This is a genomic window from Paraburkholderia sp. DHOC27, from assembly GCF_003429005.1.
GTDB lineage: Bacteria > Pseudomonadota > Gammaproteobacteria > Burkholderiales > Burkholderiaceae > Paraburkholderia.
Window position 1 is genome coordinate 1 of sequence record NZ_QVQV01000010.1, and the last position, 57,671, is coordinate 57,671.

The following is a 57,671-nucleotide window of genomic DNA, read 5'->3' on the forward strand; positions in this document are numbered from 1 at the left end:
CCTGGCTCGTGCCTGGCTCGTGCCTGAGCAGTGCCTGGCTCGTGCCTGAGCAGTGCCTGGCTCGTGCCTGAGCAGTGCCTGGCTCGTGCCTGAGCAATGCCTGGCTCGTGCCTGAGCAATGCCTGGCTCGTGCCTGAGCAGTGCCTCGCTCGTGCCTGAGTAGTGCCTGAGTAGTGCCTGAGTAGTGCCTGAGTAGTGCCTGAGTAGTGCCTGAATAGTGCCTGAATAGTGCCTGAATAGTGCCTCGGGTTGTAACATCGCTCGGCCTGGCTTGTTGCGACGCCCGCCTAACGCCTGAGAAATACCCAGCTTTAGCTTCTTCAACGCCAGGTTTGCACCCGAACAACGCCTGCCTTGTGCCTGAACAGTGCGTTGCTCACGAACACACCCTCTGTGCCGCGCCGGCGGTCCACCCATATGACCATTCGAGACCCTCCGCGATCGCCCGGATGAGCACCCACTTCCCTTCCGTGAAGGCGTGCGACGTGTCGAGTGCATTTACGCGGGCGCTACCGCGCACTTTCACGCCGGCAAACAGATTCGCCAGCAGATACCGCTGCTCGATCAGCCAGCGAAACAGCGCGCCCAGCACGACAGCGCGTACGCGGCCGAGCGGGCCGACAGGCCACCCGAGAACGGGCGCCAGTCGGGGGCATTGCGTGACCGGACCGATCCCACCCAGCACTCCCGTGGCGTCGGTCACCGCCGCAACCACGCGTTGTCATCCATCAGCTCTCCGCCCCGATCTCGCCTTCGGGTGGGGATTGGTACGCGCTGTCCTGCGCACCCGGAACCTGATAGTCCCGCATTCCACATCGTGAAACTTGGCCACATTGTCTTAAAAAAGTGCGTGTTCCGAGTTGCGATGCTGCCCAGCTCACAACTCAGCCCCGGCCTTACGGTTCGGAGTTACCTGGCAATGAAGCCTGGCGCCGGCCCTTCAACGGAGAGGCCACACCGTCGCGCTTCCATCTTCACGAAGAAGACGGTCAAGAGATAGCGCGCATATCTCAAAGGAATTAACTCTCCCGCCCACGTAGGGGGGGCGAAGCCCACCACGAACCTCAACGCTGGCGCGAAGGGTCGATGGCTCGTCCGCAGCGGACGACTAGGCTTCCATTTTGGGGGGTGGCGGGTCGGGTTTCGGCTGCACGTCTTTCGACGTTCTGCACCCGAATGTCGCTAGCTCGGCCGCACTGGTCAAGGGTTTCGCCTTGCCTCTGTCCCGAACTTTCGCCTAAACGCCTTAGTTTAAAAAAGCGCCGCAGGGGCGTTTGAGTGCAAAAAACTTCATGTGGGCGAAACAATCGCCTCAACATCCTGGGGTGTCCATGCGAGCGCGGGACGGAAAACTGCCGCATCGGCGGCGCGTTGAAATCTCAATGCAAAACCGGAAGGCATCGTTGCGCGCTAAGCGGGCAACGAGCATTGGCATGAGCAAAGCATAGTTATCCTGTCTTCGCAAGAGACTGTGCGCGCATATCGAACTACAGCTCTGTGCGTAACCATTGCAGCGCGCGCAGATTCCTTGCATCACTCAATGTGCGCGCGATCGCCGCCGGCAAATGGCAGGCAACTTAACAGCGATCTGTGAGTGTTCGCCAAAGATGACGTGCTGCTGAGCGTACGCGGTCGCTTCATCGATACGCTTCGGGTCGTCTACGGGCGAGTTAGGGGTTCTTCAAGGGTAAGTTGCGGGTGACTCACGGGCGAGTCAGGGGTTCTTCAAGGGTAAGTTGCGGGTGACTCATGGGCGAGTCAGGGGTTCTTCAAGGGTAAGTTGCGGGTGACTCATGGGCTAATGGCGGGCAAGTTGACGGCGGTCTGTGGGTGTTGACTTGCTGCTGGGCGTACGCGCTCGCTTCATCGATACGCTAGGGGTGACTCACGGGCGAGTCAGGGGTTCTTCACGGGTAAGTGGCGGGTGACTCATGGGCGAGTCAGGGGTTCTTCAAGGGTAAGTGGCGGGTGACTCATGGGCGAGTCAGGGGTTCTTCAAGGGTAAGTCGCGGGTGACTCACGGGCAAGTCAGAGGTTTTTCAAGGGTAAGTTGCAGGTGACTCACGGGCTAATGGCGGGTAACTTGAGGGCGTGTGGTGGGTTGTTCACGGACTGGAATGTGGCGCTGCGCGGCTTTGTTTTCGGCCTATCCGGACAACCTCAGTGGGAAAAACTTTTGCAACAACGCATTTTCGAACCACGACTAGTATGTAACCGTCTTATCACGATCGTTCTCGACAACAGGTTGATATCGGACAATTGAACGCAGCTCGCTGAGTTCAGGCGGCGTTGTGGTGAAGCTGATCGGCGACGACCGATGGCAACAGCTCATCGACGCGATTGACTGGATGCTCGGCAATGCGAGCGATGACGTGGCGCAGGTAGGCCTCGGATCAAGGCAAGCGAAAGTTCGCGCTGCGTTTGCGCGCGGCTCGCTGCCTATCTCTTGACACTAGTGGGCCAGCCGCGTGATCAGATCGACGAGATGGCTCGTCTGCTGTCCTTTCTGACAATAGCCATCAAACTCGTGATCGGCGAAATGCCTTCGCACCTCCGCCTCGTCCAGCGCCGTAAACGCGATGATGGCAATACCGCTGTTCGCTTCATTCTTTCGCAAGGCCATTGCAGCCTGAAACTCATTGCACTGAGGCATGGAAATATCCATGACGATGAGATGGGGACGCCACTCGCGTCCAACCCTGATAGCTTCCATCCCACCAAAGGCGATGCGGCAGTCAAATTCTTCCATCTCCAGATACGCGGCTAACGCCCGCGCGGAGCTAATATTGTCGTCCGCGATCAACACGCGCGGCATCAAGGTATCGACCTTGACCGAGCGTTGTGTCCAGGGGCGGCAGGTGGCTTGCGGCACTGTTGGGTTCATATCGGCGTTGTCCGTCTGAAGGTCGCTATCCACGCACGGGTCCGTTAGCTCTTCGGCGTTGTCGAGTGGCGGACCATCCGGTAAAGGTTCCTGAGTATCTGGACCGCTTTCGAGCCCGGGAAAAACGGTCAGGGAAATATCCCGCAGTTGCGCGGCGCAACGACGCGCATCATGCGGTGAATTCTCATCCAGTACTTCCAGGAGGCCGACGATCGCTGCTAGAAAAGCATCTGAAAGCGGTGAAGCGTGCGAATGCTCGCGCAGATGAACGCCGCGCGCAAAAACCTGCCGTCCAAACTCAATCTGATGTGCGGCAAACGTGTCGTCGTCAATAGCATCCGGCACCACGACGAGCGCTCTCCCTGAAAGCGGGGGCGGAAGGCGGAAAAAAGCGTGGAGTCTCTCATTACGCGGCACCCTCCGATTCGCAAGCCTCGGCATGACAAAAGTGCGGGCCGTCTCTCGTCGCCTTCAGGCAGGCGAGTAAAATCAATTCAAATTGGCGCTAATGACTGGATGCTACGGATAGCTTCGCACGCCCGTCGGTCAGCGTCAAATACATTTGACGCCTTGCGACTATCCACCAATGAATCCCCATTGGTTTCAACTATTCGATGAGCTTAAGCGTCGGGGTATGTTCGAAAGCGACGCGCAACTTGCTGAGAGCCTCGCTGTCAGCAGGGCTCAGATCTCCGCTTGGCGGAATGGAAAGTCCGACCTTGGCACTTTGACCAAAATCAAGATTCTTGATGCACTTGGCCACACGACATTACGATCGACATTGGTAAGCCTGCTGCCTGAGCGGAATCGTGAAGACTCTAAAAATATTCATGAAGCTCTGGTCGCACGAGTCCAACGGCACGACCGGGCTCGACTAACGCTTGCGGAAAATCATGCAAGGAAAAGGGGCGGCCATGCCGTGCCGAATCGCCTGCTGGCAGCGTTGCCCGCACCTGAACGCACCCGTATTGAGAACCACCTTACAGTGATGGAGTCACCACAAGGCATGGTGGTATTTACGTCCAATAGCGCTCCCGAACAGGTCTATCTGCCAACGACCGCCGTCGTCACGATGCTCAGCGTCCAGGAGGACGGTGCATCTGCCGAGGTTGCCCTGGTGGGTCGAAATGGACTCTTGGGCGTCGGGTTATTTACCGGAGCAGAACCGACTTCCCTCCAGGCCATCGTGCAATGTGCCGGCGAAGCCTTCCGGCTCGATCCACGGTTCGTATTTGAGGAAATTGAACGCAGGGGTTCGCTCCACCGCGCATTCAGCCATGCATTAGTCCCACAAAACTTGCTACGCCACCAGGCAGGATATTTGCTGAGCTGCTGCCTACAGGACCTTCTGGGCCGCATTGCGAGACCGGCGAGATGCGAAAGCGTGGACCTTTCCGAGTTGCAGGTGGGCGCCGGTTCCCCTGCCGTGTGCGGGGCTGGCCCGCATGTCTCGCGGCGCTCGGCCCCCGCTTCGCACGCGCCGCGGATCCGGCGCCGCTCGATTATTTCCTCCATGCCGCGGGTCCCGCAGCGGCGCCCACCATGCATCTCGGCTGGGTAATGACGGCAATCGCGTCAGGCGTGACGATGCTGATCGCGGTGTTACTGGCCGCCGCGATACTCCGCAAACGCTCAACCGTCCGGCCCCACGAACTGCATGGGGACCACGGCGGCCTGATGTGGATCTACATCGGCACGGGCGTTTCATCCGTCGCTTTGTTTGCCATTCTGGTCTACGTGCTGGGAACGCTGGAAAGCGTCGCCGCGCCGTCCAGAACGCCAGCTTTGACCGTCACGGTCACTGCCTACGATTGGTGGTGGAAGATCGAATACGACGACGACGACCACACCCACCACTTTGTTACCGCCAATGAGATTCACATTCCCGTTGGCGCACCCGTGAAAGTCCTGCTACAAAGCGCCGACGTGATCCACGCATTCTGGGTACCGCAACTGGCCGGCAAAACGCAAACCATCCCTGGCCAGGTCAATGAGCAATGGATCGAGGCCGATCACGAAGGCGTCTACCGCGGGCAATGCTCACAGTTTTGCGGCGCACAACACGCGCATATGGCCTTTGAGGTGGTCGCGCAAAACGCAAACGACTTCGCAGCGTGGCGCGCACAACAAGCGCAAGCGCAGCCTCCTGCGAACGGGAACGTTGCGGCGGGGCAGCACCTCTTCCACGACCGCTGCGCCGGTTGCCACACGATTCGTGGCACGGACGCGGTGGGCATGCAGGCTCCAGATCTGACCCATCTCAATTCGCGCAGGCTTCTCGCCGCCGGCGCAATGACTAACACGCCGGCGCATCAACTCGACTGGATCGCACGCGCGCAGCAGATCAAGCCCGATTCGTTGATGCCGAGCATCGCTCTTTCGGTGCCAGAGGCCGCTTCGCTGTCCGCGTATCTGTCTACCTTGCGCTAACGGGAACGACATGCCAAACCCCCACGCCTCCGTCTCGCCCCGTCCGCCACAATTGCCGCACCTGACGCGGCCGCTGCACGTGGGACGCATCGCTCAGGACAGCGACGAGGCGCGCCGCCTGCATGAGATTTGGGGGTCGCCTCCTGGCTGGCGCGGCTGGTTTTCGACGGTGGATCACAAAGCAATCGGCTTGCGGTACCTGGTGACGGCTTTCCTGTTCCTGCTGGCTGGCGGCGTCGAGGCACTCATCATGCGGGCACAACTCGCGCGGCCCAACGCTGCACTGCTGACACCGGATCAATATAACCAGCTCTTCACAATGCACGGCGTGACAATGATTTTTCTCTACGCCCTGCCCGTTCTGTCCGGCTTTTCAAACTACCTCTGGCCACTCATTCTCGGCGCCCGCGACATGGCGTTTCCGCGTTTGAACGCGCTGTCGTACTGGGTCTTTGTCTTTGCGGGGCTGTTCCTTTATTCGAGCTTCCCGCTTGGCGAAGCGCCCAACGCCGGCTGGTTCAACTACGCGCCGCTGTCCGCCCTCGAATACGACACTGGGCCCAACATTGACGTGTACGCCCTCGGGATGGTCCTGCTGGGCATTTCCACGACCGTCGGCTCGATCAACTTCGTCGTTACCCTGTTGCGTATGCGGGCGCCTGGCATGTCTCTCGACCGCATGCCGGTGCTGGTCTGGGGCACGCTTACGGCGTCTGCCGGCAACCTGCTGGCGGTTCCTTCGGTGAGCCTTGCGTTCTTTCTACTGTGGCTCGACCGACGGGTCGGCACACACTTCTTTGACGTGCTCAACGGTGGAAGGCCGCTCCTTTGGCAACATCTGTTCTGGATCTTTGCGCATCCCTGGGTCTATGCAGTCGTGTTGCCCGCCATGGGCATTGTCTCGGACGCATTACCCGTGTTTTGCCGTCGGCCGCTGGTGGGATATGGGCCGGTCGCACTATCGACGGTGGCGACGATGGCGATTGGCTTCGTGGTGTGGATTCACCACATGTTTGCAACGGGCATTCCCGCACTTGCGCTGTCTTTCTTTGGCGCGGCAAGCATGGTGATTGCGGTGCCCAGCGCGGTGGCTACGTTTGCATGGATCGCCACCATCTGGACCGGGCGCCCGGTGTTCCGCGTGCCCTTCCTGTTCTTCGCCGGCTTCGTATTGCTGTTCGTGGTGGGCGGCGTCTCCGGCGTCATGACTGCCGCCGTACCGTTCGACTGGCAACTGACCGACACCTACTTCGTCGTCGCTCATCTTCACTACGTTCTGCTCGGCATCAACGTCTTTCCCGTAATTGGTGGCATCTACTTCTGGTTCCCCAAATTCACCGGCCGGATGATGAGCGAACGCCTAGGGCGCCTGGGTTTCTGGGTGATGTTCGCCAGCTTCAACGTGACCTTCTTTCCGATGCACATCGCGGGCCTGCTGGGCATGCCGCGGCGCATTTACACCTACCCTGCCGATATGGGCTGGAATACCGTCAACCTGATCACGTCGGTCGGCTCCTTCGTCTTTGCGATCGGCGTCCTGATCTTTCTGGTCGATCTGCTGTACAGCCTGAAGCGCGGGCCACTGGCTGGCGATAATCCTTGGGATGCACCCACCCTCGAGTGGAGCGTCAGTTCACCGCCGCCGCCCTACAACTTCGCGGTTCTGCCCTATGTGGGCAGCCGTCACCCGCTATGGGAGGGCCGCCTCGATCAGGACTTCGGGCACACCGATGCTTCCGCACGTTCGAGTCTCCAGGAAGGTTTCCTGCTCGGCGAAGGCCGCGAAGCATTGGGGACGACCGCGCTCGAGGCACTGCCCGACGTGATTCTGAAAATGCCGGAGGACTCGTACGCGCCCTTCTGGCTCGGCCTGTTTGCCACGCTCGTATTTGTCGGGCTCCTGTTGCAAAGCGTGCTGTTCACGGCAGCCATGTTGCTGGGCTGTGCGGTTTCAATCGCAATCTGGCTGTGGCCCGAGCGAGCGCTGGTCCAGCGCGAGCCTGAGCCCGTCACGGATATTGGAGGTTGAGTTGAGCGAGATTGTGCAACAGGACGAAGCGATGCTCCCGGTAGGCAGTGCCGGCGAGCGCTCGGGTGGATGGTGGGGCTGCATGGCGCTGATCGTCACCGAAGGATCGCTGTTCGGCTACCTCATCTTCTCGTATCTGTATCTCGCAACCCAGGAAGGGCAAAACTGGCCGCCGGAAGGACTCCCTGCGCTGGGGCTTGGCATCTTCAATACGGGCGTCTTGCTGTCGAGCAGCGGCTTCGTCTGGTTCTGCGAACGCTGCGTGCGGCACCGGCGTCTGCGCATGGGCGTGGCATCAATGGGCATCGCCGTTGTGCTGGGAGTTCTGTTCGTCGGCATTCAGCTAAAGGAGTGGCAAAACCACCCCTACGGTCTTAGTGCGCAACTCTACAGTTCGCTGTACTTCACCATAACCGGCTTCCATATGGTTCACGTGCTGGTGGGAATCGTTGTACTCGCCATGCTGCTGATATGGACTGCACTCGGATACTTTGACGAGAAGCGCTGCCTCGCGTTGAGCATAGGTGGACTGTACTGGCATTTCGTCGACGCAGTGTGGTTGTTCATATTTTCCACGCTGTACCTGTCGCCATACCTTCTGCGAACCGGATCATGAAAGCAAAACATATTCATGATCACCGGGGTCCACATAACGAACCACAGGGGCGACCTGGCGGAGGAACCCGCAACATTCGTTCAGTGCGACTGCATGCGCTCGCTGGTATTGTGATTGCACCGCTCGCGTGGGTGACGCAGATGGGGCTAACGGAAGCACTTGCCGCGCAAAGCTGCTTTCCTCATGATCATCCGCTGCATGCGCCCGCGCTGCCACGCCTGGCTGCTGCGATACTTGCGATCAATGTAGTGTGTCTGATGCTGGGATGCCTGGGAGGATACCTTGGCTGGCGCAATCTTCTGCTGCTGCGCCGCGAGCGTAAGCGGCAAACCGGCCGGGAGGAAAGCGGCGAACTCAGTTGGACCGTTGCCTATGTGGGCGCATTGAGCAGCACGCTGTTTCTTTTCGCGCTTGTGACCACAGACATCGCGGTGCTGATCGTCTCTCCCTGCGGCAGGTGGTGACCATGAAGTTGAGCGTGGCCGTCACTGCGTCCCTCGTTACGGTTCTCTACTGGTGCGTCAGTGCGGTACTGGTGGGACACGGTGCCCCGGCAGGCGCGCACACGCTCCCATCCGATCCCCCAACCACCGGCGATAGCGCCCTGATTGCACGAGGGGCGTACCTGGCAAAGGCCGCCGACTGCGCCGGTTGCCACACTTCCGCGCCGACCGCATCACCGTCCGGCGGAGCGCCAAGACTGGGCGTGCCCTTTGCCGGCGGGCTCGGGATGAGTTCGCCGTTCGGCACGATCTACTCCTCCAACATCACGCCGGACCGCGTGCACGGTATCGGTCGGTACTTGTACGGTGACTTCGCCCGTGTCTTGCGCGAAGGGGTGGCTCCCGGCGGGAAGCGACTCTATCCGGCGATGCCGTTTCCGTCATTCGCGAAGATCGACGATGACGACATGCACGCGCTTTACGCTTATTTCATGCGGGGCGTTCAACCGGTTCCGCTGCCAACGCCTGAGACGCGTCTGCCGTTTCCGTTCAATCAGCGATGGGCACTGATGTTCTGGGACCTGGCGTTTGTCAGAGATGGAGAATACGCGTCGAACGCCAGACATGACGCACAGTGGAATCGCGGTGCATACCTCGTACAGTCACTCGGACACTGCGGCGCATGCCACACGCCTCGCGGACCAGCGTACGAAGAGCGCGGCTACGACGAACGCTCACCCCTCTATCTGACAGGCGGCACCAATGACCATTGGTTTGCGCCTAACCTTACCGGTGATCCCGGCTCGGGCCTCGGGCGGACGGCAGCATTCGACCTCGTCGCATTCCTCAGGCACGGGCATGGGGGCGGCCTGGTCACGTTTGGCAGCATGGTGCAGGTCGTCGAGGACAGCACCCAGTATCTGACCGACGAAGATCTTGCAGCCATTGCCACGTATTTGAAGAGTCTGCCCGCTCACGAACCTGCAGGTCATTTCGACAGTCAGTCGCGCGCCGCTCAGCAAACCGTCACCGCGTTGAACATCGGCAATGTTGAGTACCCGGGTGCGGGCATCTTTCAAAGCTTCTGTGCGCGCTGTCATCAAGCGAACGGAACCGGCGTTGCGCAGAAGTATCCGCGGCTGGCGGGCAATCCCGCTGTCCTTGCCGCAGAGCCGACGTCGCTTGTACGGCTGCTGGTTGAGGGCGGTGCAAGCCCGCATACCGATGGAGGTCCGGAACCACGCAAAATGCCGGCGTTCGCGGAAAAGCTGACCGACGCCGAAATGGCGGCCGTGCTTACCTTTGTTCGGAATGCGTGGGGCAATGCAGCAACACCGGTGACGACGCGTGATGTCGCCAGCGCCCGCAATGCAATCCATAAATAATCGGTCGCTGCTGTAGCTACGGCACGAGATTCGTGATCCCGCGCATCTTGGGCTGCTCGACACCCTCCGCTCTCGCCAAGTGACGTCTTTCATCCCAACACTCCCCATGTCGGCGCAAGCCGCGTACCCCCATGTCTGTCCGGCACATCAGGCATGCCTGCTGCTCGATTTCCTGCACGATCGTTGTCCCGACGAATCGCTTCATCCCGTTGTCACGTTCAGGAGAGCAGCATGAAAGCATTGGTATATGAAGGCCCACGCAAAGTCGTCGTGAAAGAAATGCCGGACGCAAAAATCGAACGCCCCACCGACGTACTCGTCAAGATCACCACCACCAACATCTGCGGCTCGGACCTTCACATGTATGAAGGCCGCACGAACATGGAGACGGGACGCATACTGGGTCACGAAAATCTTGGAGTGGTGGTCGAAGTGGGCGATGGCGTGGAACGCGTCAAGAAAGGCGATCGCGTGTGCCTGCCTTTCAATATCGGCTGCGGATTCTGCAAGAATTGCGAACGCGGCCTCACGGGATTCTGTTTGACCGCCAACCCCGGCGTGGCAGGCGCAGCTTATGGATTTGCGGGCATGGGCCCGTATAGTGGCGGTCAGGCGGAATATTTACGCGTACCGTTTGGCGATTTCAATTGCCTCGTGTTGCCGCCCGACGCCGGAGAAAAAGAAAACGACTACGTGATGCTGTCGGATATTTTTCCGACGGGCTATCACGCAACCGTTCTGGCCGGTGTAGAACCGGGAGATAGTGTGGTGATTTACGGCGCAGGTCCTGTCGGTTTGATGGCAGCGCTGTCCGCGTCGATCAAAGGCGCGAGCAAGGTGATGGTGGTGGACAGCCATCCGGACAGACTCAAGCTCGCGGAAAAACTGGGAGCGATTCCCGTGGACGACAGCGACGGCTCATCAGCCGACCAGATACTCGAAATGACCGGCGGCGAAGGCGCGGATCGTGGCTGCGAATGCGTGGGCTATCAATGCAGCTGCAAAGGTCACGAAGTACCGAACCTCACCATGAACAACCTTATCAAGGCGGTACGTCCGACGGGTGGCATCGGCGTGGTGGGTGTGTTCGTGGCGGAAGATCCGAAGAGCGAGGACGCACTCGCAAAGAACGGGCAGCTTGCGCTGGATTTTGGGCAACTCTGGATGAAAGGCCAGCACATCGCAACGGGTCAGGCGAACGTCAAGGCTTATAACCGCAAGCTTCGGGACCTGATCGCGGCGGGGAAGGCCAAACCTTCACAGATCATCTCGCACGAATTACCGCTGGAAAAAGCCGCGGAAGGGTACAAGCATTTCGACGAGAGGGAAGAAGGCTGGACCAAGGTCGTGCTGAAACCGGCAGCTTGATCGGCGTAGCGCCGTTGCGGGCGATTCCGCGACGGCCTGAGGCTTACTGCCTTGTTTTGCCGCGTTGCCCTATGGCAACGCGGGTTGATTTCGCGTATCACGCGGTTTGCATAGTCGTCGACCCCGACTTGCGCAACCGCACCGGAACCGATTTCGATGCGGGCACGAGACTGTCCTTCGCGTGATGCCATAGCGGAATCAGCCGGTTGCATTCAGGATAGTAGCCCATGATGCAGCCAGCGGGAATATCGAAGGCATGCACGTGCATGCCATCCACTTCGCGTATTACATCATCATTGGACGCCGTCGACACGCATACTTCGTCGCCCTCATCCAGTTCGCGCATCGCCATGTCGTCGCGATGCATCAGCAGAACGTTACGCGTGCCCTGCACACCGCGGAAGCGATCGTCGAGGGAATACACCGTCGTGTTGAACTGACTGTCCCCCCGCGTGGTCATCAGCCGCAGCACATCTGGCCCGAATGACGGCATGTCCGCGTCTTCATCGAGCGTATCGGGTACGATGAAATTCGCCTTGCCGTTTGGCGTTTTCCACATGCGTTCGGCCGCCGGGATCGGCCGGTGAAATCCGCCGGGGTCGCAGAAGCGCTTGTTGAAATCGGCGAACTGCTCCGGATACGTCAGTTCGATCGCGTCACGAACCCTGGCGTAGTCGCCCACCCATGCATCCCAGTCCACGCGGGGATTGTGCGGCAGCAGGGCCTTGGCGATACCTGCCACGATAGCCGGCTCCGACAATAACCACTCGCTCGCGGGCTTGGCATACCCGTGTGAACCGTGCACGCAGGCCGTGCTGTCCTCCACGCTCACCCACTGTTCGCCGCTCGCCTGCTGGTCAACTTCAATGCGGCCGAGGCACGGCAGCAGGTATGCGACTTCGCCGTGCAGCAGGTGGCTGCGGTTCAGTTTCGTGGCAATCTGCACCGTCAGCCGCAGGGAGCGCCATGCGCCATCCATGACGCGGTGATCGGGAATGGCCACCTGAAAATTGCCGCCCAGCCCGATGAACGCTTTGACTTTGCCATCGAGCACGCCCTGGCAGGCTTCCACCGTGCTCAAACCTTTGTTACGCGGAGGTTCGAATCCGTAAAGCTTCTTGAGTGTGTCGAGCGGCGCGAGTTCCGGCTTCTCGGTGATCCCTACCGTGCGCTGCCCCTGAACGTTCGAGTGGCCGCGAATCGGGCAGATGCCCGCGCCCGGCTTGCCGATATTCCCGCGCAAGAGCAGCAGATTGGACAGCATCTGCACATTCTGCACACCATTGCGATGCTGCGTGATGCCCATACCATACAGCACCATCACCGCTCTGGCTTTGGCATACTCGGTGGCCGCAGCAGTGAGCGCGTCCCGTGTGAGTTGCGAACGGGCCTCGATTTCGCGCCACGTCATCGCACGCATCGCGGCCGCGAACGCTTCGAAACCTTCGGTGTGTTCGGCGATGAAGGCGGCATCGAGCACGCGCGGGGTGCCATCCCGCTGCGCCGCGTCGTCCCATTCGATCAGCAGCTTGCAAAGACCCGCCACCGCTGCCTCGTCGCCACCAATCTTCACCTGATGGTATTGCGTGCTGATGCGGGTCTCGCTTGGCGTCAGCATTTCAAGCGGCGACTGCGGATTGGCAAAACTCACCAGTCCGCGCTCCTTGATCGGATTGAACGTAATGATCTGGGCGCCACGTTTGCGTGCGTCCTGCAACTGATGGAGCATCCGCGGCGCGTTGGTGCCCGTGTTGTGACCGAAGAAGAACATGCAGTCGGTGTGCTCGAAATCATCGAGCGTCACGGTGCCGACCGGCGAACCGATCGTCTTTGGCAAAGCCACCGACGTGCTTTCGTGACACATGTTCGAACTATCCGGCAGATTGTTCGTGCCGTACATGCGCGCGAGCAGTTGATACAGATAGGACGTCTCGAGCGACGCGCGACCGGATGCATAAAACACCGCCTGATCGGGATCGAGCGCACGCAGTTCGTTCGCAATGCCGGCAAACGCGTCTTCCCAGGTGGTTGGCACGTAGCGGTCGGAGACAGCGTCCCAGCGCATCGGCGCAGTCAGGCGTCCCGACGATTCGAGTTCAAGACCGCTCCATGATTCGAGTTCAGCAAGGGTATGTTCGGCAAAAAATTCCGGACCGATATGCTTGGTTGTAATTTCCCACGCCGTGGCCTTCGCACCGTTCTCGCAGAATTCGAACAGATGCGGATCGGCTGGTTTGGCCCATGAACAGCTGACGCAGGCGAAGCCGTCAGGCTTGTTCTGATGGGAGAGGATCGCGCTGCCATCCAACGCGACGTGCTCCCGGAACAAAATGCTGGCGACGGCCTTCAGCGAGCCCCAGCCGCCGGCCGGGTTGCGATACTCCTTGATTACGGTATCCGTGGTCATGCAGTCTGCTCCTCGCGTGGTTGACGCGCCTGAGACTCGTGGTCGAACCGCACGGCGTGCCAGGAACCCGCTCGCAACAAACGGGCCCATGACCGCGTTCCGCACTGATCCGGCGCAACCGCCGATGCGACGCAGCGCAGACGACAAACCAAGTTAGGTGAAAATTGCATCGCGGCGGGAATCGCGAGTCTGTCTGTTCGTAGACAGAAATCACATCATGCAGATGGACGGTCGGTTAACCGCAGAATTTACACGTGCTGCATCAATTGATGCATACCGAAGAACCGGATTATCGCTGACACGCTAAAGTCAATTCGCAGGAAGCAGATCGCGAGAAATCTCTATGCAAACGCGTATTAGCCGGAAGGTGCATTTGCGATCGGCGGTATGCCCTTAAACGCCGGCTTTGCGAAAAGATAGCCCTGCATCAATTTCACGCCCGCCCTGGCAAGAAAATCACGTTCGCCGGCTGTCTCGATTCCCTCAGCGATCACGCGGACACCGAGATCGTTGCATATTTTCAGAACGCCTCCGACGATTCGCTGGCGCACCTCATCTACATCAATGCCACGAATCAGCGCCATGTCTATCTTGACCAGATCTGGCTGAAAGTCCGCGAGTAATGCCAGGCCGGAGTACCCGGCGCCGAAGTCATCAATCGCCGCCTGGAACCCGAACGATCGGTACGCGCGGAATATTTCTACCAGGTGGGCACGTTCGACAATATTTTCGCTTTCGACGGTTTCAAAGATAATCCGATCGAGCGGAAAACCGTGCTTATCAGCCGCTTCCAGCGTGCTTCTGATACAGGCTGCCGGTTGGTAGACAGCGTTTGGCATGAAATTGATCGACAGGAAGCTGTTCATCCCCAAGTCGGCGGCTTGAGCGATCGTGGCTGTCCGGCAACGCTGATCGAAGCTGTAGCGGGCGCTGTCATCGACCTGGCCCAGCACAAACGCCGCCGGCTCGCCGTTTGGTCCGCGCACGAGGGCCTCATGTGCAAATGCACTGCCGGTAGCCAGATCAACGATGGGCTGAAACGCGAAGGCCATCTCAACGGTTGACACCCCTCCCGTGGTGCACCCCTCGCAGCGGCGAGGCTCGGCAGGCAGAGGATTTAAAGCCCGGATGAGGGTCATAACATAACGTATATACAAGGCTGCCCATCGCGGACAACGGCAGCTGTTTAACGGACAACGGGCGTCGTAACTTTAGCGCGTCCCGCGCGGATAGCAACGCAATTGCATTTTGAAATATGTTTCACAGGCGGCTGTTGAGGGCTTGCGCAGAGACTCGGCTTCGATCGGACTACGCAGGACAACCCGTTCCGAGTCTGGTCGCGTGCAAGCGTGTCTAGGTAACGCTGCCCGCAGGCACCGATCATGCGAGTGGCACCGCAACTGCGCAAGATCAAGTTGTTGGCTGGCGCGTCATATTTCGAGGATTCCAGCAATGTCCGGTGATGATACTGGCTCCAACTCTCCTCACCTGGACGACGGCGAGCAGGAGCAGGCAGCGCAACACTCATCGCCCCGAGCGCTTGTGATCCATGAGGTCGTCCGCGAAGAAGGCGAATCAGCAATGGACCGAACGGCCGGCGCACTGGTCATGTCGGGGCTTGCCGCTGGTTTGTCGATGGGGTTCTCTTTTCTCACGCAGGCTGTCATAGAGAGCGCGATACCCGACCGTTCATGGCGCTTCCTTGTCGCCTCCCTCGGCTATACGGTTGGGTTCGTCATCGTTATTCTTGGCAAGCAGCAACTTTTTACCGAGAGCACCTTGAGCGCCGTCCTGCCGGTTCTTACACGTCGCGACCTGAGAACGTTTGCCAGAACAGCCCGCCTATGGGCGCTCGTCCTTCTCGCCAACATCGCTGGAACCTTCGTATATGCAGCGCTTCTGCAGATCCCGGGCGTATTTCCCGACGATGTCGTCAAGGCGTTAGGCGCACTTGCGCGGCAGCCCTACTCCGGCGGCTTCACAGTTACGGTTGTCCGCGCTATGTTCGCCGGCTGGCTCATCGCCTTGATGGTATGGCTCCTGCCGAGCGCCCGCTCGGCCCGCCTTATCACCATCCTCTTGATCACCTACGTGGTTGGCATCAGCAAGCTTTCACACATCATCGCCGGTTCGGTCGAGGCGGCCTACGCTGTAATGAATGGCTCTGCTAGCGTAATGGACTACCTGCTTGCCTTCTTCGCCCCTACCTTGCTCGGCAATATGGTCGGCGGTATCTCGCTGGTAGCGATTATCAACCATGGGTCCATCGCGGCCGAGATTGCGGAGGACTGACCACATCCCAGCACACTTTGACCGCCGTTCACTGGGAAACAATAGAGCGCCCAGCTTACGCATCTGTGAGGTTAGCCTTCTCTATTCGATTAACGGCTGATTCACAAGCGTGCCGCGACTACAGGCGTCCATAAAAGCCGCCCTAAAGTCCGAAAAATGGCTTGTCTCGCGACGTGCCATCGCCAGAAGTGGTCGTAAGATGGTATCCCACGAGGCAGATCAGCTGACTTTTTTTCGGATTGCATCTTCGCTGTGAGCAAGTCCTCAGAAGCGGCATTAAGCCTTCAATCAGTCATTTACCTCACATTCTGCGCATCGCTCCACCACGCCCCATCGGTCGTTCGATTCAACATTTGGCTGAGCGCATGGAGCCTCTGTCGGCGCTCGACAATCACGACACGCTACCGGCTTACGCGAGCTGATTAGCGCTTTAATTATCGTTTTGATCCAGCGGACGCGTCCGATCAATTGGACAGTCAGATGCCGCTAATGCCGGTGAATGGGCATCGGATACGGCGGGCGTAGTTCGTGCTGAATCCTGTTGGGTACGCTAGCGCGAAAGTACCTTACGTCGAGGCTGAGAGGAGCAGTTAAAGCTCCGCATCCCACAGCTAAGGTCAACGGGCCCGGATAAGGCTGCGTTTCGCAGCAGATGATCGAGCGATATGTATCGAGAAGCATTCGAAGCGCAATTGGCCGCGATCCTCCAGGATGCGGGGGCGGGCAGTGTTGCCGAACTCTCGGATACGATCGTCGCCTTTTGGGACGGCGCGAAGGTCGTCTATGCGAAAACAGATTCGTCCGGGTCTTCCGAGGAAGTGTTCGATCTCACGCCAGGCGAGTGGGCACAGTGGCAGGATTGGTTTGCGGACTGGCTCACCGATCCAGTGGTGAGTAGGCGCAGTGGTCGTTAGGATCTCTCATCGAGTGGTTGTTCCCGCAAATGCGGGCTGCTTCACGCACCGTATTTCGTCACCGGTGTGTTGTTGGTTCCGGCGCCTTGAAGTTAGCTCTGGCTGTCGCTTCATGCTACTTTTGGAGGGTAGAATCATGTCAGGCGCAAAAACAGAACGCGGTAATTACGGCACTCCCGCAGCAGCTCCGGAAAGGGGCGAGCAGCCGTATTCCGGTAGTGGTATGACAGAGGATGAGGCGCAACGTGCGCTCGACGAGGGTGATAACCAGAAAATCGACAGGATGCTGGACGAGCTCGATATTTCTACAACTGCTACGGACGGGGATCAGACCGCAAAGCCGGATACGGAGTGGTCGAACTCCTCCAGTAAAAATCTCGATGAACAGGACGCCCCGCCTGCTCAGGAATAATGGGATCGACTGCCCGTACGCATGACGGCGCTTCCGCGATATAGAGCCGTCGTCAGCGAATGTTAACGCTGGTGAATGCCATGGAAGGTATGTCGCTCCCGTGGCGTGTCGGTTGACCGACGTCGGCGCCACGTCGGTCGGATCGGCTCTGGCGCTGACTACTCCGTAATCCCTTTTTTGCTGGCCAGTTGCTGGGCCATCTGGTAGTGCTCCTTGATCGTCGGCAGCGCCTTCTGCGCGGCCTTCTTCAAATCCGCATTCTGTCCATCGGAAATTTCTTTCTCGAACGCCGCAATCGCCTCCTTGTGGCCCTCCAGACCGACTTTTGAAATATATGCCTTGTCGAATTCAGCGCCCTTCAGCGGCTTCAGCGAATCCAGGAGTGTCATGTCTGAATTGTCTTTCGGTACAACTACGCCATGCGGAGCAGCCATCTTCAGCTGCACCGTCAACTTCGTGTGGTCGAGAATCATGTGATGCGCAAAGGACTTGACGTCTGTGTCGGTTGAATTCGAGGCGGCGAGTTTCGAAGCGTCGATCTCCGTGGAGGATGCCATGGAAGCCGCCTGCACAAAATCGTTGTCGACCTGGGGTAGTGCATTGGCAGCAGTGGTCGACGCGGCCTCGGTCTGAGCATCCGCGTCGATGCAAATCACGCAGGCGCCTGCCAGGAGGGCGGTAATCAAGGTAAATTTGTTCAGCGTGTATTTCATGATTTTCCTCGTAGGGACATGGTATGCGGCTATTACTTGGCGCTGCGCAACGCCCATGCCAGATTCTGTAGCCATTGCAAAAGCAAGGACGCGCTACGCGCAGCCACTCCGGGCACGGCCCATGCGCCAATGAGATCGCAGGGTTATCCGTTGCGTCACTGCGCGCACATCACGCCAGGGCATTCGCCCTGAGACCGGGTCGGCGTCATCCCGCACATGCGATCGTCATCGCCCACCAACCGGCCTTTCTGACAAACCGTCGTCCGTTGCGGACTCCTTCTCCACGAGAAGCGCGCTGCGGACCTGAAATCAATTTTTCTGGAGAAATGCGATGTTTGTGCATAACAAGCGATTGCAATATACCGTCCGCGTAGCGGCCCCCAATCCAGGTCTGGCTAATCTGCTAATTGAGCAGTTTGGAGGACCGCAGGGTGAACTGGCGGCAGCCTGCAGATATTTCACCCAGGCGGTAAGTGAAGATGACCCGGGACGGCGAGACATGCTGTTCGACATCGCGACTGAAGAACTCAGCCACCTTGAAATCATTGGTTCGATCGTCGCAATGCTCAACAAGGGCGCGAAGGGTCAACTGGCTGAGGGTGTCGAGTCTGAAGCGGAGCTGTACCGTTCGCTCACGGCAGGCGGCAACGATTCGCATATCACGTCACTCCTGTACGGAGGCGGTCCTGCCTTGACCAATTCGGCCGGGGTGCCCTGGACAGCCGCGTACATTGACACCATTGGTGAGCCAACGGCGGATCTCCGCTCGAATATCGCTGCTGAGGCTCGGGCGAAGATCGTCTACGAACGACTGATGAACGTAACCGACGATCCCGGCATTTCGGAAGCCCTCGGCTTTCTGATGACTCGCGAAATTGCCCATCAGAAATCGTTCGAAAAAGCGTTGCATTCGATCCAGCCAAACTTCCCTCAGGGAAAGCTGCCCGGGGTCCCCGAATACACCAACGTTTACTACAACATGTCAAACGGGCATGACGCTCCGCGTGGTCCGTGGAACGAAGGGCCAAACTGGGAATTCGTGGAAGATCCGCAACCGGCGGTCGATGGTGGTGACGGCCTAGCCACAGTTCAGGTTTCTGAACAGGATGTCGAAGTCCTAAGCGCGATGGCGTCGCGAACGGCATCCGCAACCACCTCGGATCCCGTCACCGGGGCCGACCTTGGCGCCGGGCAGGAAGCGGTGGTGCAAAAGTAAACGGCGTTGGCGGACCGTCGGCTGCAACGCCGGCTGCCTGCCCTCGCAGGACCCCGCGCAATGCGCATAGAGTGACACCAGAATATCTACCTCAATACCATGTCCCTAGACACCATTCATGAGAGCGACTCTGCCACAGGAGCCGCGTTCGCGTGCGCGGTTGAACTCATTGCCGCATTCGAGAAAACGACCGCGCTGAATCTGCAGGCCCTTGCAGCGTGGCTTCGCGGCCAGCACACCGTGATGGACGCGATGCTCTCCGCCTCTTCTTTGGCCGAGGTCATCGAACTTGAGTCCCTCCATCGTCAGGCGACAACCCGGAAAGTCTATGCGTACTGGCGTCGTGTAGAGGAGATTGCTGTGGAGACGTGTATCGGACTTCTCGTGCCAATACCCGAAGCGTTTGGAACCATCCCAGGAATCGTTGGCGGCGGGGATTGAGGTTCGATCGGGATGCGTAGTAAGAGCTAACCTTGGCCACCATGAGGCTTATGCTGACGCGGCAGCCGCCGGAGTTTTTCCGTTATCCGGCGGCCGCTGTGTCTTAATGCCAGAACAGCGCAATCAGGATGATGATGGGAATCGGTACCCCGAGCATGTAAAGAAGAATCGAACGCATAGTAACCTCCCTGATTAGTAGACTGGGATTCAGGTCAGATCTGGCGTACCCGACCGCCATGGGTGGCAAGCAGGCTCGCGGAGAACGCTCCCATCAGAAGAGAAACAAACAGCCACAACGACGCGCCTATTGTCACTTTGCGTGCCTTGTCGGCGGCAGCCTTCGCAGCGTCATCGAGCGCCGCGACCTTGTGTAAGAGATTCGAGTAGGTGGCCGTTACCCGAGCCTGTGCGGCAGCCGGCGAAAGGCCCGTGCGTTGCGCCACCACGCGACCCAGATAAGCGGCATCTTCTGGTGACAGCTGGGCGCCCGCTACCGCGCTGTTCAGGAAGATGCGTGCCGCTTCCTGACGTGGGGACTCGCCGTTTGCGGCCGTCGGGGTTGCTGGGGGCGATGAACCCGCAGGCGAGCGGAACAGGGAGTCGACAAGGTAGCCGAGTGGCCAGGTATTGAGCGCCGCGTTTGCATTGCCACGCAGCATCGTCGCGGCCGTTCCGTAACTGCTCTCACCAGCAGACGCCGCGGCAGCCTGGGTACCGGCACGCAGCGCGCCAGAAATGGCTGAAGTGAGAATAGCAGCCGTTAGCAGTGTCGCTACGGCCCAGCTCAAAAAGCCGTGGCGGTATCACGGAAGTGCATTTCATTGGCGCTAACCGCAAGCCAGCGTCGGCGCAGCCGTCCAGCAAGATAGCCGCCAAGTCCCGACGTGAGGACCGAGGTAACGCAGACCCACACCACTGCAGCAAAGCCGAACGCCTTCGCGTTTGCGGTACCCGAGGACCACGGTGAGAGTGCGGTCAGGCACAGGCCTGTTCCAAGTGTGAGCAAAATGAGGGCAAACGCGGCAGCACTCACGCCCCCTGCGAAGACGGCTCCCCATGAGACCGTGCCTTCGTGCTGATGAGTGAACAACGTGGGGTTATCCGTTTCGAGCGGATAACCGGCGGGATTCTTGTTGTGGTTTATCGTGAGTCTCCATTCCCTTTTCGATGCTACTGGCTCGATGTGCCGACCTGGCTGGATACGTGGCGGGGCGAATAAACCGCATCACACAGGCGCATTTTCCGTTCCTCCGCCTTAAAGCTGCCCGATTGCCCGTGCGGTTTTCGCCATCCAGCGAGGAGCTACTGCGGGCCCGCTTCATGCGTAGGCGCTGAGATAACTGCAAATTCAGCCGTTTATCTCTGGAAAGTTGTTATGCCCACCTGACTATTCCGATCAAGTGTAGAGACCAGGAGAAGCCATGCTCGCCGTCATCATTCCCGCCCATAACGAGGCCCACCTGATCGGCCTCTGCGTTCGCTCGGTGGTTGCAGCAAGTCAGCATCCCGCACTCGGGGCGGAGGAAGTCACGATTTTCGTGGTTGCGGACACCTGTACCGACGGAACCGGGCCGATCGCAGCCTCGCTCGGCGCGCAGGTGCTCGCGGTGGCGTTGCGCAACGTAGGGTCGGCCCGCGCGGCCGGTGCGCAGCAGGCTCTCGATCAGGGTGCCCGGTGGCTTGCGTTCACGGACGCCGATACGACCGTCCCGGCTGACTGGGTCGTGCAGCAGCTTCACTGTCGCGCGGATGCGGTATGCGGAGTCGTCAGCGTTGAAAACTGGACCGGCCACAGTACTGCGGTCCGAGAGGATTTCGTCGCGACCTATCGTGATCGTGATGGCCACCGGCATATTCACGGGGCGAACCTGGGCGTGTCGGCTGCGGCTTACCGGGCGGTGGGCGGTTTCAGACCGCTTGCATCGAACGAGGACGTGGCGCTGGTCGATGCGCTCACGACAGTCGGCGCGAGCATTGCATGGAGCGCCAGCGTGCGGGTCGTCACGAGCGCGCGTCTGGATTCACGCGCGCCGGCAGGATTCGGCGCTGCTTTGCGCGCTGCAGGTCAGCGATTCGCCGCGCAGGTGACGCAAGAAGTCGTCATCACAAAGCCGCCGCAGGCAGCTTGAACAGTCTTAAAACTGTGAGTGATCGTCACCGGCGGACTGGGCGGGGATATTTATTTCAAAGGAGACTTGCCATGATTCGGGCCGCCATATTTGATATCGACGGAACGCTGGTTGACTCTGTCGACCTGCATGCGAGCGCCTGGCAGGAAGCGTTCGCGAAGTTTGGTCACGAGGTGACGTTTCAGGAGGCGCGAAGCCAGATTGGAAAAGGTGGAGACAAGCTTGTACCGCTATTTCTCGACGCACAAGCGCAACAGGATCACGGCGATGCGCTGGAGCAATGGCGCGGCGAGAGGTTCAAATCGAAATACATGTCGATGGTTCGTCCGTTTGCTGCAGTGCCGGAGCTGCTACAGCGGGTGCCCGATGCTGGCCTCAGGGTGGCCGTCGCATCGTCTGCCAAAGGGGACGAGCTTGATATTTATCTCGAAATCGCGGGAATCGGCAAGCTGGTCGACGAGGTGACTTCGTCTGCGGATGCCAAAGAATCGAAACCGGCACCCGACATCTTCAAGGTCGCACTAGAAAAACTCGGAATTCCAGCGACAGACGCGGTAGCGATAGGTGATAGTCCTTACGATGCGCAGGCAGCCGGAAAGATTGGAATGCGAACGATCGGGATGCTGTGCGGCGGTTTCACCGAAGCGAGTCTTCGAGCAAGCGGCTGCGTTGCAGTCTATCCCGGCCCGGGGGCGCTTCTCGCCTGCTTCGATGACTCACCGCTTGCGGGGTGGCGTCGGCGAGGCGGCCAAAGCCACGCGACTTTGGATCCCGTCGTACCGGGCGGCACGATGTTTGCGCAATGCTTTGGCGGCACGCGCGCAGCCGAGCGGTCGAACTGATGCTTCGAGGATTCTGGCGGCCCGCGCAATTCGGTCCGGTTCGTTGCGTAGGGGCGGGTTCATGTATCAATCGAGAATTTCAACCATATATAGGAGCAAATTGTAATGGAAACCAGAGTGAGCGAGACAAAGTCCGGATCGGCCTCCCACGATGCATTGGCCTTTCTAGAAGCGGAACATCGCGCTGTCGAGGAGCTGTTCAATGCGTTTAAAAATTCCTCGGAACATGACCTCGAACGGAAGGCTGCGCTCGCACAGCGGGCGTGTGAAGAGCTGTCGATCCATACGATCCTCGAGGAAGAGCTGTTATATCCGGCAGCCGAAAAGGCGCTGCCGGGCAGCGACAAGATCGACGTCGACGAAGCCTATATTGAGCACTTTCTGGTCAAGACGCTGATCGCGAAGTTTGAGACGCTGAAGGCCGGCGATAAAGGATTTGATGCCACTTTCAAGGTGATGAGCGAAATGGTTGGGCACCATGTCGAAGAGGAAGAGCAGGAGCTTTTCCCGGAGTTGCGCAAGACAGATTGCGATCTGCGCGGCCTGGGGGAAAAGATGGCGAAACGCAAGGCAGAGTTGCAGGCCAGGCTCGATGCGGTCGGGAGCAGATCGGTAGGTGACAAGACTGGATCGTTCTAATCGAACGCTTCGCCACGAGTTGCGAATTCTGACTGGAGCCGGAGGAGTGCGCATGGACGACAGCCTCGAGAGACGTGCCCTTCTTCTTCACCTTGGCGACGTGCTCGAGGCGATCGCATGCGTGATGAAGTGCGTTGACAGGTTCAACACAGTCGGAGAAGCGGTGGCCCAGGAAGACTCCCTGACGGCGTTCCCGATTTTGCACACGGTCGACGCTGAAATGACGCCGCTGGAATTTGCAAGGAGTGCTGCCAGCGCATTCTTTCTATGGCCCAAGGCGCTTCTGGACGAGCGCCTTAACCAACCTCTTCTGGCCAACCTCGTGCAGCACGACCTGTTCAGCGGCAATCAAAGCGGTTGGGATGCCTATGTGGCTGAGTGCAGGCAACAGGTGCCGTGGTTCGGAGTCAATCTGGATGGGGTATCAGAGCCAAATCTCGAACCCGGCAACGCTGCCAGGTAACCGTCCGGATACTGATGGTGCCCGCAGACCTAGGCCGGTTAATGGAATCTCCGTGTGCCGAATCTCAGGATAGCGACCTTTAACATCAACGGAATCCGGTCCCGGCTGCCCGCACTACTCACGTGGCTGCGGGAAGTGTCGCCAGACATTGTGTGCCTGCAGGAACTCAAAGCTACCGATTCAGCGTTTCCGGTCGCGTCGATCAACGACGCCGGATACGGCGCTATCTGGCACGGCCAAAGCGCATGGAATGGCGTGGCCATCCTTGCAAGAGACGCTGAGCCCATAGAAAGTCGGCGTGGTCTGCCGGGAGATCGGTCCGACAGGCAAAGCCGCTACATAGAGGCGGCCGTGTCCGGTTTGCTGGTCGGTTGCCTGTATCTGCCAAATGGCAACCCACAACCGGGCCCGAAGTTTGACTACAAGCTGGCCTGGTTCGCGCGTCTGCTGCAATATGCGCAGCGGCTCGCTGACAGCGGGCATCCAGTCATTCTCGCCGGTGACTACAACGTTGTGCCGACCGATGCCGATATCTATAACCCGCGTTCATGGGTCGACAATGCGCTCCTGCAACCACAAAGCCGTGAATGCTTCAGCGAACTTCTAACGCAGGGATGGACTGACGCCATCCGCCACGTCCATCCTGACCAGCGGATCTACACCTACTGGGACTATCTCAGGCGCCGCCGGGGAGCGGGATTTGGCCTGCGCATTGATCATCTGCTGCTGAGTGACGTTGTCCTGCCGCGCCTTCGGGACGCAGGTGTCGATGCGTGGGTCAGGGATTTGCCCAATGCGAGCGATCACGCGCCCACGTGGATCGAACTCTCTTCCCCGAAGAAAACAAGCCGGCGCGCCCATTGATCGCGGAAGCCATCGAAACTTCGCGGCACGGCAAACAGCTGACCGCACTGCAGCGTGGAACCACGCTCGCTACCGCTATCTCACGGCAAGCGAGCGTGGGTGGGACCAGCCGACAAATACGCCGCGTTACTCAGCCCTCACCTCGATGCGGCGTGGGCGCGCTTCCTCACGCCGAGGGATGCTGAGTTTCAGCACACCGCCCTGCAGGTTGGCATCGATCCTTGACGTGTCGAAGTGTTCGCTCAGGGTAAAGGCCCGCGCGAAGTACGGTGCGCGAATCTCCGCGTGATGTAGCCGCAGATCCCCAGGCGTTGGCACAACGGCTTGAGCCTCGATATATAGCCGCCCATCGTGGACGTTAACATCGAGCCTGTCGCGCGGGACACCGGGCAGGTCAGCCCACAGCGTAATGCCATGGCTGTCCTCGACAATATCCACTGCGGGCGTGATTGAGACACGGCGAGCGCTGTCCTGGTTGCGGCGGCCCACTTCGCCGTTGTCCTGCTTTGCGATCTGCATGGCGTCGTTCATGGCATCCTCCTCGTTTTACTGGACGGTAATAGCACGCGGCTTCGAGGCTTCGCGATTGCCGACGCGCACGGTCAGGCAGCCGTTCGAATAGCCCGCTTCAACCTTGTCGGAATCGGCGTTCTGCGGAAGCTCGATCACGCGCCGAAACTTTCCGAAAAACCGTTCGCTCGCGTACGACCGGGTTTCGCTGCCCGTGGCTAGCTCGGGCGCCTTCCGTTCGCCCGCGATCGTCAGTGTGCCCTTGTCGACGGTCACTTCAAGCGTGGCCGGATCAACGCCTGGCGCGAACGCGACGATGTTGATTGAATCATCCGTACTGCCGATGTTCAGAGGCGGAAAGGCATCGGTACGACTCGACCGGATGCTGGAGGGAAGATTGCCGAAAAGCGTCGACGTCTGCCGTTGCAGACGATCGAGTTCTCCAAACAGGTCGTTGCTAAAGTAGAAGTCACTCATGATTCAAATCTCCGATGGTGCGAAACGATCAGGAGCATCCGCCTGCTGCTGCGGGACTGCACGCCGTAGTAGCAGGCCGTTGCGACGCAGAAATAGGTGCTGCAGATGGCAGTTTCAACATCGGCGAAGCGAATATTGGGCGACTCCGGTTATAAAGAAACGGTTATGTTGAAACCCGGGCGATGGCCTCTATTTAAGGCGCGCGGTGAGTCTGCTGACGGAGGAGTAAATGGAGTTCGACACTGACTGGATTACGCTCGGAAAACACCGTGTGCGCCTTCATGCGACCCGTGGTTTCCCGGCCGAGCGCCTGCGTGTGGTAGCGGAGATCGCGCGGGTGGCAATCGAGAGCAACATGAGTGCGCGTGCGCGACTGGTCGAGGTGGTATTCCGCGATCCGGATAGCTCCTATGAGGTATCCGTGGGGACCACGATGAACGAAGACCGGGCGTGCGCGGGGCCGGTTGAAGCGGCGCTCGCGACGGTTTTTGGTCTCACATCCGACCAGCTCACGCTGACCGTGAAGGTTGTGTCGCAGGATGAGGTGAACCTGAGTTTCGGCACCTACGAACGACTCCTTGCGCAGAAGATAGGGGCCACGGCGCCAATCCAGTAATCGAGGCATTAGCACGGTGCCGCGAGGATGCATCCTGGAGGGGCGACTGGCCGCGCTGGATGCACACGGCACGCAGCCACATGCAGCGGCAACAGACCGGAGATCTTTTGCGGCAGATCCAGAAGCTCGAAATGGTGGGGCAGTTATCAAGTGGTGTTGCGCACGACTTCAACAACTTGCTGATGGCGATCATCGCGAATCCCAATTACAGGAGCAGAACCGGCTTCCGTTCAAGCCATCGTGCAATGCGCAGGGTGAGGCCTTCCGGCTCGATCCACGCATCGTTTATGACGAGATTGAACGCATAGGTGCACTCCATCGTGCGCTCCTGTGTCATTTACGGGCGCTCATCTAGCCGGTGGCCCAGAAAGCCCTGTCTGGTACTTGCACAACTTATCGGCCACACGAGCACTGGAAGTTGGTTGCGAACTGATCTACACCGACATGATTTGCCGCGCGGGATAAGCGCGGCTACGAACAGGCACCGCGCCTGGCATCGAAAACTGATGTTAGGCTCGCGCACTTGCCCTGTCCCATAATCGCCAATCACATGCATGCGGTCTCCGTCCGCCACCGCCCACGCCATTTCGCTGCGGTGCAAGGGCGACGGTGGCGCGCTGCTCCAGCGACCGGGATGGGTAGCGGCGGGATCCGGTGAGTACGTGAAGCGCTGCCCGAATGCGTCCGTAGGCAACCGTGTAATGGATGGATCTTCAGGTTTTCGTACAGCTCGCCGCGCTGTGGTCTGCGCGTCTTCCGCCCCGGGCTGAGCTATTCCGAAAGTGCCTGACGTTTGCGCAGCCTTCCCGGACGCATCGCATGGCTCGAGCAGGGAAGTCCCTGCGTCGCAAAGGTCAGATCGAGAAATTTAAGTCTCGGCGATCTCATCGTTCACCGCGTGGATGCTCCGATACACCCCGGCTTACGAAGGCAAAACGAACGCCTTGCATGGCTTCGCCTCCAGACGTGGCATCGCGGGCGGGATCGATGCTTGCTTATTTTCATGATCGGTACGCCGATCTGCCGGGAGTACCATGCTGATCCAGTCGGGACCGACCGTAGGTGAGTGTGTCGCAATACAAGCGAGAGCAATATCATGATGCCGGTTACCCCCACCGAGCCGGATTCCGGTCACGTTGCTGAAAACCGTGAGCAACGTGGCACCGCAGACGGCAATTCCGTGATCCGCAATGATGCGCCGCATTCGCAAGGCCGTCGCTCGGTGCTCAAAGCCGCGGCCGCCGGCGGCGCCGGATTATTTTCCGCGCGAATGGCGCTGGCGCAGACTGGCGATACACCGTCGGGTCAGCCCGTCACCAGCGACAACCAGCCGGCATTCACAGCGGCCGACAGCGCCACGACCGCGGACGTAATCGTGCAAACGCTGCTCGCGTGGGAAGTCAATCACGTGTTCGGCATGGTCGGCGATGGGATCAATCCGCTTATCGAAGCGCTACGCCAGCATCAGGACAAGATTCGCTTCATTGGCGTACGACATGAAGAAGCCGCAGCGTTCATGGCTTCGGGGTGGGCAAAAACGACGGGGCGCCTCGGCGTATGTCTCGCCACCACCGGCCCCGGTGCGGTGCACCTGATGAATGGTCTCTACGATGCCCACTTCGATGGCGCGCCGGTGCTCGCGATCACCGGACTCACCTTTCACGATCTCGGCGGGACGCGTTTTCAGCAAAGTGTGAACACGTCCGCGCTCATGCAGGACGTGTCGCTCTACAACGTGGTCGTTACCGGCCCGCGTCACGCGCTCGTGGTGGCTGATATCGCCTGCCGAAACGCGTTGGGCGGTCGTGGCGTCGCTCACCTGACGATTGCGAAGGACATCCAGGCAATGCGTCTTGCCGACGACAAGGCGTCGATGGAGAACCACGGTCTGCGCACCTCGAGCGCATGGAGCCGCCCTGCCTCCACACCATCTGTCGCAGAATTGCAGGCGGCGGCCAACCTGATCAATGCCGGCGACCGGGTCACCATCCTGGCGGGACAAGGCGCGCTCGGCGCGAGCACAGAACTCCGGCAATTGGCCAGCCGGCTCAACGCGCCAGTTGCCAAAGCGCTGCTGGGCCGATCTGTGCTACCGGACGATTCACCGTTTTCCACCGGCGGCATCGGACATCTCGGGACGGTGCCTTCCCAAGAGGCGATGCAGCGATGCGACACCGTCCTGATCATCGGCTCGACAATGCCCTGGGTGGATTCGTATCCCAAACCCGGCGCGGCGCGCGGTGTTCAGATCGATATCAAGGCAGAGCGCATCGGCTTGCGATATCCGGTAGAGGTCGGCCTCGTGGGCGATACGAAGGAGACGTTGCGTGCCCTGCTGCCCTTGCTGCGCCAAAAGGACGATGCATTTTTGCGCGAGAGCCAGGCGCGCGTAGGGCAGTGGAACGCGTTGCTCGATAGCATCGCGGCAACAGAACGGACACCTTTGCGGCCCCAAAGCGTCGTCCGCGCCATCAGCGACGCGCTGTCTCCCGACGCGATCGTGTGTCTGGACTGCGGAGCGAACACGCATTTCGCCGCGCGTTTCCTCACCCTGCGCAGCGGACAGCAACTGATCGCCACCGGCATGCTCGCCACCATGGCACCAGGATTCTCGTACGCCATTGCGGCACAGCTAGCCAATCCCGGACGTCAGGTCGTCGCGATCGTCGGTGACGGGGGATTTGCGATGCTGATGGCCGAGCTTTCGACAGCGGTCAAGAACAAGTTGCCGGTGAAAGTCATCGTGATGCGCAATGACATGCTCGCGGAGGTCGTATTCGAACAGAAGGAGTTGGGCAATCCGCCCTACGGTTGCGAGCTCGGCGGTATCGACTTCGCACAGGTCGCCGCAGCCTGCGGGGCGGTGGGCTTGCGATGCACCCGGCCTGGGGATTTACGGCCCGCACTCGCCTCGACGCTTCGTTCTGCGGGCACCGCGTTACTGGAGGTCCACGTTGATCCAGCCGAGCCGATTACGACGCCGGAAAAGCTAAAAGGGTAGCGCGCGAGGCCGCGTTGAGCATGCTGTCTGTCTCGCGCGGTTCGATGTGCATCAATCGAACCCAACGGACAGGCGTGTACGCGGTGCATCCTGCAACATCAATGTGCGAACATGTCGTTGCAAAAATGGTGTGGACCGCTAAGACTCCGTCGATTCTGCCTTGCTGACATGCGGTTCCTTCACCTGACCGTCATCCTCAGCGCGAGAGCGGCTGACGATTGCCAGCATGCACTTGCAGGGTTCAAGCATGTGGGCCAGCGGATGGCCGGCCAGCGACGCGTCTCGCGACACTCATCGCCTGAGCCGGCATGGATGCATAGCTGTCGGACCTGCAGTCGCGGGCCACTTCCTGGCTCACGGCAGTGAGCGCCCAAGCATGCGGGCCACGCTTGTCGTCTTGTGACGGGCGGAAGCCAATAGCTTCGGCTCAAGCCACAAACTCCTGAATCAACGAAGACGCGGATCCGAATCAGATGCGCCTGCAGCACGAACGCCGGAACCTCTCAATGGACTGCAAAAGTGGAGGCTCGCGTTAAAGGCATGCGCTTGTGATGGCCGTCGTCAGCAGCCTGCCGGCTCGCGCCACCGCCTTTTTCATTGGTCCCGTCGGTCAGGCCCACGGTTTGCTGGACTGCCCCGATCGCAAAGGAGCTATCGTGAAAATCGCCCAACTGCATTCCCGACTCGACTCAATCCAGCGCCGGATCGCCCTGCTTGACAACGACGTTCGCGTCCAATGCGGCGTGATCGATCTGCTCGCAAGGCTCGGCACCGACACTCAGACGCTCGAAGCCGAGCTCGCCACGATCGTCCGCGAAATGAACTACTGGCAACATCAGCGCGAGGTCGTCGCAACGCGGATCGAGTATCACCCGGCGAATGCAGAGGCCGCTGGCAAAGGATTGCCGCTGGCTGCGTAGGCGATTTCGGCGCCGCGCTCTGGAGCCGCTTACTGGCAAATCCTTCCAGTCCCTTGCCGTTGGTCCACGGCCCGAATGGCCCGGTGGATAGCGCCACAGCATGCAAGGGGTGATGCCGGGGAGCCGTGTCAGCCACGCCAAACTCAGGCAGCGATACTGCAGTGAAGAACCCGGAAGACATCGCGGAGCATTGGTGTGTGCGCCCAGAAATAGAGCGGTCTCATGGCGACCGGAAGCTCAGAATGCCAGCCGAACTGAAGCGCGAGGACAAGATATGGAGCGACATTTCACTACGCAAGAAGGCGCATTGCTCCGCCTCATTCGAATCCGGAGGGAACTAAGCGAGGGCAACCTTCTCAACGTCACCGGCGCCGAAAAGACGGAGTCGAACTCGTGGGGATTCAAGAAATCTTACGCGAGCTTCGGCGCGGGCAGTGCGCAGAAGATAGGGGCAACCGCGTCAATTCAATAATCGAGGCATCGGCGCCCTCTTCTTCGCCAGTTTTAAAGGGATCAGTGCGTTGCCGTCTGCTCCGAAACGGGCACCAGATTGGAAAACCGGCTTCTCGGGATCCTCGGAAAGTTTCCTGATCCGGTTGAGACTTCGCATTGTCGGGGACTGGGCGATCCGTACGGCGCACAGAATCGGGAGCGGCCGCAAATCGGCAACCGCTCCAGTCATGTGCCGCTAGCGACTTTGCAAGGCTCGTGCGCCCGCACTTATTCTCCAATGCAGCGACGATCCCATCGCGCCGATTGAGGTTGGCGGTTATCTCCATAAGCACTTGCCTCACCGCACGTTACGCATCATCGAAAACGTCGGGCACTGTCCTTCTGAGCGCGTCCGCCGCAAGCGCCGCGGCGATCGAAGCGCTTCTGGTCGGGCCGGACCGCTGACATGGCCGGTGCCGATGAGTGGCCGGACGCAGACGACCTTTTCCAGCACGCTCCATTCGGACTGCTTGCCACTGATGTGGATGGCTTGATCCGGCGCCTGAACCCGACCTTTGCGGTTGGTCGGAATACAGCGAGCTCAAACTCGCCGGGGTGCAGCGCGTTAGCGACCTGCTCACCGCGGGCGGTCGTGTGTTTCACGGTACGCGGCAGCCGGTGCCAACGCTCCCCCTGCGTCAAAACCCGAAGAATGGCATCCAGCAAGTAGCGTGGGTCCGGCGCGGGCGCCCCACCGCTCGCGTAGCGTCGCGCCTTAAGAGGCAAGAAACCCGGTCCCATTCATCATCGGACAGCGGTTCGAAAGGAATGCGTGTATCAGCGACGATGCGCCACCCTCGTTAGGTCTCTGCGATAGAACTCCCATCCATCGCGTTCGGAGTCTTCAAAAGCGCTCCCGACGCTTCGGGCACCCGCCTCATATCGTGCTAGCGATCTGCCGCACAACATACGCGACGATGACGACCAGGCCGCCTGCGACCGTTGCCGCTCCGAACACTTCTCGCATGAGCGTCAAGATTCGCTTGCCCGGCGCAGGCGCTACAACCCTGAAGCTACTTTTATCGAACACGACCTCGACCATGAAAACGTACGATTAAAGCGTCGCTCACTTGACGATTGCGTGTCCCCGCCATAAGCGTACTGTCCCGCGTTTTTCCCCTTCGCGGCTACGGCTGCCGGCCGCTTCTAGGGCCGGCGCGTTCCATCCGCTCCCCGCGCCGGCTTGTCATGGGTGACAACATGGTTCGTGCAACTCGACCGGACACTGGGTAGGGCCTGGCGGCGGCAGCGGCGGTGTTAGGCAGCCTTGACTTCCGTGATGCTGTCAAAAATATGCCTGTAGCGATCGAAATCTGTTGACCCGTCAACCAATGTCCAGAAACGAAGGGTCGGATACCACAACTATCCGACCCTTCGCTTATCTCACGTACGCCAAGCGACTCAGCGAGATCAGGTTTTTACGTCAACACTGACCCATTCTCGGTGGAGGCGAATGCCTCCGATCGACCCACTTCGGCCCGTCGTCTCATCGCGACCGCAACTGCCGCTTGTAATGTACAACAGACATTCCCGCGGTCGCCTCCCTGCGCGGGAAGCCGGAGCATTCCCGGCGGCCGCGTCAGTTGGGCTCTCGCGATCGTCTGTCATGCGTTCCACAGGCGAACCTCGCGCTATTAGGCAATCACCATTGTTCAGTAATTACTGGGCCGCTTCGCGAACCCATCTTGAGCGGAAGGAAGAGCGAAGAAAGCGCTGCCCTTCGAACTGTTCCGGTACAACGCAGTAGCGCAGGTCCTCTTCAAGCATACATTCAGCAAAGGTCTTCTTTAACTCGTCCCAATGCTCCGCTGCCTCATTGGTGTTCCATTTCTTTGCCATCATGTTCCGGATCTCGTCCGCGTTCTTATCCTCCCTCACCGGGGTTGTTAATCCCACATGCTCAAGATATGCCGCATCGGCCAACGCGAACTCCAGATGGATCAGCCCGCTGGGGGTTACTTTCACGGGAACAGAGTAATCAGAAGTGTTGACAGTTGGGTCGTAGGGCTCAACAAGACGATAGTCCATCAGAAATTGGAAATGACGTAGCGTAATCGCTGGCGGCATGCCCATCGGTTCCAAATACGCGGCGACATCTCCGATCTCCATGTATGCATCCGCGGGGGAGTCTGCCTGAGCCTGCTTGTCCTTTAGCGCCTGTATTATGCTGAGTTTTGCAAACGGCGTCCCGATGGCATCCGGAAACATAGTGAATACGTCCAAAATGAATTCGCTATCCTCCTGCCTGAATTGATTGTAATCACCTAAAAACAGCGCCTTCCTAACCCTAAATTCTGGAATTGTAAGTCGCCGCCCGGAAACGTATGTTTTTACCAGATCATCAATAGGGATTTGTGGCGACGTCAAAATTTGCTTTGAAAGTTGCAATCCTCGTCGAATATCATAGTTGCATAACCAACTAACAGTTCTAGAAACATATTCAGTATTAATAAAAACTTCCTCGACGCACGCGGCAAACGCGCTCATGTCTTTAACCGAAAGTCTGATGCCCTTAGATAGAAAATATTGATCCCTTTGTTTTGACGGAGAAAGAAGCTTTTCTTTTAAGAATGAGACTCTCCTTTGAAGTACGTCCTTCGTCGACGGAACGGGGAGGTAAAACGATTTGGTTTCATATGACTGCATCGGCCCATGCTTGGAAAGCTGCCATATCGTCCTATCCGTAACGGGGCAAATTATAAACGAATAAATCGCCCTGTAAATTGATTGCGCATACTGAAAGACCGCTTCTTGGAATTCCTGGTTAAAGTGGTCTGTATTATCGAACACCAAGCAGGGCATTTGTTGCCTTGCAAAAACCGTATGAGCCAGAAATGCTTGAAGGTACTCGCCCGGAGAATTTCTTCTTAGATCGTGGACATATTCGCCAAATTTAATTTTAAATGCTATTTTATCGGATTCGTGCAAATGTCGAAACTCTCCTTGGGCCCATCGAGTATATTGCTTGTGAAATACTCCCTGCAGTTGCTCATAGCTAAGATTGGCACCGGGGAAAAGTGCTTGTTCAATCTTGATAATTAACTGCTCGGTGAGCCAGCGTTGGATCGATTCGATTTGACCATCGCTGTCCCGTAAATCCACTGCCAGCAGAGTGCATTTATTCCGGAGCGATCTATCTAATGTAAGCCCGAAGAACCTGTCAACAAATGTAGACTTGCCGGAACCTTTATTGCCGACAATGAGAACAAACTCTTTTCGCTCGAGTTCAACCGCACCTCTTATTTCGTCCTGAAGGTTTCCCGCACTATCATTGCTAACGAGTTCGATGTTGTGCAGTATGTTCTGAGCTATTTTCTGCAAATTTGATTCTGCCTCTCTGCTCTCCGTACTTTCCACGAAACAGTACGCAAGCATCTCAGGATCGTCCTCGCCGTTCATTGAGCTAAAAAAACCACTCAACACTTCGCTTAATTCGCGAGCGAGGGGGTTCTTTTCAAGGCGGCGCAGAAATTTCGCCTCCCTCAAAGGCCGAAGCGGTTCATGATGGGCTAACGCTAGGCCTTCTGCTGCATTTATTCGCAGCTTGAAAAGATCTCGGGCCACGCCTTCTCGCGAAAAAAGATCGTAAAACTCGGCGAAGTCTTGAGCAATAGCCTCAAGACTCGGAAACACGATTGCAGAGTAGTCCGAGGCTGGTCGCCCATCTCCGCGAAAAGGCCAATGTCCGATCCATTCGAAGCCGTTAGTCAAGGCGCAAAATGGAGCCCCTGTCTCGGAACAATACGCCGCAACCTGGTCAATGCCGGAACGAGCGCTTTTTAAGGCAGGACCCTTGATTTTATATGCCTGCCTGCCCGGAAGACGAGTGTCGATCAACAAAACGCTCTGTCTTTTCGCTTCCACTGCCAGCCGATTCCGGGTGCCCTCGATCATAAGATAGTCGACGTAACCATCGTCTACGTGCTTTTCAGTCCGTACGTGATTAGGTGGCCATCCAAGAACGTCAGTGAGCATAACGTTTATGATCCGAAATCGAGCGTCTTGCTCGGTCTCGATTTCGGTGCGTTGCTCTTCCCACTCAGAGCGGAGGCGATCGAATGTTAGCTTGGCTGCGTCGATGTTCGTCATTGTATGTGCCCCGTAACAACCGATTCGGAAACGCGTTCTATTTGCGCAACTGTGGAAGTCTGGCAAATAAGCATACCGCCGAAAGCAACGCTAATCCAAGCGGGGTCTGCCGTAGTTGGACGGACGGATCCTGGTCACTGACATGTACTCGATTGTTTGGCGTCGCTGCCAGCGACGTTCCCGATTCGCATAAATTGCGAGCAGCTATTCGCGCGGCTGTGAGCTGGACATCGCGGCATAGCCTTCGCCAGGCGGGAATGAATTGAAGATTCTCCGACCTGGGCCGAACGCGGTTAGTGCAAACGTCCGCTGTTAGAGCGGATCGGGCCACCTGAGTGTCCGGGGATGGGCGTTCACGACAGACAGCTGTTGGCCGAACAGGGCCCACCAGTGACGGGCACAGTTCGACCCATTGCCGTCAGCCATACATTTCGAACTCCAATGACGGCTTTCATGGTAAACGCAGACATTCAGGTGACAGCGGACGGCTATGTGGCCGGCGTTTGAAGCGCGACTTGGGCGCAGATGTAAGCAGAAAATCAGGCAGGTTTAAATACCATCAGAAAATAGATCATCGCCATTGCCAAGAAAGCCGGGTAGCCCAGTCGCTCCCACAATTTTGCGAATCGCCAGTAGCGCTCGGGCAATTCGGTCAGGTGGCTTTCAGACGCTACGCGCGCCATCTTGGTCAGCTCGATCTGCAGCCACACCACGGGTAACCAGCACATTCCAGCGACACCATAAAGGACGACCGCCGCAACGATCCACGGACTCTTCCATGCCCATCCTGCAGCATGCGCCAGCCAGAAGCCGGACAGTGGTTGAAACAGTCCGGCCGGCGTGGTGAACCACCAGTCCGCGCGTACGACCAGTCTGGTCACCGGGGCGATCACGGCAATCGACCGGGTGCGGTGCGCGAAATAAAGGTAGAACGCGGATCCAAAGCCTGTCCCAACGAGTAGCACCGAAGACAGAATGTGAAGCGTCTTGATCGCAAGATAGAGGTTCATCGCGACGTATCCTCGCTGAACAGAATCAGCAAAATGGCGAGAATGGGCAGGTTTTTTAGAACGGCGCCGAACGGATGCCACAGAATTTCGGGCATCGTGACAGCGATAATCAGCGAGTAAGTGACGATCAATACCGCTTGTGACAGCCAGAGCAAACGTCCCGGCTTGACCATCGTCAGGGCGCCAAAGACAAAATCGATCGCCGCTGCCAGCCAGAACGCCACGATCGCATTGGTCCCCTGCAAATAGGCGCGCGTAAGCAACGCGAAGCTCTCGTCACGAGGGTAGAGAAAGACGCTCGACACTGCCGTCCAGATCCATACGAATGAGAGCACGCTCCTTAGCAGGATGCATCGCCAGGAACTGAGCGCTCGATGAAGCAAGTCTGCTGCATCTCTATCGATAAACGTGCGAAGGCTTCGTGGCGGCCGTTTGAGTAAGGTTGCCGTCGCGGAAGCGTCGGCAGTGCTGCCTGCTTGCAGCATGCGCCACGTATCGCCGGTCAGCATCGATCCGGGTATGCGATTGAGCAACGCGGCACCGACGCCAATCAACCAGGCTGGAATCGACATCTGGCAGAATCGGCCAAGACCGAGCGACCGTCGATAGATTGACAGCATTTCGCGGTATTCAACCTCTTCGCCGCCGACCACATCAACCACACGCTGGTCGCCGGCGTCCGTCTCGAGCAGGCACTCAACCGCTTCCGTCAGATCGTCCACGTGAACCGGACGAAGTCGTTGATGGCCACCCGCAGGCAGCGGATGAACAGGCAGACTTGCGAGCATGCGAAAGAATGCAGCCGACGCCCCCGACGATCCATACACCAGCGCGGGCCTCACGATCCACGAACTGACAGAGAGAGATTGCAGGTAGTCGTCCGCGGCACGCTTGCTTTTAAAGTATGGCGTCGCGCCGCATTGCGCCCCAAGCGCGGAAATCTGGATGACGCGCCGAATACGCAGTCGACTGCAGGCATCGAACAGAGCAATCGGTGCTTTCGTGTGGACCTCGTCGAAGGTATGCTGGCGATTTTCAATGAGTATGCCCACGGCGTTAATCACGGCATCGACGCCTTGCAGCAATGCGTCCCATTGCGTGGCTTCGCGGTCGCGGGTGTAGTCGACCTCTAACTCATTCTTTGCGACGGCACGCCGCACGCCTCTTATCACCGTATGTCCACTCTTTTCGAGCCGCTCACACAATGCGGCACCGATGAACCCATGCGCTCCGCAGATAAGAACGTTCACGTCGCCTCCACGGCCGGTTGCACTTCGCCCGCAGTTCTGGCGCGAGGGAGATATCGCCCGATTACCAGTGCTACCGACGCGACGGAGACCAGCGAGCCCAGCAGCGTCGCAAGGAAGGTTTGCCGAACGACGACGTCTTCGCATACGACATCACTCGCCATGCATCTCATCGGGCTGGTCGCGACAACCAGCACGAGCGCAAGTGGCATGCACACCATCAGTACCGCGGCAATCCTCGCCCAGAATTCCGCACGGTCGGCGGTTCCGCACACGTCGGTTAGCAACCGGACTGTCACCGCGCGCAGATAGTGCGTTATCGAAAGCCCGACCAGCACGGGCCCCGCGAACTGAAAAACCATCAGCAGAATCGTCTTCACCTCTTTCTCCTTTACTGTTAGTTCTGTATAAACAGAAATATGATGGCCAAAAAAAGCGGACCGTCGGCCCGCGCATTGAATATCAGTTCGACTTCCGCCTGACTGCCCGGCTGATCTTCGCACCCACTCCCAATGTCTTCATCAACGTATCGGGCTTCAGACGCAACATCTCGTCGGACCAGGTCGTCAGCGTTTCCAGAAACGCCAGCGTGTCAGACAGTCGTTGCTCCACGTCCTTGCTTTCTTTCGCCAGTCCAGGGTCCATGAGGCTGTCGCGCAGCATGGTCAGCGTTGGATCGATTTCGCGCTGACGCCGCCCTTCGACGATCAACTTGAACAATTCCCAGATGTCGGTTGATGTTTCAAAGTGGTCGCGCCTGTCGCCCATCACGTGAACAACTTTTGCAAGACGCCACGCCTGCAATTCCTTCAGGCTGGTGCTTACGTTCGAACGCGCGACGCCCAGTGTGTCGGCGATTTCCTCGGCGGCGACCGGTCGCCCGAGCAGATAGAGCAAAGCGTGGATCTGCGCAACGGTGCGGTTAACGCCCCACCGAGAGCCCATTTCGCCCCAATGCAGGATAAATCGTTCAGCGACAGGTGTGAGTTCCATGTGGCAAATCTATCGACTTCAGTAATTTCTGTCAAGACAGAAATTACTGAAAATTTGCCTATTCGGGATCGTGATCCGACGAACGACCAAGCGTTGACGGAAAGCAGCCCTTCAGGCATCCGCCTAGTTGCATGGACGACCGTCTGAAATTGGCCGAGTTTTGCCTGATGCAATTGGCATGATCTACGCCTTATTACGGGGAGAGTTTCAGCATGATCTTTTCACGTGTGGCGGCTCCCCGTGCGAGTCGTTATTGATCCTGCTGGCTCAAAACCGCCAAAAGATTAAGGCCAACAATAGCGAGTTGCGTCGTGACATGAACCCGCTCGGTATAACCGTATTCGAACGCATTTCGCGGGCCGTCTCCGATAGCACGCGAAAACATTCCGATGACCTGTCCACTTGAATCGAATACCGGAGAGCCGCTGTTCCCCATCGAACCGTCGAGGTCAGTTGTAAAGTAATCAGATCCATCCACCGCTGTAATTTTCCCAGTCGAGACCCGGAGCGAACCGTCAGCATCCTTATAGTCGAGCTCGTTCAGCTTTTGCGTATCACGCGCGCTTCGCAGTGGGAATCCGGCCATCCAGACGGTCTCACCCGGCGCCGTGATCCGTTCGCTCAGCGCCAGATATGCCTCGGGCGATGGCTCGATCCGCAGCAGCGCCGTGTCCTCCCGCAATTCGCTGATGTTTTCACCGGTCTTGCGCAATGCCCTTGCTTGCGGAGGGTTGGATACGAGCCATACAGACTTTGCGTCGTGCCATTCCCATTCACCGGTCGATCCACGCCGCGCAATCTGCGCCTTCAAAGATTTGCACAACGTCTCGACAGTCTCGACGCCGTTCTCTCGCTGATAATTCGCCACTTCTGCAGTCACAAGATGGTAGTTTGTCAGCACGTAACCGTCCGGCGATATCGCGAACCCGCTACCCCCTCCATCCAATTCGATGCGCGCCGGCCAGTCGGCATTGCGTCGGACGAGCTTGGCGAACTCGTGTCGAACCATCCCCATCGCAAATACTGGATCGTCAATCTTCTTCACGTCGTCCAGAGTGAAATAGCGGTACCAGCATTCGGACCCGTCCGGTAATGACTCATTGCGCGCGAGCGCAACAGCTTCCTCGCTACTGTTCGCAATGTCGATCACAAGAATTGTCTTTGGCATGATGCGTACCATCGATCCGATAAGCTTATCTTTGTCGATTTGTGGCACGATCAGTCTGGCCGGGTCGAACATTCCTTCGGACATGCATACCTCATGGCGTCGATAGTTGAATGGTGACAAGGCCGATCAGGCCCCGAATGCCGATTGTCGACCATTCCTGGGCAACTGTCGAACTTCTCAAAGTGGCCGTAATTTGCCCCACGACGCGGCGCAACCATCTCTGCCTGCACATGCGTCGCGAAATTGTCATCGGCCGCCCTACCCCATCGACTCCTTCGACAAAGCACAACGCTTTGGTCACCAAGGGATCGTTTCACCTTCCCGGCGCGTGAACGTCCCTGTGGGACTTTCTGGACTCAACAGCGCGACTCGCACAGCCTCGCGCGCCCCGTCCTCGACTGTCTCCGTGCCCGCAAATCCGTTGAGGTTCGTTTTCGTAAAGCCCGGAGAGACCGCGTTGACTCTTATCCCTTCTGCCTCAAGTTCGAGGGTCATTGCAAGCAGAAGTTGCCGGAGCAGCACTGGCAGCCACCGTCTTGGCGACAACCTTCTTTGCCACCGCCTTCTTGGTCGCAACTTTTTTCGCCGCACCCTTTTTCGTTGCCGCCACGATTTTTTCCCCTACGCTCTTCTTGGCAACAGCTTTTTTGGTCGCAACTTTCTTCGCCGGTAGGCGCAGCGTTGGTTCGTTAAGTGAGCTCTCAAGATTTGGCCTCACGTTACCGTTATTACGGCAGAGTCGTAAGGTGCATTTAATCAATTAAAAAAAGCCATAAACCGAGGATCACATAGAAGCCATGAACGACATTACTCCGCAAGCCATTGGGGACCACGCCTTCCATCGCAATCTCCACCAAGCCCAAATCCGCTCTGGATTCGCTGCGTTTTTGCTCTGGTTCTTCCTAGGCAGTTTGGGTGCACATTTGATGTACCTGCGTCGCTGGACCATGCTCATTTTTCACTACCTGATGGCAGTCCTGACAGTGGTGGCGGTCGTCATGGTGTTCCGCAACAACGATATCCACAGTCTTGGCGTTGGTTTAGCTGCGTTGTGGATGGCATTCATTCCGGTTGGAATCTACAACTTCGGCAGTCTGTGCATCCTGTTCCCGCAGGTGAACTATTGCAACGAAGATTCAGCGCTGAGACTCGCGGGACGCAAGACAGAACGTGCGCGGATGCCTGAAAGGCTTTTAATCCTTGTGTCGGGTGGCGCACTCGCGATTTTCATTGGGGCGATGTCAACTAGCCCGTCTGCGAGCTATTCCACATCATCTACGACTCCGGACGCGACTGTGCCAACGCCTGCGGTACAGCAAGTCAATCCCGAGAGCACTAACAGCGCGCCTGTTGCGAAGGTCGAGCAGGGCGACGTGCAGCCGCAAGCCAATGCGGCGGAAGCGGCTTCACAAGTAGCGACGGTGGCAGATGCCACGCCAGCAGAAGATCAGCAAGCAACGGCTCCGACACCGACAGAGGCACAGCCCACGCAGGCCAGTGCTTCTCAACCGGCAGACCCTGCTACGGACTTGAACACAACACCGAATCAGGTATATGGAACGAGTTTCGACTGCGCTAAGAGCCACTCTCAGAATGAGTATCTGATTTGTCACACGCCCGCACTTGCTGCCGCAGACGTGAAACTCACTAACGCGGTTACCACAGCTAAAAGCGCAATTGCCCCGACGGATTTGGATGCGTTCAAAGATCGGATGCGCGGACAGTGGAATTTCCGGGAGAAGCACTGTAACGACGTAGCCTGTCTGAATACGTGGTACCAGTATCAAACCAATACGATGGCACTCATCGAGCAAACCAAGAACGTGGCGGCTCGCCTAGATGCCGCCCAGAACTGACGATCAAGCAAGGCAAAGGGGCGGCCAGAATCCCTAGTAAGAATCGTGCAACCTCGAAATCTTTCATATTCGTAACGTAATTCGTGAAACGCCCGCAAGCTAATCCCTTGCGGGCGTTTCTATTTGCGGTAGGCGTGAATCCTGCTGACCACGGGGTAGTTTAAGTTTGAAATCAAACTAGGGTGTTCCGTAAACACCCCGTTGCACAGTAATATTCCATGCCTTTCTTTTTAGAACCTGCCTGCGATTCAGCGGCAGGTCTGACCTTTGCGCCCATATTCGCCGCGAGCGTCCAGCGATGCCCGCGGCGCTCTTGCATCAGCGCTTGTAACCATCACGAGACCAGATGGGAAGTCGAAGCGCGACAAACCCAAAACAACCCGCCACGCGTCGATTGTCGACAGCCGTAAAGGCGGTCCGCTTGGCGAACGACTTGTCCCTCGTTTAGCTGTCGGAGCTGACGGGAATGAGCCGGAACACCTTGTGGCGAATTGAGAACAAGAGTTCCAACGCTCGCTTGCACAATCGACACGCTTGCAGAATGCTTCCAAATTAACCCCAGCCAATTACTTGCCGAGAGCCCCGTCGATGGCCGGCTAAAAAAAAGATTGTCCCTACCCGAGCTTGTCGCTAAAAACATCGCGAACTATCGCGTGGCCGCAGGCTTGTCGCAGGATGCCCTCGGAACCGCAGCAGGGATTGCCAAAAACTATGCGTCGCTGATTGAGGTCAGTGCACCGGACCTAACGATTGAGACTGTCGAGAGCATCGCTCGTGTGCTCGAAATCGACGCTTCCCTCCTGCTAGCAGACCCCCGCGAAAGCGCGTCTTAGTTGCACTCATCGGGCGACCCTCGCCTGCTCATACGACGGCGCACCCGTCTCGCCGAACGTGATCAGCGCATTAGGCTAGACCGAAAGTTCTGAACCGGTTACGCTGGAAGCGCTGAAACGACAGTATCGTCAAGCCAGTCGACACGCCAAGGGAGCCCTATGGAAGTGAGCACCGAAACGCTTGTAGATATGCTGCTAGAAGTGGAAGCAGAGGACCCAATTGATTATGGAGACCTGCCGTTCGGTGAGAACGAATTGCGACGGCTGGTAATGACCTCACTGGTTGAGCGGCATCATGTCGTCGAGGGCGGTCTGTCGGTAACCGACATCCACGCTATGTATCTGTTGAGCACCGCCAAACTTGTGCTCGAGAACACCGTGTTGCACGCGCGGATTCTGATGCTTCAAGGACGTCAGGTCGACGTGCAGTCGCTGCTCGCTCCGTTCACTCTGAAAGGTAAAAAGTAACGCGTGAGCGTGGGACGGGCCCTCGAATCGGCGTTCATGTCGAGACTCGCTCCCCAATTCGAGTTGCTCCGGCGCACCAGTTACTAGGCCAACACTCATGAAAACGTGACGTACAAATAGAATTGCACGGAAAGGCCATCCGCGTATAAATCTATTTGTACGTCCCCAGCATGCCCCAACTTCTCGGCTTCTCACCCACGGTAGCCGTCCCCAAGGGTCAACGCATGCCCGTACTAGGTTCAGCTTTTGCCCAGCGCTTTGAGACGCGGTACTGCACGGAACACGAAATACACGAACGATGTTGCTCGCTCATAAGGTCAGCTAGGCGTCTTTCCATGACGTCGTAGGACGGCTACTTGCCCCCGAATATCCGGCACAGCAAGGTCTTATGCAATTGGCATACGCATCGTCACCTTGCGCGGCTGCGTTCGACAGCACGCGACCCGTTCCAGCCTTTCCACGTTCTCGTTAGCGGACATCAAGCACCTGCCGATCTGGACTACTCTTCAGTTGCGAAGCAGCTTTGCTCAACCTCGAATTATGCTTTAGATTTTCATACTTTTTTTGATACCAAATATTCTATCCGGCTATCCAGGCTCTCTGAAAACCCTTGATCCATGAACAAGACCAAAATGACGCAAGGCTTGCGCAAGAATCTACCCCTTTGGTCAGCCACGTCGACGAGACTGTTTCACACATATGGTCTGCGCTATACCGTCCTCGCGTTCCTTGTTGCGATCGGAATGCCCCAAGGGCTTCATGCCGCCCCGATAGATGTGGATCAGATCTGGGACTGGAGTTCGCCAACCCGTAGCGAGGCGCACTTCCGCGCTGCAATGGCGGGGGGCGATACAAACCAGAAATTCATTCTTAAGACTCAAATTGCGCGGACTTACGGATTACGCGGCCAGTTTTCCCAGGCACGTCAGGTCCTCGATGATCTGGAACCCAGCTTGAATCATGTCTCACCCGAGGCGCAAACACGCTACCACCTGGAACGAGGACGCACGCTCGCTTCTGCCGTACCGGTCGCCGGTGGCCCAACGCCGGAAATGCTGAGCGCGGCGCGTAATGAATACCTTGAGGCGTTTCGACTCGCCTCCCGGGAGCATCTGGATGACCTTGCCGTGGATGCGCTGCACATGATGGCCTTCGTCGATACCGCCCCAGCGGATCAATTGCGCTGGGATGATCGCGCGCTGACACTTGCCTCGAACTCTTCAGATCGCAAGGCGCAGCATTGGGAGGCTTCACTGCGCAACAATATAGGGGGCGCGCTTAACGATCTGGGACGCCACCACGATGCACTCGACCAATTCCGCATTGCGCTTGCGCTGCGCGCCCGCGCTGGAGATGCAGAGGCGACGCGACAAGCATGGTGCTCCGTGGGCTGGACGCTGCGCCTGTTGGGCAGGAATGCCGAAGCGCTAGTGATCCAGAAACAGCTTCTTGCTGAATACGACGACTCCGGAATAACGAACCCGGACGTGTTGGATGAACTTAGGGAACTATATAGCGCCGCGGGCGACAAACAGGCGGCATCCATGTATGCGAGCCGCCTGCAGGAGTACGAAGCAGCCCATCCCGACGCAAATCCTTAGAATATTCGGCATACAGCACAAAGTGCGCAATGTGTCTGCTCGACTGAGGCCGGCGGTCAGGTTGCTGCTTAACCCGACGTAGACTCCGCACTTTCGGATCACAAAGACGCAATGCATTTTCCGTTGAGCTGATAGGCAGATTGTCAACGAGCTACGACACATCGCCGATATCCATAGTTGGCTGAACCCGAAAGTCCACGTCAGTTGATGCGCGATGCATCCCGCTCAGGGTCGCGAACTTCTGCACGCGACCCTTTGCGGTCCTCCACATCAACTTGATTTAACGGCCGGTCTCGACCGTACAACGGCCGTACGTCGAATCTTCTATCTATATCGTTCGTACACATCCTTTGCGACATCAGACAGATTGGACTATGCGTACGTAGGTAGAGTGTCAGAATACTGACAGTGGCGACGTGAGCAGCCACACAATGACTCGCCCCGTCACCGAATTCGGTTCCGTAGCAAATCCATCGCTAGACGAGATCGCTTCCAGTTCGCTGCCAAGATACGTAGGTAGTGCGCGGGCGACTGGCTGGACGCTCAGCCCGGCCGGGTAAGCGACATTCATTTCAATGGGCTCGACCACTCAATCTGACAACAACGCGACGAGCCAATCAACACACGGCTCGACACTGCAACCCATGTCCCCCGTGCGAGAATCCCCAAGCCAGCAACGGCTGCCGCTGCAATCCCTTTGTTGCGACATAAATGTCTGACGTAAAACTCGACAACCTCCTGCCTCCCCCGCAGTAACTCCGTCAAGCCGCGCACGACGCTCCCCCATCCAGGTGATTGGCTTGACCAGAAAAGTGGCGCAGTATGACCGCTTCGATCCCGGGCCTTGCTCGACGTGCGATGCAGCGGGCCCGCTCAATCTTTCCCGCATTTGCCCGATCTACGTCACGGAGGAGACGACTCATGCCTGAATTGAATCTGGTCATTCCCACCGTTCTGGACCGCGCGCTTAAAGATGAAGTGACACGAACTGGAACGACTGCATCGTCCATTGTCGCGTCAGCGCTCGCAGAATACTTTCATACGCCCCTGCATACGCTCTTTCAGGTTTCGACCTCTGGCGCGTTGGTCGAGGGTGTGTACACGGGCGCCGTCTCGTCCGAAGTCATCCTTGAACACGGCGATTTCGGTTTGGGTACGTTCGAGAATCTCGACGGCGAGATGGTCGTGCTTGACGGACATATTTACCGCGCTCGCGGCGATGGGACGGTATCGGAGGCTGACGCGGATGCGCGTGCCCCCTTCGCGGTCGTGACTCGCTTCGAGCCCGATGTCGACCTTCAGCTCGCTCCGACCGCTTCACTCGACGCGTTGACGCAGCGCTGTGATGAACATCGGAGCTCGAACAACATCTTCTACGCGGTGCGTGTCGACGGTGATTTTCATCATGTCCGCATGCGCGCCGTGAGTCCACCTGCAAGCGGAGGACGCCTGATCGACGCTGCGAAAGCGCAGTCTGAGTTCGAACTCAGCGAAGTCCGTGGCACGCTCGTCGGACTGTGGTCGCCGGGTTTTTCGAGTGCATTCAGCATCGCGGGGTACCACTTTCACTTCCTGTCCGAAGACCGCAAGCATGGTGGCCATTTGCTTGGCTGCTCCACTGCGTCGATGCGGCTTCGTATCGAAGCGCTCACGGACTTTCATCTCGCGTTGCCCGAAAACGAATCGTTCCTCAAGGCGGACCTGAGCAAGAACTCCGCAGGTGAACTCGCTTATGCCGAACAGGCTCATTAGGAGTGAATTTATGTCTAACGAAAATGACAACAAGTCTCGCATCGGCGCCGACCTGGTGGTGCAGACCCTTGAAAGCCAGGGCGTCGAATACGTGTTCGGTATTCCTGGCGCGAAGATCGACGCGGTCTTCAACACGCTTGTCGACTCGAAGATAAAGACGGTCGTCTGCAGGCACGAACAGAATGCCGCGTTCATTGCCGGTGGAATTGGTCGCATGACTGGGAAAGCCGGCGTATGCATCGCAACGTCTGGACCAGGTGTATCGAACCTTGTGACGGGGCTGGCGACAGCGAACTCCGAAGGCGATCCGGTGGTCGCGCTGGGTGGCGCAGTTGCCACGGGCGAAGCGCTAAAACATCTTCACCAGACCATGGACTCGGTATCCATCTGCAAGCCGGTTACCAAGTACAGCGCCTCAGTGGGCGCGCCGCAAGCGGTCGCCGAGGTGGTCAGCAATGCCTTCCGCGCGGCAGAGTCTGGGCGTCCTGGCGCCGCGTTCGTCAGCCTGCCTCGTGACATCATGTCGGCACGAGCTGAAGGCAAATTGCTGAACGCCCCTGCATTCGCAGGTCAAGGCCCCGCGGATGGCGGCGCTATTTCAGAAGCTGCCCGGCTGATCAACGCGGCGCAAACGCCTGTCGTGCTCCTTGGCCTGCTGGCAAGCAAGCCTGCCAATGCGGACGCAGTACGCGAGATAATCGCTGCGAATCAGTTGCCGGTGGTGGGGACATTTCAGGCCGCAGGGGCGATTGCCGCACACCTGCTGGAAGATTTCGGCGGGCGCGTTGGTCAACTGGCCAATCAACCGGCAGATCGGCTGCTGGACGCCGCAGATCTGGTCATCACGGTAGGCTACGATCCGGTCGAGTATTGGCCCACGCTCTGGAACAAGAACCGTGACCGGAAGATCATTCACATCGACGCACTGCCCGCCGATCTGGATTCGTATTACAGCCCGACCGTCGAATTGACCGGCGATATCGCGCAAAGTCTTGCGGCCTTGAATACACTGGTCAAACGCCCAGGCCCATCGGCCGTCACGTCGTCAATCCTTCAGACCATCAGGGAAGAACGTACGCGCTTGGGTGAGGAAGCGGCCCGACTTGGCGGAACACCCGTTCATCCGCTCAGGATCGTTCACGAACTGCAAAAGCTGCTCGATCCCGATGTCACGCTCTGCCTCGACATGGGTTCGTTCCATCTCTGGTTCGCTCGTCATCTCTACAGCTTCAGGTCGCGTCAGGTGCTGATTTCCAATGGTCAGCAGACACTCGGAGTTGCATTGCCCTGGGCGATTGCAGCAACCCTCGTGCGGCCGACAGAAAAAGTCATTTCAATTTCCGGCGACGGTGGATTCCTGTTTTCAAGCATGGAACTCGAAACGGCGGTGCGACTGAAATCAAATCTCGTGCATCTGGTCATGATCGACGGTAGTTACAACATGGTGGCGGTGCAAGAGGTCGCAAAATATGGCCGGCCGTCGGGGATCGAATTGGGCCCGGTGGATACCGTCAAATATGCCGAAGCGTTCGGTGCCGTAGGCCTCATGATTCGTACGGCTGATGAAATCGCGCCGGTGATGAAGAGAGCGCTTGAAATTCCTGGGCCGGTCGTGGTCGGTGTGCACGTGGACTACAGGGATAATCACAAGCTGTTTGAAATGGTCCACGACAATGTTTTTCATTGACGCGAAGCGGCAGTGACATCTACGCGAGCGGGATTGACAGATGACAATCCCGCTCGGTGCATTCAGGTCTGTCCCTGCGCAAATTGTTCATTGCGTGGTTCGCGCAGTTCAGACCGACAGACGACCGCTCAACAGGTCGCCCGCTCGAAAAATTTACAGACTCCGCTTTCAGCCATCCGGCGCCGTCAACACAGGTTGCGCAACTTCCAATCGCGCGATCGTGGTTGCCAAGATAGCGTGTTCAGCCGTGGCTAGCTTGCCCAACCGCATATTCCGACGATAAATTGCGGCTCCAGAGAGAAAGGGTTCGCCACTTAACGAACACACCCCCTTTCGTCGCGCCATACGTAAGTGCCAGATCTCGTCGCTATACCTTCCCGAGGTTGCGTCGGCCAGGCTGATCACGATCGAGGTTGAAGAGATTCTCTCCTGTACTTCAACGCGGGTGGAATCCCGTATCGGAGCCTGAAGCCGACGGTGCTGTATCGAGGAAGTGCATTGCGAGTGCACGTCCGCATTGCCTCGGGCCGACGAACTCGCCGCCAGCAACCTGACCACTTCCCTCCACCGCTTGTCATTCAAGCTATCGTTCATTACCTCGCACTTTCCCACAAGCATTTGCACTGATTGATCGTGTCCGCTTTCCTAGAACGTTCCCGGATAGGCTCCGCCATCAATCAACAGGTTTTGCCCCGTGATGAAGCCGGCGTGCGTGCTACAAAGAAACGCACACGCTGCACCGAATTCCTGGGCCGTGCCAAGTCGTCCAGCGGGGACCTTTCGCATCTCGTGTGCCATCGCTTCTACCACACTCTGGTTTGCCTCTTTTGCCAGCGCGGTCACGTTGGCCCTCGTGCGATCCGTATCAAAGCCACCGGGCAGCAGATTGTTGACCGTCACGTTGTGAGAAGCGACTCTTCTCGCGAGGCCAGCCGCAAATCCCGTTAGTCCGGAACGGGCGCCGTTTGACAGACACAGCGCATCGATTGGAGCCTTGACCGCTGAACTGGTAATGTTGACGATCCGGCCGAATCCGCGCGAGATCATGCCGTCGATGACCGCGCGGATCAATTCGATCGGCGTCAGCATGTTGCTGTTCAGCGCGCGATTCCAGTCATCGACAGTGAAACTGCGAAAGTCACCGGGCGGTGGGCCGCCTGCGTTCGAGACAAGAATGTCGATCTGCGGACACGCATGCAGCGCAGCAGAGCGTCCCTCAGCCGTGGTGATATCGCAGGCCACCGTCTGAACCGTGACGCCGTGCTGCGCACGAAGGGTTGCGGCTGCCTCCTCCAGCTTTGGCGGAGTGCGAGCCACGATAACGAGGTTGACGCCTTCGGCGGCCAATGCATCCGCACAGCCGCGACCGAGTCCAGCGCTCGCGCCGCAAACCAATGCGGTTTTTCCTTTGATTCCCATATCCATAATGTAATTCCGGTTTGACTGCGCCTAAACCGACGCAGCATGTTTTTTTATGACTTCGCGTTCAATCTGACAACATCAACGCATTGATCGGATCTGGTCCCGATCAGACGAGCAACAACGTGACGTCAATGTTGTTGCGCGTTGCATTCGAGTAAGGGCAAACAGCATGCGCCTTGTTGATCAGATCCCGGGCTGCCTCCCGATCCATCCCCGGCAGGGAAATCTTCAACTCGACTTCGATCCCGAGTCCTTGTGCAATTGCACCAATACCGACGCTCCCGTCAATCGATACATCGGGAGGAAGAAGAAGCCTCTCACGCGCCGCCACGGCTTTCATCGCACCGATAAAGCATGCGCTATAGCCCGCTGCAAACAATTGCTCCGGGTTAGCGCCGTCACCGCCCCTTCCTCCGAGCTCTTTGGGTGTGGTCAGGCTAAGCGCTAGATGACTCTCCGGAACGACTGCGTGGCCGTCGCGACCACCCGTTACATGAGCGTGCGCTCGATAGAGTATTTTTTCGATGGACATAGCAGATATCCATAAAATTATGGTGATTGAGGAGATACGACTTTCTGGTAAAAATATTTGCAGTGACTGGCCAGCTAACCGGGGTTGGCTGGAGTCAATGGAATCGATGTATCTCCCAGCTAACGAGGAGATGAAACGGGAGGACGACCAGTCCGGTGCACCCAACCCCCAGCAACCACAACCAGAGAAACCACGCGATCTCTCTGGCGATCCCCACGGTTCTGCAAGATGTATTTTTCAGCATGGCATTGGTGACGGAAGATAGCTGGCTAACAGGAAGCTTCCGTTCATGAATCAATATCTAGTGATATGCGGAGTCACTGTTTTTCACCTTGCCCTTGAAAACACGATATTGCATTGCGTTGTACACAAGAACTACCGGCAAAACGATGACCGTGCCGACGAGCGCGAATAGCTGGCTCGCGTGACTCGATGAGGCATCCCAGATTGTCAGCGCAGGGGGAATGATGGTCGGCCAGATGCTGATCAAGAGCCCGCTATAGCCGAGAAAACACAACGCTAGGGTTAGCGTGAACGGCATTGCTTCGTGGCGCCGTTTCACAGACCACAGGATGCCGCACACACACGCCAATACCAGCAGAGGAACCGGCAGGAACCAGCCTGGATGGCTCGTATTGAACCAGCGGTGTGCAATAGAGGGCAAACTCAGCACCGTCCACAAGCTGACTATGCCAACTACGCCGAACAGTACCCAGGCAAGCACACGCATGAGCGAGCGCATGCTACGTTGCAGACCGCCTTCCGTCTTGAGAATGAGCCAGCCGCAACCGAGCGTGGCGTAAGTCACCACCACGCCAATGCCGCAAAAAAGACTGAATGGCGAAAGCCAGTCGAACGGGCCGCCCGCAAAACGGCCGTTGATGACCCGGATGCCTTGAAGGAGCGACCCGAGCACGATGCCCTGGCACGACGCAGCTAGTGCCGAACCGCCCATGAACGCGACATCCCAGGCCCGTTGACTGTGTACGGATCTGGCGCGCAGCTCGAACGATGCCCCGCGAAAGATCAGGCCAACGACCATCAGGACAAGGGGCAGATAATTTGCAGGCAACAGCGTTGAATAGACGACGGGAAAAGCGCCGTAAAGTCCAGCACCGCCGAGCACCAGAAAGGTCTCGTTACCGTCCCATACCGGTGCGATGGTGCTCATCATCAGATCGCGATCACGCTTCGTCGCAACGAACGGAAAGAGCAGTCCTATCCCCAGATCGAAGCCGTCCAGCATCACGTAGATGAATACCCCCAGCCCGATGATAGCTGCCCAGATTACGGGGAGATCGATGTGCATAGCGTCACTCCGCCTTGAGCGCGTCGAGCGCGCGGTTGTTCAGGAGTGGATGCCCGTGCTGCCCGTTTTCGTTGAAGTGAACGTCCGGCCCGCGACTCATCATTCGTAGCATGTAGAAGACACCCGTTCCGAACACCAGAAAGTAGACAATGACGAAGATCAGCAGTGAGACGCCTGCCTGCACTGCATTGATCGGTGCAAGCGAGTCCGCAGTACGTAGCACGCCGTACACAGTCCACGGCTGTCGGCCTACCTCTGTCGTGATCCAACCTGCCAGCAGCGCGATGAGACCAGACGGCCCCATGCACAGCACGAGGCGGTGATACCAGCGTGCTGTGTACAGGTCCCCACGAACCCGCAGCAGCAGCCCGAGTAGCGCTGTCAGCACCATCAGCATGCCTAGACCCGCCATGATTCGAAACGTCCAGAAGATGATCGGCGAAAAGGGCCTGTCTTGCGGTGGGAAGTCTTTCAACCCGCGAATTTCACCAGTCCAACTATGTGTCAGGACGAGGCTGCCAAGGTGCGGTATCCGGACTGCGTAACGTGTGACTTCCGCGTTCATGTCGGGTAGTCCCACCAGGTTTAACGAGGTACCGCCTTTCTCCGTTACCCACAGGCCCTCGATAGCGGCAATCTTCGCAGGTTGATACTGGCGTGTATTGAGACCATGCGCGTCGCCAATGAAAATCTGGATTGGTGCAAGCAGCAACAGTATCCACAACGCCATGGAGAAACTGCGCGTGATGGGTGCTTCGCGCCGGCCCTGCAGCAGATGCCACGCACTGCATGCGGCGACGATAAACGCCGCGACGATGAACGCGGCGACTGTCATATGCGCGAGTCGAAACGGAAACGATGGGTTAAAAATGATCTTGAACCAATCCACGGGAACGATCCGCCCTCTCTCGACAGCGTAACCTTGCGGCGTTTGCATGAAACTGTTAGAGGCAAGGATCCAGAACGTCGAGATCAACGTACCCAAGGCGACCATGAGCGTTGCAAAGAAATGCGAAAGCGGGCTCACCCGTCGCCAGCCGAACAGCATCACGCCAAGAAATCCTGCTTCGAGAAAGAATGCGGTCAGTACCTCGTAAGTCAGCAGCGGGCCAGTGACGTTGCCGGCCACCGTGGAAAAGCCACTCCAGTTCGTGCCAAATTCATATGCCATGACCACGCCGGATACCACGCCCATTCCAAAACCGACCGCAAAAATGCCTGACCAGAACACGAACATCTGGCGGTAGGTACGGTCGCCAGTAAAGAGCCAAAGCGCCTCCAGCACCGCAAGAAAACTGGCCATACCGATACTGATCGCCGGGAAAACGATGTGGACGGATACGGTGAACGCGAACTGCAGCCTTGCAAGATCCAAGGCATCAAAGATGTGCATGACCGCCGATTCCTTTTCTGGTTAACCAATGCTTCTCGTAGAAATCGCCAAAGCGCGGCTAATCCGGTCATTGCTGCACGATGCCAATGCATAGCTAACAATCGGGAAATCTCACGCACAAATCGACGGGATATAGGAGCCTTGACAGGGGCTACAGTGTGCGTCACCTCGAGGAGCCGCTCCATCCCCCGATCGGGGAAGAGCGAAAAGGTAGTGGCCGAAAATATCAAGTCTTTGGCGCTCTCCGACTGGCACTCCGTGCGAAAGGCCTCGTTGTTCTAATAGTCTCCGAATATTTTCACTGCGCGAATATTCTGTAATGCGATGTATACGCAGAAAATCATTGTTCGTCTGTCGTCCCTTTTAAGCGCTGGGAATCGTGCGCCGCGACACCTGGACCTCGCACGCATTGAGCACGCATTAGCCCATCACTCCCCCAACGGAGGGATACCGGCACCGGGCTGTTCGAACCATACTAATGCTCCACTTTTGAAGGTACCGCAGAGGGCGGAGCGACGGAACATCGAGCCGCGACAAACTCTGCTTTTAACATCACCGATTAATCCCCTCGCCCGGAGTGACTCATGGGAAAGAAAGTCGCAGAGATCGTCGTTGAAGTGCTGGAACAGGCCGGCGTAGAGCGCTGCTACGGCATCGTCGGCGATACGATGAACCTCATTGCCGAAAACCTCGACAAGAGTTCAATCGACTGGGTTCATGTGCGTCATGAAGAGGCAGGTGCGTTCGCTGCGAGCGCAGAGGCACTCCTGACAGGCAAACTGACTGCCTGCGCGGGTAGCTGCGGACCTGGCAGCCTGCATTTCATCAATGGACTCTATGAGGCGAATCGCAACCGGTCACCTATTGTTTTGATTGCGACTCAGGTTGCGATGGCGGAGATGGGCTTTGAATTCATCCAGGAGGTCGATTTCAAGTCGGTCTTCAAGGAATGCTCTGTTTTTTGTGACATGATCCTGACACCGGAACAGGCGCGAAAGAAAACCGTCATGGCATGTCAGGCTGCACTCGCCAGGCGTGGCGTTGCGGTATTGATCGTCCCCGTTGATATTTCGCACGGCGAAGTCCGCGAAGACTATCCGTACCGCGTGCAGCACAGCCATCCAACCATCCGCCCTAACGACGAAGAGATTCAGCGCATTGCCGAAATCCTGAACGCGGGCACCAAAGTTGCAATCTATGCTGGCTCAGGTTGTGAAGGAGCGCTCGAAGAAATCAAGGCAGTTGCCGGGCTTCTCAAGGCACCCATGGCCCATACGACGCGGGGAAAAAGTTTCCTTGAGCACGACAATCCCTATAACGTCGGGATGACAGGCATTCTAGGCAACGAAGCGGGCTACCATGCACTCCTTGACTGCGATACGCTATTGCTGCTGGGCGCGGACTTCGCCTGGCGGCAGTTCTATCCTGACAATGCCAACATCGTTCAAATCGACATTGACCCGACTCACCTTGGACGGCGCCATCATGTCACTGTTGGCGCGGTGGGTGATGTAAAGCCCACCTTGCAGGCACTTCTGCCTCATCTTGAGCCGAAAAGCGATGCGTCGTTTCTCAATCACTACGTCGAGCGCTTTCGGCGCGTCATGGCTTCGTGGAACGAGCATCTCGTCCCTGGCCACGACGATACGATTCCTGGCTCGTATCTGACCTCGGTCATTGATCGATACGCCGATGCAGATGCCTTGATCGCCGGAGACGATGGCACGCCCATCGTGTGGGCGCATAAGGTCATGTCCACGAACGGCAAGCGGCGAATTTTCGGCAGTCTTCTTCACGGCACAATGGCGACAGCGCTTTCGAGTGCGATGGGCCTCAAGAAGGCAGCGCCGCACCGGCAGGTTATCGCGCTATGCGGTGACGGCGGCTTGTCGATGTTGTTTGGCGAACTCCTCACGACCATTCAGGAAGACGTGCCGATCAAGATCGCGGTGTACGACAATAGCAAATTGGGATTCGTTGAAATTGAGCAGAAGTCTGAAGGCATGCTCGACACCTTCACGCATCTCAAGAACCCCGACTTTGGGAAAGTCGCGGAGGCTATCGGTCTGTGGGGACGGACTGTGAAAAATGCTTCCGAACTTGAAGAGGCAGTAGAGGAATGGCTCGCGCAACCTGGGCCGGCATTGCTCAATGTTCTCGTCAATCCACTCGAACTGGTAAAGCCACCTTTTGTAGAGATGAAACCTGTCGTCGGGATGGCGCTCTACTCTGCACGTGCAATCCTTCATGGCCGCGGTGCGGACGTTTTCGAAATGTTGCGAGAAAACTTCTGAGTTGACTGCGTCACTGCATGCTCGTTGGCAAGCGGCCTGGTCAGTCAGTGCCGCTCGCCAATTAAGGCGTAGCTGAGTCTTGATCTGGAACAGGCAATCAGTTGGGTTGGCTCGCACCAGCATTCGCTGACGTCGGCGCACGGCGTCAGCTATCGCCTATCGCGCGTAGTCGTTGCCCTAACTCTGCGTCGCGAGGCAGCGAGTCGGTCAACTGCCCAAGCGTCGATGCGAGATAGTGCTGATGCAGCTCGGCTTGTTCGGTGTCGGAGAGTGCCCGATAAATAGCGACGGCAGTTCGATGCAGTCGCCAGTCGGCGAGTGGGGTATCAAATCCATCCGCGACGCGAAACGCCGCGTTGATGCTTTCGAGTGCAGTACGCGGATCGTCGCGCTGGTTCGCCTCGCGTGCCGCAACCTCCCACGCGAACGCTTGCCACGTTCGGTCCTCGGTGGCGAGGGCGAGCTTCAAAAGCGCTTGCGTGCGCAAACTCGCAGATTGGTGATCCTTGTTCAACATCGCTGCCTCGACCGCACCCCATTCGATCGCCAAACGCCAATACCAGTCGAAGATAGTCGGCTTGAGGTTCATTTGCCGTTCCGCTTCAGCCAGCAATGACTCTGCACGCTTGCCATCACCGACTCCAATGTATGCAAGTCCGGCCAGCACAATACATGTCTGGTGTTGCGCGGGCAGCAGCGCGCCCGGATCCAGCTCTGCGTCTTCAGCGACAACGTCCACGACCGGAACGAATCGGTCGTACATTTCAATGATCAACTCGTAGTCCATCGTGTGGACGAGCAGCCACCCTCGGTAGACCTCAAGGGTTCGCGCCGAAAAATAATCACCGTTGTCGCGGAACGAAGCAATGCCATGATCGAACGACGCGATCGCATCGCCAATATCGCCGAGATAAAGCTGTGACCACGGAGTGCCTAGCCTCATCATCCACGTTGATCTAGCCAGATCGAAGCCCGGATATTGAACCGCGTGTTCAAACAAAACACCGTAGTTGATCCGTGCAATTTCGAGCGCTTCCCGGTAGCGCGTGGAAATCACACACACGATGCTGTATTCCATGTTCGCTTCAGCCATGACAAGCGGATCGCCCATCGTGCGCAAGCTGTCGATTGCCGCCTCACACCTGGCCAGATCCTCGTTTGACCAGCCGCTCGCCCAGAGCCGCCTGACAGAAGCGCACACGCGGACGTAGGCACTGACGCGCGCGTCGGTGTTCGATGCGCACAACGCGAGGACGTTATCGAGCACTTCAACGCAATGCTCCCGGTCGCTGCGGCCTAGCACGTGAGCGAGGCCAAGCATGGCGCGCAGTCGCACATCAGGTAATCCGAGCGCACTTGCCTGACGTTCGAGTTCCGCCCATGCGGCCTCGGCGCGCGGATCGTACGCGGCGGAATAAAGAGCCGCACGTGTCCCCGCAAACTCAATACGTTTGACTGCCCGCAGTTCGGCTGGCAACTTTTCGCAGAGCGACATGGCAAGATCGAGAATCAACTGCGAATCGCGATAGGCAAACCGGACCCTTGCCGTTTGAAGCGCGATGCTTAAATTATCAATTGCCTTGAGCCAGTCTCTCGCCTCAGCGAAATGTTGCCCCAGTTCATACGCGACGTCCTGCCTCTGGTCCGCCGGGTAGATTGCCTCGATTCGCTCGGCAATTTGCCGATGCAATCGTGCACGACGCGTCAGTCCCTGACGATCGTAGAACGCGGTGCGAACAAGAGCGTGATCGAAACGGTACTGCGCCACCGCGCTGTCATCAGGCAATCGCCCCGCTCCGCAGTCTTGAATGAAATATTGATTGCGGGCCAGTTGACCGCATAGATCATCAAAACGTTCCATGGACAAGTTCGCGGGGCCAGCCGCAATCGCCCCTGAAAACCGCGCCCCCGCGACGCTCGCGGTCTCAAGCAGGTTTCGCTCATCGTTACCGAGCCGTCGGATTCTCCCTTCCAGCGTCTGCATGATCGAGCGCGGCGCCACCTCTGCGATCTCTGTCAATGAAACGGATGCGCGCCAGCCTGTCGCCGTCTTCCGGAGCATGTTGCGCTCGACAAGGTCCGCGAAGATAGCCCGCATAAAAAGTGGATTGCCGCTACAACGTTGCGCGATCAGATATGCCAGTTCTTCCTCAACCGGATCGGAAGAATCGCTCTCTGAGAGCAACGTCCTCACCGCTTCGACGGTTAGAGGATCTAGTGCAAGACACAGACATAGGTCCCGGAGGAAAAGCTCACGACTCAGGTCTTCAATGGGATGGTGGGCCATCGCCGCTTCGTCGGGACGATAAGTGACAATCACCATCAGTCGGAGCGTTCGCAATTGACGCGCGATTGCGGCAAGCAAATCAACGGTTGAGTAGTCGGCCCAATGAACGTCTTCGAAAATGAGAACCAGTGGTTGTGTCTGCGTGATGGACGAGAGCAAGCCGCAAATTTCACGCAGCATGCGTTCACGCGACGCGCCGACAATCTGTCGTTGCATGACCTCGCGGTCATCGTTCGTTATCTGACCTGGCAGTTCCAACGCCCACGTAGGGGCAATCGTGATCAGCGCTCTCAGGACTTCACTGCCGCGATGCCCTTCGCAAAGATGCTTGAGCGCCTGCAAGACGGGATAGTACGGCTCCCTGCCGCCATAGCCTTCGATACAACTTCCCTCGGCGAGCCATGCATCATCGGGGCCGGAGATCTCGGCTGTCGAGAACGCCTTGAGCAGTGCACTCTTGCCGATTCCTGGTTCTCCGGTAACGACGACCAGTTGGCTGGTCCCGGATCGGACCTGCTTCATGGCGGCCGCCAATTGCGCCATTTCGCGGGCACGCCCCACAAACCGGGTCGCGCACGGATCACTCGCGTCTACCGGCTTCTTGATGGCATGAAGCTGCAGAGGGGCTATAAACCGGTATCCGCGACCGCGTACCGTTTCGATGAAGCGCGGTTGCTTCGCATTATCGTCAAGAAGGGCCCGAATCATTCTAATTTGCGCCTTCACGACTTCATGCTGCACATGCACATTTGGCCACACCGCTTCAAGCAGCGCATCATGAGTAATGAGCAGATGGCGATTTTCAAGGAGTTGCCGCAGCACCGCGAACGTCTTGCGCGCGAGGTCAATGCGCTCAGGCGTCGCGCCGGAGCGCTCCCTCCATAGACATTCATTCGTCGTATCGAGACGAAAGTCTGCGAAACGATAGGAGGAGCGCGTGCCCGGCACAGCGTTCATTCCAACTTCGCTCCTGATGCCTGAATCAGACCCTGATGGGTTGCGCGAGCTACCGCCTCAGTCCGATTCTTTGCGGCGAGCTTGACAAAAAGTTTTTTGGCGTGCGACTTGACCGTCTCGGCAGTAATACAGAGTCGACGGGCAATCTGCTTGTTCGACATGCCCTGACTCATCAGTATCAGAATAGTACACTCCCGCTCGCTGAGCGTGCCCCCTCGTACTTTCAGCCGGCATGTCGCTTTTACGCCATGGAAGCCCGGGACGCCCCGG

Annotated in this window: 47 protein-coding genes and 2 pseudogenes (1 of these 49 running past the window's edge); 26 read left to right on the top strand and 23 right to left on the bottom strand. The window is 57.9% G+C overall.

The annotated features are described in order from the left end of the window. Positions 1 to 385: 385 nt before the first annotated feature. From D0B32_RS27470 to D0B32_RS33015, 3 genes and pseudogenes are all read right to left on the bottom strand, one after another. A pseudogene (locus D0B32_RS27470) lies at positions 386 to 699 on the bottom strand (integrase); the annotation flags it as partial. Positions 700 to 2,279: 1,580 nt separating this feature from the next. Beyond that, a pseudogene (locus tag D0B32_RS27475) lies at positions 2,280 to 2,390 on the bottom strand (transposase domain-containing protein); the annotation flags it as partial. Between the two features lie 62 nt (positions 2,391 to 2,452). Continuing rightward, positions 2,453 to 3,232, bottom strand: coding sequence for a response regulator (locus D0B32_RS33015; protein WP_259295174.1), 780 nt, complete (start codon positions 3,230 to 3,232; stop codon positions 2,453 to 2,455). A 1,080-nt stretch (positions 3,233 to 4,312) separates the two neighbouring features. Here D0B32_RS33015 and coxB point away from each other — a divergent pair. The 6 genes from coxB to D0B32_RS27515 all read left to right on the top strand — a co-directional run bounded on the left by coxB (position 4,313) and on the right by D0B32_RS27515 (position 11,155). After that, complete coding sequence (gene coxB / locus D0B32_RS27485; RefSeq protein WP_259295175.1) at positions 4,313 to 5,314, top strand: cytochrome c oxidase subunit II; 1,002 nt, start codon at positions 4,313 to 4,315, stop codon at positions 5,312 to 5,314. Positions 5,315 to 5,324: 10 nt separating this feature from the next. Beyond that, positions 5,325 to 7,343, top strand: coding sequence for a cytochrome c oxidase subunit I (gene ctaD / locus D0B32_RS27490; protein ID WP_117337487.1), 2,019 nt, complete (start codon positions 5,325 to 5,327; stop codon positions 7,341 to 7,343). Positions 7,344 to 7,374: 31 nt separating this feature from the next. After that, positions 7,375 to 7,959 carry a cytochrome c oxidase subunit 3 gene (locus D0B32_RS27495; RefSeq protein ID WP_117337665.1) on the top strand — a complete coding sequence of 195 codons (585 nt, stop codon included), beginning with the start codon at positions 7,375 to 7,377 and terminating at the stop codon, positions 7,957 to 7,959. After that, on the top strand, positions 7,956 to 8,423 hold the full coding sequence (locus tag D0B32_RS27500; protein WP_147329570.1) for a hypothetical protein: 468 nt from the start codon (positions 7,956 to 7,958) through the stop codon (positions 8,421 to 8,423). The genes D0B32_RS27495 and D0B32_RS27500 overlap by 4 nt, the downstream gene beginning before the upstream one ends. Positions 8,424 to 8,425: 2 nt before the next feature. After that, the gene (locus D0B32_RS27505; protein ID WP_117337489.1) at positions 8,426 to 9,787 is read left to right on the top strand and encodes a cytochrome c; all 1,362 of its coding nucleotides are present in this window, start codon (positions 8,426 to 8,428) and stop codon (positions 9,785 to 9,787) included. A gap of 231 nt (positions 9,788 to 10,018) precedes the next feature. Beyond that, positions 10,019 to 11,155, top strand: coding sequence for a glutathione-independent formaldehyde dehydrogenase (locus D0B32_RS27515; RefSeq protein ID WP_117337491.1), 1,137 nt, complete (start codon positions 10,019 to 10,021; stop codon positions 11,153 to 11,155). 97 nt (positions 11,156 to 11,252) lie between these two features. Here the strand turns inward: D0B32_RS27515 and D0B32_RS27520 are convergent, their stop codons facing one another. Together D0B32_RS27520 and D0B32_RS27525 are read right to left on the bottom strand one after the other, a co-directional pair. Continuing rightward, positions 11,253 to 13,562, bottom strand: a complete 2,310-nt coding sequence (locus D0B32_RS27520) for an FdhF/YdeP family oxidoreductase (RefSeq protein WP_117337492.1) — start codon at positions 13,560 to 13,562, stop codon at positions 11,253 to 11,255. Positions 13,563 to 13,918: 356 nt separating this feature from the next. Next, a complete protein-coding gene (locus D0B32_RS27525) occupies positions 13,919 to 14,701 on the bottom strand; it encodes an EAL domain-containing protein (RefSeq protein WP_117337493.1) in 783 nt (260 codons plus the stop codon). 313 nt (positions 14,702 to 15,014) lie between these two features. Between D0B32_RS27525 and D0B32_RS27530 the strand changes: the two genes are divergently transcribed. The 3 genes from D0B32_RS27530 (at position 15,015) to D0B32_RS27540 (ending at position 17,180) form a co-directional block, all read left to right on the top strand. Further along, positions 15,015 to 15,854, top strand: coding sequence for a formate/nitrite transporter family protein (locus tag D0B32_RS27530; RefSeq protein WP_117337494.1), 840 nt, complete (start codon positions 15,015 to 15,017; stop codon positions 15,852 to 15,854). Positions 15,855 to 16,519: 665 nt separating this feature from the next. Next, on the top strand, positions 16,520 to 16,768 hold the full coding sequence (locus D0B32_RS27535) for a hypothetical protein (protein ID WP_117337495.1): 249 nt from the start codon (positions 16,520 to 16,522) through the stop codon (positions 16,766 to 16,768). 136 nt (positions 16,769 to 16,904) lie between these two features. After that, positions 16,905 to 17,180: a hypothetical protein gene (locus D0B32_RS27540; RefSeq protein ID WP_259295176.1), complete on the top strand. Its 276-nt coding sequence runs from the start codon at positions 16,905 to 16,907 to the stop codon at positions 17,178 to 17,180. 158 nt (positions 17,181 to 17,338) lie between these two features. On the opposite strand, the gene D0B32_RS27545 is transcribed toward D0B32_RS27540, so the two are convergent. Continuing rightward, positions 17,339 to 17,893 (bottom strand): DUF4142 domain-containing protein, encoded by a 555-nt coding sequence (locus D0B32_RS27545; RefSeq protein ID WP_117337497.1) that lies wholly within the window; start codon positions 17,891 to 17,893, stop codon positions 17,339 to 17,341. A 331-nt stretch (positions 17,894 to 18,224) separates the two neighbouring features. Here D0B32_RS27545 and D0B32_RS27550 point away from each other — a divergent pair, with 331 nt between their 5' ends. Further along, positions 18,225 to 19,109, top strand: a complete 885-nt coding sequence (locus D0B32_RS27550) for a manganese catalase family protein (RefSeq protein WP_117337498.1) — start codon at positions 18,225 to 18,227, stop codon at positions 19,107 to 19,109. A gap of 99 nt (positions 19,110 to 19,208) precedes the next feature. Next, positions 19,209 to 19,550 (top strand): phasin family protein, encoded by a 342-nt coding sequence (locus tag D0B32_RS27555; RefSeq protein ID WP_117337499.1) that lies wholly within the window; start codon positions 19,209 to 19,211, stop codon positions 19,548 to 19,550. A 212-nt stretch (positions 19,551 to 19,762) separates the two neighbouring features. Here D0B32_RS27555 and D0B32_RS27560 read toward each other — a convergent pair whose 3' ends face one another. Next, on the bottom strand, positions 19,763 to 20,209 hold the full coding sequence (locus tag D0B32_RS27560) for a hypothetical protein (RefSeq protein WP_117337500.1): 447 nt from the start codon (positions 20,207 to 20,209) through the stop codon (positions 19,763 to 19,765). A gap of 762 nt (positions 20,210 to 20,971) precedes the next feature. Here D0B32_RS27560 and D0B32_RS27565 point away from each other — a divergent pair. The 5 genes from D0B32_RS27565 to xth all read left to right on the top strand — a co-directional run bounded on the left by D0B32_RS27565 (position 20,972) and on the right by xth (position 24,487). After that, positions 20,972 to 21,679, top strand: a complete 708-nt coding sequence (locus D0B32_RS27565; RefSeq protein WP_117337501.1) for a glycosyltransferase family 2 protein — start codon at positions 20,972 to 20,974, stop codon at positions 21,677 to 21,679. A gap of 71 nt (positions 21,680 to 21,750) precedes the next feature. Further along, entirely contained in the window at positions 21,751 to 22,521 is a 771-nt protein-coding gene (locus D0B32_RS27570) for an HAD family hydrolase (protein WP_117337502.1), read from the top strand. A gap of 105 nt (positions 22,522 to 22,626) precedes the next feature. Then, positions 22,627 to 23,160: a hemerythrin domain-containing protein gene (locus tag D0B32_RS27575; RefSeq protein WP_117337503.1), complete on the top strand. Its 534-nt coding sequence runs from the start codon at positions 22,627 to 22,629 to the stop codon at positions 23,158 to 23,160. Positions 23,161 to 23,212: 52 nt separating this feature from the next. Next, positions 23,213 to 23,623 carry a hypothetical protein gene (locus tag D0B32_RS27580; protein ID WP_117337504.1) on the top strand — a complete coding sequence of 137 codons (411 nt, stop codon included), beginning with the start codon at positions 23,213 to 23,215 and terminating at the stop codon, positions 23,621 to 23,623. A gap of 54 nt (positions 23,624 to 23,677) precedes the next feature. After that, positions 23,678 to 24,487, top strand: a complete 810-nt coding sequence (gene xth, locus D0B32_RS27585) for an exodeoxyribonuclease III (RefSeq protein WP_117337505.1) — start codon at positions 23,678 to 23,680, stop codon at positions 24,485 to 24,487. Between the two features lie 126 nt (positions 24,488 to 24,613). On the opposite strand, the gene D0B32_RS27590 is transcribed toward xth, so the two are convergent. Further along, positions 24,614 to 25,018, bottom strand: a complete 405-nt coding sequence (locus D0B32_RS27590) for an Hsp20/alpha crystallin family protein (protein ID WP_117337506.1) — start codon at positions 25,016 to 25,018, stop codon at positions 24,614 to 24,616. A gap of 15 nt (positions 25,019 to 25,033) precedes the next feature. Next, positions 25,034 to 25,474, bottom strand: coding sequence for an Hsp20/alpha crystallin family protein (locus D0B32_RS27595; RefSeq protein ID WP_117337507.1), 441 nt, complete (start codon positions 25,472 to 25,474; stop codon positions 25,034 to 25,036). A gap of 229 nt (positions 25,475 to 25,703) precedes the next feature. Here D0B32_RS27595 and D0B32_RS27600 point away from each other — a divergent pair, with 229 nt between their 5' ends. The 3 genes from D0B32_RS27600 (at position 25,704) to D0B32_RS27615 (ending at position 30,011) form a co-directional block, all read left to right on the top strand. Further along, the gene (locus tag D0B32_RS27600) at positions 25,704 to 26,090 is read left to right on the top strand and encodes a hypothetical protein (RefSeq protein ID WP_117337508.1); all 387 of its coding nucleotides are present in this window, start codon (positions 25,704 to 25,706) and stop codon (positions 26,088 to 26,090) included. A 1,270-nt stretch (positions 26,091 to 27,360) separates the two neighbouring features. Then, positions 27,361 to 29,091 carry a thiamine pyrophosphate-binding protein gene (locus tag D0B32_RS27610; RefSeq protein ID WP_117337666.1) on the top strand — a complete coding sequence of 577 codons (1,731 nt, stop codon included), beginning with the start codon at positions 27,361 to 27,363 and terminating at the stop codon, positions 29,089 to 29,091. Positions 29,092 to 29,642: 551 nt separating this feature from the next. Further along, positions 29,643 to 30,011 (top strand): hypothetical protein, encoded by a 369-nt coding sequence (locus D0B32_RS27615; RefSeq protein ID WP_117337510.1) that lies wholly within the window; start codon positions 29,643 to 29,645, stop codon positions 30,009 to 30,011. A gap of 2,151 nt (positions 30,012 to 32,162) precedes the next feature. Here the strand turns inward: D0B32_RS27615 and D0B32_RS27635 are convergent. The 7 genes from D0B32_RS27635 to D0B32_RS33025 form a co-directional block, all read right to left on the bottom strand. Further along, positions 32,163 to 34,592 carry a hypothetical protein gene (locus D0B32_RS27635; protein ID WP_117337513.1) on the bottom strand — a complete coding sequence of 810 codons (2,430 nt, stop codon included), beginning with the start codon at positions 34,590 to 34,592 and terminating at the stop codon, positions 32,163 to 32,165. Positions 34,593 to 35,131: 539 nt separating this feature from the next. Beyond that, a complete protein-coding gene (locus D0B32_RS27640) occupies positions 35,132 to 35,602 on the bottom strand; it encodes a DUF2269 domain-containing protein (protein WP_117337514.1) in 471 nt (156 codons plus the stop codon). After that, positions 35,599 to 36,852 carry an SDR family oxidoreductase gene (locus tag D0B32_RS27645; protein ID WP_259295177.1) on the bottom strand — a complete coding sequence of 418 codons (1,254 nt, stop codon included), beginning with the start codon at positions 36,850 to 36,852 and terminating at the stop codon, positions 35,599 to 35,601. The genes D0B32_RS27640 and D0B32_RS27645 overlap by 4 nt, the downstream gene beginning before the upstream one ends. After that, positions 36,849 to 37,229 (bottom strand): hypothetical protein, encoded by a 381-nt coding sequence (locus tag D0B32_RS33020; RefSeq protein WP_259295178.1) that lies wholly within the window; start codon positions 37,227 to 37,229, stop codon positions 36,849 to 36,851. Before D0B32_RS33020 ends, D0B32_RS27645 begins: the two co-directional genes overlap by 4 nt. 82 nt (positions 37,230 to 37,311) lie before the next feature. Beyond that, positions 37,312 to 37,842 carry a GbsR/MarR family transcriptional regulator gene (locus D0B32_RS27650; RefSeq protein ID WP_117337516.1) on the bottom strand — a complete coding sequence of 177 codons (531 nt, stop codon included), beginning with the start codon at positions 37,840 to 37,842 and terminating at the stop codon, positions 37,312 to 37,314. A gap of 250 nt (positions 37,843 to 38,092) precedes the next feature. Further along, on the bottom strand, positions 38,093 to 39,094 hold the full coding sequence (locus D0B32_RS27655) for a serine protease (RefSeq protein ID WP_117337517.1): 1,002 nt from the start codon (positions 39,092 to 39,094) through the stop codon (positions 38,093 to 38,095). 394 nt (positions 39,095 to 39,488) lie between these two features. Beyond that, positions 39,489 to 39,770 carry a hypothetical protein gene (locus D0B32_RS33025; RefSeq protein WP_181969927.1) on the bottom strand — a complete coding sequence of 94 codons (282 nt, stop codon included), beginning with the start codon at positions 39,768 to 39,770 and terminating at the stop codon, positions 39,489 to 39,491. A 37-nt stretch (positions 39,771 to 39,807) separates the two neighbouring features. Between D0B32_RS33025 and D0B32_RS27665 the strand changes: the two genes are divergently transcribed. From D0B32_RS27665 to alsS, 6 genes are all read left to right on the top strand, one after another. Next, a complete protein-coding gene (locus D0B32_RS27665; RefSeq protein WP_117337518.1) occupies positions 39,808 to 40,866 on the top strand; it encodes a TM2 domain-containing protein in 1,059 nt (352 codons plus the stop codon). Between the two features lie 608 nt (positions 40,867 to 41,474). Beyond that, positions 41,475 to 41,699, top strand: coding sequence for a helix-turn-helix domain-containing protein (locus tag D0B32_RS33220; RefSeq protein WP_404935610.1), 225 nt, complete (start codon positions 41,475 to 41,477; stop codon positions 41,697 to 41,699). Between the two features lie 159 nt (positions 41,700 to 41,858). After that, the gene (locus tag D0B32_RS27675) at positions 41,859 to 42,167 is read left to right on the top strand and encodes a hypothetical protein (RefSeq protein ID WP_117337520.1); all 309 of its coding nucleotides are present in this window, start codon (positions 41,859 to 41,861) and stop codon (positions 42,165 to 42,167) included. Between the two features lie 617 nt (positions 42,168 to 42,784). After that, entirely contained in the window at positions 42,785 to 43,768 is a 984-nt protein-coding gene (locus D0B32_RS33225; RefSeq protein WP_117337521.1) for a tetratricopeptide repeat protein, read from the top strand. Between the two features lie 921 nt (positions 43,769 to 44,689). Further along, positions 44,690 to 45,520 carry an acetolactate decarboxylase gene (gene budA / locus D0B32_RS27685; RefSeq protein WP_117337522.1) on the top strand — a complete coding sequence of 277 codons (831 nt, stop codon included), beginning with the start codon at positions 44,690 to 44,692 and terminating at the stop codon, positions 45,518 to 45,520. A gap of 10 nt (positions 45,521 to 45,530) precedes the next feature. Beyond that, on the top strand, positions 45,531 to 47,207 hold the full coding sequence (gene alsS / locus D0B32_RS27690) for an acetolactate synthase AlsS (RefSeq protein ID WP_117337523.1): 1,677 nt from the start codon (positions 45,531 to 45,533) through the stop codon (positions 47,205 to 47,207). Between the two features lie 168 nt (positions 47,208 to 47,375). On the opposite strand, the gene D0B32_RS33230 is transcribed toward alsS, so the two are convergent. From D0B32_RS33230 to D0B32_RS27715, 5 genes are all read right to left on the bottom strand, one after another. Beyond that, positions 47,376 to 47,825, bottom strand: a complete 450-nt coding sequence (locus D0B32_RS33230) for a DUF3331 domain-containing protein (protein WP_117337524.1) — start codon at positions 47,823 to 47,825, stop codon at positions 47,376 to 47,378. A gap of 27 nt (positions 47,826 to 47,852) precedes the next feature. Next, positions 47,853 to 48,632 (bottom strand): SDR family oxidoreductase, encoded by a 780-nt coding sequence (locus D0B32_RS27700; RefSeq protein WP_117337525.1) that lies wholly within the window; start codon positions 48,630 to 48,632, stop codon positions 47,853 to 47,855. A 103-nt stretch (positions 48,633 to 48,735) separates the two neighbouring features. Continuing rightward, positions 48,736 to 49,161 carry an organic hydroperoxide resistance protein gene (locus D0B32_RS27705; RefSeq protein WP_117337526.1) on the bottom strand — a complete coding sequence of 142 codons (426 nt, stop codon included), beginning with the start codon at positions 49,159 to 49,161 and terminating at the stop codon, positions 48,736 to 48,738. Between the two features lie 301 nt (positions 49,162 to 49,462). Then, complete coding sequence (gene cydB, locus D0B32_RS27710) at positions 49,463 to 50,470, bottom strand: cytochrome d ubiquinol oxidase subunit II (protein WP_117337527.1); 1,008 nt, start codon at positions 50,468 to 50,470, stop codon at positions 49,463 to 49,465. Between the two features lie 4 nt (positions 50,471 to 50,474). Then, the gene (locus D0B32_RS27715; protein WP_117337528.1) at positions 50,475 to 51,863 is read right to left on the bottom strand and encodes a cytochrome ubiquinol oxidase subunit I; all 1,389 of its coding nucleotides are present in this window, start codon (positions 51,861 to 51,863) and stop codon (positions 50,475 to 50,477) included. A 584-nt stretch (positions 51,864 to 52,447) separates the two neighbouring features. Here D0B32_RS27715 and D0B32_RS27720 point away from each other — a divergent pair. After that, positions 52,448 to 54,157, top strand: a complete 1,710-nt coding sequence (locus D0B32_RS27720; protein WP_117337529.1) for a thiamine pyrophosphate-dependent enzyme — start codon at positions 52,448 to 52,450, stop codon at positions 54,155 to 54,157. A 145-nt stretch (positions 54,158 to 54,302) separates the two neighbouring features. Here the strand turns inward: D0B32_RS27720 and D0B32_RS27725 are convergent, their stop codons facing one another. After that, positions 54,303 to 57,401, bottom strand: a complete 3,099-nt coding sequence (locus D0B32_RS27725; protein WP_117337530.1) for an AAA family ATPase — start codon at positions 57,399 to 57,401, stop codon at positions 54,303 to 54,305. Beyond that, positions 57,398 to 57,671: the 3' end of a LuxR C-terminal-related transcriptional regulator gene (locus D0B32_RS27730; RefSeq protein WP_259295197.1), read on the bottom strand. 1,262 nt of this gene lie beyond the right edge of the window; the window shows 274 of its 1,536 coding nt (coding positions 1,263-1,536); the start codon falls outside the window, past its right edge — the gene reads right to left on this strand; its stop codon occupies positions 57,398 to 57,400. Before D0B32_RS27730 ends, D0B32_RS27725 begins: the two co-directional genes overlap by 4 nt.

Bases quoted from the DNA above. Each gene is read 5' to 3' on its own strand.
- D0B32_RS27665 (WP_117337518.1), top strand. From the start codon at position 39,808: ATGAACGACATTACTCCGCAAGCCATTGGGGACCACGCCTTCCATCGC.
- D0B32_RS27565 (WP_117337501.1), top strand. From the start codon at position 20,972: ATGCTCGCCGTCATCATTCCCGCCCATAACGAGGCCCACCTGATCGGC.
- D0B32_RS27675 (WP_117337520.1), top strand. From the start codon at position 41,859: ATGGAAGTGAGCACCGAAACGCTTGTAGATATGCTGCTAGAAGTGGAA.
- D0B32_RS27650 (WP_117337516.1), bottom strand. From the start codon at position 37,842: ATGGAACTCACACCTGTCGCTGAACGATTTATCCTGCATTGGGGCGAA.
- D0B32_RS27700 (WP_117337525.1), bottom strand. From the start codon at position 48,632: ATGGATATGGGAATCAAAGGAAAAACCGCATTGGTTTGCGGCGCGAGC.
- D0B32_RS27600 (WP_117337508.1), top strand. From the start codon at position 25,704: ATGGAGTTCGACACTGACTGGATTACGCTCGGAAAACACCGTGTGCGC.
- D0B32_RS27590 (WP_117337506.1), bottom strand. From the start codon at position 25,018: ATGAACGACGCCATGCAGATCGCAAAGCAGGACAACGGCGAAGTGGGC.
- cydB (WP_117337527.1), bottom strand. From the start codon at position 50,470: ATGCACATCGATCTCCCCGTAATCTGGGCAGCTATCATCGGGCTGGGG.
- D0B32_RS27705 (WP_117337526.1), bottom strand. From the start codon at position 49,161: ATGTCCATCGAAAAAATACTCTATCGAGCGCACGCTCATGTAACGGGT.
- D0B32_RS27635 (WP_117337513.1), bottom strand. From the start codon at position 34,592: ATGACGAACATCGACGCAGCCAAGCTAACATTCGATCGCCTCCGCTCT.
- D0B32_RS27595 (WP_117337507.1), bottom strand. From the start codon at position 25,474: ATGAGTGACTTCTACTTTAGCAACGACCTGTTTGGAGAACTCGATCGT.
- D0B32_RS27575 (WP_117337503.1), top strand. From the start codon at position 22,627: ATGGAAACCAGAGTGAGCGAGACAAAGTCCGGATCGGCCTCCCACGAT.
- D0B32_RS27530 (WP_117337494.1), top strand. From the start codon at position 15,015: ATGTCCGGTGATGATACTGGCTCCAACTCTCCTCACCTGGACGACGGC.
- D0B32_RS27555 (WP_117337499.1), top strand. From the start codon at position 19,209: ATGTCCCTAGACACCATTCATGAGAGCGACTCTGCCACAGGAGCCGCG.
- D0B32_RS27495 (WP_117337665.1), top strand. From the start codon at position 7,375: ATGCTCCCGGTAGGCAGTGCCGGCGAGCGCTCGGGTGGATGGTGGGGC.
- budA (WP_117337522.1), top strand. From the start codon at position 44,690: ATGCCTGAATTGAATCTGGTCATTCCCACCGTTCTGGACCGCGCGCTT.
- D0B32_RS27715 (WP_117337528.1), bottom strand. From the start codon at position 51,863: ATGCACATCTTTGATGCCTTGGATCTTGCAAGGCTGCAGTTCGCGTTC.
- D0B32_RS33230 (WP_117337524.1), bottom strand. From the start codon at position 47,825: ATGCTTGTGGGAAAGTGCGAGGTAATGAACGATAGCTTGAATGACAAG.
- ctaD (WP_117337487.1), top strand. From the start codon at position 5,325: ATGCCAAACCCCCACGCCTCCGTCTCGCCCCGTCCGCCACAATTGCCG.
- D0B32_RS27570 (WP_117337502.1), top strand. From the start codon at position 21,751: ATGATTCGGGCCGCCATATTTGATATCGACGGAACGCTGGTTGACTCT.
- D0B32_RS27545 (WP_117337497.1), bottom strand. From the start codon at position 17,893: ATGAAATACACGCTGAACAAATTTACCTTGATTACCGCCCTCCTGGCA.
- D0B32_RS27515 (WP_117337491.1), top strand. From the start codon at position 10,019: ATGAAAGCATTGGTATATGAAGGCCCACGCAAAGTCGTCGTGAAAGAA.
- D0B32_RS27500 (WP_147329570.1), top strand. From the start codon at position 7,956: ATGAAAGCAAAACATATTCATGATCACCGGGGTCCACATAACGAACCA.
- D0B32_RS27610 (WP_117337666.1), top strand. From the start codon at position 27,361: ATGGCGCTGGCGCAGACTGGCGATACACCGTCGGGTCAGCCCGTCACC.
- D0B32_RS27540 (WP_259295176.1), top strand. From the start codon at position 16,905: ATGTCAGGCGCAAAAACAGAACGCGGTAATTACGGCACTCCCGCAGCA.
- D0B32_RS27720 (WP_117337529.1), top strand. From the start codon at position 52,448: ATGGGAAAGAAAGTCGCAGAGATCGTCGTTGAAGTGCTGGAACAGGCC.
- D0B32_RS27580 (WP_117337504.1), top strand. From the start codon at position 23,213: ATGGACGACAGCCTCGAGAGACGTGCCCTTCTTCTTCACCTTGGCGAC.
- D0B32_RS27520 (WP_117337492.1), bottom strand. From the start codon at position 13,562: ATGACCACGGATACCGTAATCAAGGAGTATCGCAACCCGGCCGGCGGC.
- D0B32_RS27505 (WP_117337489.1), top strand. From the start codon at position 8,426: ATGAAGTTGAGCGTGGCCGTCACTGCGTCCCTCGTTACGGTTCTCTAC.
- D0B32_RS27640 (WP_117337514.1), bottom strand. From the start codon at position 35,602: ATGAACCTCTATCTTGCGATCAAGACGCTTCACATTCTGTCTTCGGTG.
- D0B32_RS27560 (WP_117337500.1), bottom strand. From the start codon at position 20,209: ATGCTGCGTGGCAATGCAAACGCGGCGCTCAATACCTGGCCACTCGGC.
- D0B32_RS27725 (WP_117337530.1), bottom strand. From the start codon at position 57,401: ATGAACGCTGTGCCGGGCACGCGCTCCTCCTATCGTTTCGCAGACTTT.
- alsS (WP_117337523.1), top strand. From the start codon at position 45,531: ATGTCTAACGAAAATGACAACAAGTCTCGCATCGGCGCCGACCTGGTG.
- D0B32_RS27535 (WP_117337495.1), top strand. From the start codon at position 16,520: ATGTATCGAGAAGCATTCGAAGCGCAATTGGCCGCGATCCTCCAGGAT.
- D0B32_RS27615 (WP_117337510.1), top strand. From the start codon at position 29,643: ATGGCCGTCGTCAGCAGCCTGCCGGCTCGCGCCACCGCCTTTTTCATT.
- D0B32_RS27525 (WP_117337493.1), bottom strand. From the start codon at position 14,701: ATGACCCTCATCCGGGCTTTAAATCCTCTGCCTGCCGAGCCTCGCCGC.
- D0B32_RS27655 (WP_117337517.1), bottom strand. From the start codon at position 39,094: ATGTCCGAAGGAATGTTCGACCCGGCCAGACTGATCGTGCCACAAATC.
- D0B32_RS27550 (WP_117337498.1), top strand. From the start codon at position 18,225: ATGTTTGTGCATAACAAGCGATTGCAATATACCGTCCGCGTAGCGGCC.
- D0B32_RS33225 (WP_117337521.1), top strand. From the start codon at position 42,785: ATGAACAAGACCAAAATGACGCAAGGCTTGCGCAAGAATCTACCCCTT.